General features: G+C 38.7%; 59 protein-coding genes (2 of these 59 only partly in view). 38 read left to right on the forward strand and 21 right to left on the reverse strand.

Annotated features, from left to right (window positions below):
• The 4 genes in view from nrfD (SAR02S_RS01450) to SAR02S_RS01465 are tightly spaced (at most 10 nt apart) and all read left to right on the forward strand, a layout consistent with a single transcriptional unit that may run on beyond the window.
• Positions 1-772: the 3' portion of an NrfD/PsrC family molybdoenzyme membrane anchor subunit gene (gene nrfD / locus SAR02S_RS01450; RefSeq protein ID WP_041956232.1), read on the forward strand. Its footprint begins 197 nt before the window's first position; only the last 772 of its 969 coding nucleotides appear in the window; its start codon lies beyond the left edge, outside the window; it ends in the stop codon at positions 770-772.
• Positions 773-782: 10 nt separating this feature from the next.
• The gene (locus SAR02S_RS01455) at positions 783-1,451 is read left to right on the forward strand and encodes a response regulator transcription factor (RefSeq protein ID WP_041956234.1); all 669 of its coding nucleotides are present in this window, start codon (positions 783-785) and stop codon (positions 1,449-1,451) included.
• Positions 1,438-2,619: a sensor histidine kinase gene (locus tag SAR02S_RS01460; RefSeq protein ID WP_041956237.1), complete on the forward strand. Its 1,182-nt coding sequence runs from the start codon at positions 1,438-1,440 to the stop codon at positions 2,617-2,619. The genes SAR02S_RS01455 and SAR02S_RS01460 overlap by 14 nt, the downstream gene beginning before the upstream one ends.
• Positions 2,616-3,464, forward strand: coding sequence for a cache domain-containing protein (locus SAR02S_RS01465; RefSeq protein WP_041956239.1), 849 nt, complete (start codon positions 2,616-2,618; stop codon positions 3,462-3,464). Before SAR02S_RS01460 ends, SAR02S_RS01465 begins: the two co-directional genes overlap by 4 nt.
• Here the strand turns inward: SAR02S_RS01465 and SAR02S_RS01470 are convergent.
• Positions 3,454-4,722, reverse strand: a complete 1,269-nt coding sequence (locus SAR02S_RS01470) for a coproporphyrinogen III oxidase family protein (RefSeq protein ID WP_041956241.1) — start codon at positions 4,720-4,722, stop codon at positions 3,454-3,456. The two genes, SAR02S_RS01465 and SAR02S_RS01470, sit on opposite strands and share 11 nt — an antisense overlap.
• Positions 4,723-5,083: 361 nt before the next feature.
• On the opposite strand from SAR02S_RS01470, the gene SAR02S_RS01475 reads away from it, so the two are divergent.
• From SAR02S_RS01475 to xseA, 7 genes are all read left to right on the forward strand, one after another.
• Complete coding sequence (locus tag SAR02S_RS01475) at positions 5,084-5,638, forward strand: hypothetical protein (protein ID WP_052433494.1); 555 nt, start codon at positions 5,084-5,086, stop codon at positions 5,636-5,638.
• 25 nt (positions 5,639-5,663) lie between these two features.
• On the forward strand, positions 5,664-6,128 hold the full coding sequence (locus SAR02S_RS01480) for a hypothetical protein (protein ID WP_052433495.1): 465 nt from the start codon (positions 5,664-5,666) through the stop codon (positions 6,126-6,128).
• A 109-nt stretch (positions 6,129-6,237) separates the two neighbouring features.
• Positions 6,238-7,155: a manganese-dependent inorganic pyrophosphatase gene (locus tag SAR02S_RS01485; RefSeq protein ID WP_041956243.1), complete on the forward strand. Its 918-nt coding sequence runs from the start codon at positions 6,238-6,240 to the stop codon at positions 7,153-7,155.
• Between the two features lie 10 nt (positions 7,156-7,165).
• Entirely contained in the window at positions 7,166-7,945 is a 780-nt protein-coding gene (locus SAR02S_RS01490; RefSeq protein WP_041956245.1) for a hypothetical protein, read from the forward strand.
• A 129-nt stretch (positions 7,946-8,074) separates the two neighbouring features.
• The gene (gene traT / locus SAR02S_RS01495; protein ID WP_041956248.1) at positions 8,075-8,845 is read left to right on the forward strand and encodes a complement resistance protein TraT; all 771 of its coding nucleotides are present in this window, start codon (positions 8,075-8,077) and stop codon (positions 8,843-8,845) included.
• A gap of 148 nt (positions 8,846-8,993) precedes the next feature.
• Entirely contained in the window at positions 8,994-9,713 is a 720-nt protein-coding gene (ubiE, locus tag SAR02S_RS01500) for a bifunctional demethylmenaquinone methyltransferase/2-methoxy-6-polyprenyl-1,4-benzoquinol methylase UbiE (RefSeq protein WP_269746278.1), read from the forward strand.
• Positions 9,713-10,975 carry an exodeoxyribonuclease VII large subunit gene (gene xseA / locus SAR02S_RS01505; protein WP_041956249.1) on the forward strand — a complete coding sequence of 421 codons (1,263 nt, stop codon included), beginning with the start codon at positions 9,713-9,715 and terminating at the stop codon, positions 10,973-10,975. The genes ubiE and xseA overlap by 1 nt, the downstream gene beginning before the upstream one ends.
• A gap of 290 nt (positions 10,976-11,265) precedes the next feature.
• Here the strand turns inward: xseA and SAR02S_RS13330 are convergent, their stop codons facing one another.
• A complete protein-coding gene (locus SAR02S_RS13330) occupies positions 11,266-11,925 on the reverse strand; it encodes a cytochrome c biogenesis CcdA family protein (protein WP_232293987.1) in 660 nt (219 codons plus the stop codon).
• On the opposite strand from SAR02S_RS13330, the gene SAR02S_RS13530 reads away from it, so the two are divergent.
• Positions 11,840-12,025, forward strand: coding sequence for a hypothetical protein (locus SAR02S_RS13530; RefSeq protein ID WP_232293991.1), 186 nt, complete (start codon positions 11,840-11,842; stop codon positions 12,023-12,025). The two genes, SAR02S_RS13330 and SAR02S_RS13530, sit on opposite strands and share 86 nt — an antisense overlap.
• Here the strand turns inward: SAR02S_RS13530 and SAR02S_RS01515 are convergent.
• The 5 genes from SAR02S_RS01515 to SAR02S_RS01535 all read right to left on the reverse strand — a co-directional run bounded on the left by SAR02S_RS01515 (position 12,003) and on the right by SAR02S_RS01535 (position 16,247).
• A complete protein-coding gene (locus tag SAR02S_RS01515) occupies positions 12,003-12,401 on the reverse strand; it encodes an arsenate reductase ArsC (protein WP_041956251.1) in 399 nt (132 codons plus the stop codon). The genes SAR02S_RS13530 and SAR02S_RS01515 overlap by 23 nt on opposite strands.
• Positions 12,398-14,257: an arsenical pump-driving ATPase gene (arsA, locus tag SAR02S_RS01520; protein ID WP_439645565.1), complete on the reverse strand. Its 1,860-nt coding sequence runs from the start codon at positions 14,255-14,257 to the stop codon at positions 12,398-12,400. Before arsA ends, SAR02S_RS01515 begins: the two co-directional genes overlap by 4 nt.
• Positions 14,163-14,528: an arsenite efflux transporter metallochaperone ArsD gene (arsD, locus tag SAR02S_RS01525; protein ID WP_041956255.1), complete on the reverse strand. Its 366-nt coding sequence runs from the start codon at positions 14,526-14,528 to the stop codon at positions 14,163-14,165. Before arsD ends, arsA begins: the two co-directional genes overlap by 95 nt.
• 157 nt (positions 14,529-14,685) lie before the next feature.
• Positions 14,686-15,936: an arsenic transporter gene (locus tag SAR02S_RS01530; protein ID WP_041956258.1), complete on the reverse strand. Its 1,251-nt coding sequence runs from the start codon at positions 15,934-15,936 to the stop codon at positions 14,686-14,688.
• On the reverse strand, positions 15,933-16,247 hold the full coding sequence (locus tag SAR02S_RS01535) for an ArsR/SmtB family transcription factor (RefSeq protein WP_041956260.1): 315 nt from the start codon (positions 16,245-16,247) through the stop codon (positions 15,933-15,935). Before SAR02S_RS01535 ends, SAR02S_RS01530 begins: the two co-directional genes overlap by 4 nt.
• Positions 16,248-16,409: 162 nt before the next feature.
• Here SAR02S_RS01535 and SAR02S_RS01540 point away from each other — a divergent pair, with 162 nt between their 5' ends.
• Together SAR02S_RS01540 and SAR02S_RS01545 are read left to right on the forward strand one after the other, a co-directional pair.
• Positions 16,410-17,057: a Crp/Fnr family transcriptional regulator gene (locus tag SAR02S_RS01540; protein ID WP_041956262.1), complete on the forward strand. Its 648-nt coding sequence runs from the start codon at positions 16,410-16,412 to the stop codon at positions 17,055-17,057.
• 79 nt (positions 17,058-17,136) lie between these two features.
• Positions 17,137-17,475 (forward strand): c-type cytochrome, encoded by a 339-nt coding sequence (locus tag SAR02S_RS01545; protein WP_041956265.1) that lies wholly within the window; start codon positions 17,137-17,139, stop codon positions 17,473-17,475.
• Between the two features lie 40 nt (positions 17,476-17,515).
• Here the strand turns inward: SAR02S_RS01545 and SAR02S_RS01550 are convergent, their stop codons facing one another.
• Positions 17,516-17,941: an arsenate reductase ArsC gene (locus SAR02S_RS01550; protein ID WP_041956267.1), complete on the reverse strand. Its 426-nt coding sequence runs from the start codon at positions 17,939-17,941 to the stop codon at positions 17,516-17,518.
• Between the two features lie 320 nt (positions 17,942-18,261).
• On the opposite strand from SAR02S_RS01550, the gene SAR02S_RS01555 reads away from it, so the two are divergent.
• Both SAR02S_RS01555 and SAR02S_RS01560 read left to right on the forward strand, forming a co-directional pair.
• On the forward strand, positions 18,262-18,747 hold the full coding sequence (locus tag SAR02S_RS01555; RefSeq protein WP_041956269.1) for an arsenate reductase (azurin) small subunit: 486 nt from the start codon (positions 18,262-18,264) through the stop codon (positions 18,745-18,747).
• A 10-nt stretch (positions 18,748-18,757) separates the two neighbouring features.
• Entirely contained in the window at positions 18,758-21,229 is a 2,472-nt protein-coding gene (locus tag SAR02S_RS01560; protein ID WP_041956271.1) for an arsenate reductase (azurin) large subunit, read from the forward strand.
• A 27-nt stretch (positions 21,230-21,256) separates the two neighbouring features.
• Here SAR02S_RS01560 and SAR02S_RS01565 read toward each other — a convergent pair whose 3' ends face one another.
• From SAR02S_RS01565 to phnD, 3 genes are read right to left on the reverse strand one after another with little or no spacing between them, the layout of a single operon-like run.
• Positions 21,257-22,639: a sigma-54-dependent transcriptional regulator gene (locus tag SAR02S_RS01565; RefSeq protein ID WP_041956274.1), complete on the reverse strand. Its 1,383-nt coding sequence runs from the start codon at positions 22,637-22,639 to the stop codon at positions 21,257-21,259.
• Positions 22,636-24,003 carry a sensor histidine kinase gene (locus SAR02S_RS01570; protein WP_041956277.1) on the reverse strand — a complete coding sequence of 456 codons (1,368 nt, stop codon included), beginning with the start codon at positions 24,001-24,003 and terminating at the stop codon, positions 22,636-22,638. The genes SAR02S_RS01565 and SAR02S_RS01570 overlap by 4 nt, the downstream gene beginning before the upstream one ends.
• A complete protein-coding gene (phnD, locus tag SAR02S_RS01575) occupies positions 24,000-24,872 on the reverse strand; it encodes a phosphate/phosphite/phosphonate ABC transporter substrate-binding protein (RefSeq protein ID WP_041956280.1) in 873 nt (290 codons plus the stop codon). Before phnD ends, SAR02S_RS01570 begins: the two co-directional genes overlap by 4 nt.
• A gap of 122 nt (positions 24,873-24,994) precedes the next feature.
• On the opposite strand from phnD, the gene nrfD (SAR02S_RS13140) reads away from it, so the two are divergent.
• The 5 genes from nrfD (SAR02S_RS13140) to SAR02S_RS01600 all read left to right on the forward strand — a co-directional run bounded on the left by nrfD (SAR02S_RS13140) (position 24,995) and on the right by SAR02S_RS01600 (position 31,681).
• Positions 24,995-25,831 carry an NrfD/PsrC family molybdoenzyme membrane anchor subunit gene (gene nrfD / locus SAR02S_RS13140; RefSeq protein WP_052433497.1) on the forward strand — a complete coding sequence of 279 codons (837 nt, stop codon included), beginning with the start codon at positions 24,995-24,997 and terminating at the stop codon, positions 25,829-25,831.
• A 10-nt stretch (positions 25,832-25,841) separates the two neighbouring features.
• Positions 25,842-28,397, forward strand: coding sequence for a molybdopterin-dependent oxidoreductase (locus SAR02S_RS01585; RefSeq protein WP_041956283.1), 2,556 nt, complete (start codon positions 25,842-25,844; stop codon positions 28,395-28,397).
• A 14-nt stretch (positions 28,398-28,411) separates the two neighbouring features.
• Positions 28,412-29,110: a 4Fe-4S dicluster domain-containing protein gene (locus SAR02S_RS01590; protein WP_041956285.1), complete on the forward strand. Its 699-nt coding sequence runs from the start codon at positions 28,412-28,414 to the stop codon at positions 29,108-29,110.
• A 70-nt stretch (positions 29,111-29,180) separates the two neighbouring features.
• Entirely contained in the window at positions 29,181-29,978 is a 798-nt protein-coding gene (locus SAR02S_RS01595; protein WP_041956288.1) for a phosphate ABC transporter substrate-binding protein, read from the forward strand.
• Positions 29,979-29,986: 8 nt separating this feature from the next.
• Positions 29,987-31,681, forward strand: coding sequence for a methyl-accepting chemotaxis protein (locus SAR02S_RS01600; protein ID WP_041956291.1), 1,695 nt, complete (start codon positions 29,987-29,989; stop codon positions 31,679-31,681).
• 53 nt (positions 31,682-31,734) lie between these two features.
• Here the strand turns inward: SAR02S_RS01600 and SAR02S_RS01605 are convergent, their stop codons facing one another.
• From SAR02S_RS01605 to mqnF, 8 genes are all read right to left on the reverse strand, one after another.
• Entirely contained in the window at positions 31,735-33,135 is a 1,401-nt protein-coding gene (locus SAR02S_RS01605; protein WP_041956293.1) for a tyrosine-type recombinase/integrase, read from the reverse strand.
• On the reverse strand, positions 33,135-33,587 hold the full coding sequence (locus tag SAR02S_RS01610) for a hypothetical protein (protein ID WP_041956296.1): 453 nt from the start codon (positions 33,585-33,587) through the stop codon (positions 33,135-33,137). Before SAR02S_RS01610 ends, SAR02S_RS01605 begins: the two co-directional genes overlap by 1 nt.
• Before the next feature lies 1 nt (position 33,588).
• On the reverse strand, positions 33,589-35,472 hold the full coding sequence (locus SAR02S_RS01615; RefSeq protein ID WP_041956297.1) for a site-specific integrase: 1,884 nt from the start codon (positions 35,470-35,472) through the stop codon (positions 33,589-33,591).
• Positions 35,473-35,482: 10 nt separating this feature from the next.
• Complete coding sequence (locus SAR02S_RS01620; protein ID WP_041956300.1) at positions 35,483-37,630, reverse strand: hypothetical protein; 2,148 nt, start codon at positions 37,628-37,630, stop codon at positions 35,483-35,485.
• A 64-nt stretch (positions 37,631-37,694) separates the two neighbouring features.
• Positions 37,695-37,898, reverse strand: coding sequence for a thioredoxin domain-containing protein (locus SAR02S_RS01625; protein ID WP_084218425.1), 204 nt, complete (start codon positions 37,896-37,898; stop codon positions 37,695-37,697).
• Positions 37,899-37,958: 60 nt separating this feature from the next.
• On the reverse strand, positions 37,959-38,810 hold the full coding sequence (locus SAR02S_RS01630; RefSeq protein ID WP_041956301.1) for a YitT family protein: 852 nt from the start codon (positions 38,808-38,810) through the stop codon (positions 37,959-37,961).
• Positions 38,810-39,670 carry a signal peptide peptidase SppA gene (sppA, locus tag SAR02S_RS01635; RefSeq protein WP_041956303.1) on the reverse strand — a complete coding sequence of 287 codons (861 nt, stop codon included), beginning with the start codon at positions 39,668-39,670 and terminating at the stop codon, positions 38,810-38,812. The genes SAR02S_RS01630 and sppA overlap by 1 nt, the downstream gene beginning before the upstream one ends.
• Complete coding sequence (gene mqnF / locus SAR02S_RS01640) at positions 39,664-40,890, reverse strand: aminofutalosine deaminase family hydrolase (protein ID WP_041956305.1); 1,227 nt, start codon at positions 40,888-40,890, stop codon at positions 39,664-39,666. Before mqnF ends, sppA begins: the two co-directional genes overlap by 7 nt.
• 149 nt (positions 40,891-41,039) lie before the next feature.
• Here mqnF and aroQ point away from each other — a divergent pair, with 149 nt between their 5' ends.
• Genes aroQ through SAR02S_RS01715 form a run of 15 tightly spaced genes read left to right on the forward strand, consistent with a single transcriptional unit; the run spans position 41,040 to position 53,725 of the window.
• On the forward strand, positions 41,040-41,528 hold the full coding sequence (gene aroQ, locus SAR02S_RS01645) for a type II 3-dehydroquinate dehydratase (protein WP_041956306.1): 489 nt from the start codon (positions 41,040-41,042) through the stop codon (positions 41,526-41,528).
• Positions 41,529-41,532: 4 nt separating this feature from the next.
• On the forward strand, positions 41,533-42,561 hold the full coding sequence (locus tag SAR02S_RS01650; RefSeq protein ID WP_041956308.1) for a M24 family metallopeptidase: 1,029 nt from the start codon (positions 41,533-41,535) through the stop codon (positions 42,559-42,561).
• Entirely contained in the window at positions 42,558-43,025 is a 468-nt protein-coding gene (gene folK, locus SAR02S_RS01655) for a 2-amino-4-hydroxy-6-hydroxymethyldihydropteridine diphosphokinase (protein WP_041956310.1), read from the forward strand. Before SAR02S_RS01650 ends, folK begins: the two co-directional genes overlap by 4 nt.
• 2 nt (positions 43,026-43,027) lie before the next feature.
• Complete coding sequence (flhF, locus tag SAR02S_RS01660; RefSeq protein ID WP_041956313.1) at positions 43,028-44,311, forward strand: flagellar biosynthesis GTPase FlhF; 1,284 nt, start codon at positions 43,028-43,030, stop codon at positions 44,309-44,311.
• Positions 44,292-45,164 (forward strand): MinD/ParA family protein, encoded by an 873-nt coding sequence (locus SAR02S_RS01665; RefSeq protein WP_041956315.1) that lies wholly within the window; start codon positions 44,292-44,294, stop codon positions 45,162-45,164. Before flhF ends, SAR02S_RS01665 begins: the two co-directional genes overlap by 20 nt.
• Positions 45,165-45,186: 22 nt before the next feature.
• The gene (locus SAR02S_RS01670; protein ID WP_041956318.1) at positions 45,187-45,558 is read left to right on the forward strand and encodes a hypothetical protein; all 372 of its coding nucleotides are present in this window, start codon (positions 45,187-45,189) and stop codon (positions 45,556-45,558) included.
• Positions 45,527-46,243, forward strand: a complete 717-nt coding sequence (locus tag SAR02S_RS01675) for an RNA polymerase sigma factor FliA (RefSeq protein ID WP_041956320.1) — start codon at positions 45,527-45,529, stop codon at positions 46,241-46,243. Before SAR02S_RS01670 ends, SAR02S_RS01675 begins: the two co-directional genes overlap by 32 nt.
• Positions 46,236-47,297, forward strand: coding sequence for a flagellar motor switch protein FliM (gene fliM / locus SAR02S_RS01680; protein ID WP_041956322.1), 1,062 nt, complete (start codon positions 46,236-46,238; stop codon positions 47,295-47,297). Before SAR02S_RS01675 ends, fliM begins: the two co-directional genes overlap by 8 nt.
• 3 nt (positions 47,298-47,300) lie before the next feature.
• Positions 47,301-48,164: a flagellar motor switch protein FliY gene (gene fliY / locus SAR02S_RS01685; RefSeq protein WP_041956325.1), complete on the forward strand. Its 864-nt coding sequence runs from the start codon at positions 47,301-47,303 to the stop codon at positions 48,162-48,164.
• A 10-nt stretch (positions 48,165-48,174) separates the two neighbouring features.
• A complete protein-coding gene (locus tag SAR02S_RS01690; protein WP_041956327.1) occupies positions 48,175-48,909 on the forward strand; it encodes an LOG family protein in 735 nt (244 codons plus the stop codon).
• A gap of 2 nt (positions 48,910-48,911) precedes the next feature.
• Complete coding sequence (locus SAR02S_RS01695; protein WP_041956329.1) at positions 48,912-50,597, forward strand: hypothetical protein; 1,686 nt, start codon at positions 48,912-48,914, stop codon at positions 50,595-50,597.
• A gap of 20 nt (positions 50,598-50,617) precedes the next feature.
• Positions 50,618-51,547, forward strand: a complete 930-nt coding sequence (locus tag SAR02S_RS01700) for a glycosyltransferase family 2 protein (protein ID WP_041956332.1) — start codon at positions 50,618-50,620, stop codon at positions 51,545-51,547.
• Positions 51,544-52,233: a WbqC family protein gene (locus tag SAR02S_RS01705; protein WP_041956335.1), complete on the forward strand. Its 690-nt coding sequence runs from the start codon at positions 51,544-51,546 to the stop codon at positions 52,231-52,233. Before SAR02S_RS01700 ends, SAR02S_RS01705 begins: the two co-directional genes overlap by 4 nt.
• Positions 52,230-53,363, forward strand: a complete 1,134-nt coding sequence (gene rffA / locus SAR02S_RS01710) for a dTDP-4-amino-4,6-dideoxygalactose transaminase (protein WP_041956337.1) — start codon at positions 52,230-52,232, stop codon at positions 53,361-53,363. The genes SAR02S_RS01705 and rffA overlap by 4 nt, the downstream gene beginning before the upstream one ends.
• Entirely contained in the window at positions 53,363-53,725 is a 363-nt protein-coding gene (locus SAR02S_RS01715) for an EamA family transporter (protein ID WP_041956339.1), read from the forward strand. The genes rffA and SAR02S_RS01715 overlap by 1 nt, the downstream gene beginning before the upstream one ends.
• 37 nt (positions 53,726-53,762) lie before the next feature.
• Here SAR02S_RS01715 and SAR02S_RS01720 read toward each other — a convergent pair whose 3' ends face one another.
• Both SAR02S_RS01720 and SAR02S_RS01725 read right to left on the reverse strand, forming a co-directional pair.
• A complete protein-coding gene (locus tag SAR02S_RS01720) occupies positions 53,763-54,077 on the reverse strand; it encodes an EF-hand domain-containing protein (RefSeq protein ID WP_041956342.1) in 315 nt (104 codons plus the stop codon).
• Positions 54,074-54,901, reverse strand: coding sequence for a DUF4405 domain-containing protein (locus SAR02S_RS01725; RefSeq protein WP_041956344.1), 828 nt, complete (start codon positions 54,899-54,901; stop codon positions 54,074-54,076). Before SAR02S_RS01725 ends, SAR02S_RS01720 begins: the two co-directional genes overlap by 4 nt.
• A gap of 136 nt (positions 54,902-55,037) precedes the next feature.
• Here SAR02S_RS01725 and SAR02S_RS01730 point away from each other — a divergent pair, with 136 nt between their 5' ends.
• Positions 55,038-55,967, forward strand: a complete 930-nt coding sequence (locus SAR02S_RS01730) for a ribose-phosphate pyrophosphokinase (RefSeq protein WP_041956347.1) — start codon at positions 55,038-55,040, stop codon at positions 55,965-55,967.
• On the forward strand, positions 55,967-57,671 hold the 5' portion of the coding sequence (gene lepA / locus SAR02S_RS01735; protein WP_041956348.1) for a translation elongation factor 4. It continues 89 nt past the right edge of the window; only the first 1,705 of its 1,794 coding nucleotides appear in the window; it begins with the start codon at positions 55,967-55,969; its stop codon lies off the right edge, out of view. The genes SAR02S_RS01730 and lepA overlap by 1 nt, the downstream gene beginning before the upstream one ends.

A 57,671-nucleotide genomic window follows, 5' to 3' on the forward strand; every position in this document is an offset into this window, starting at 1 on the left:
CGCAATCTTTTTGGGACTGCTTTTGTTGGTGGTTGATTTGGGTCGTCCTCTTTCATTTTACTGGTTATTGATTCGTTATAACATCACTTCAGTCATGAGTTTGGGAGTACTTTTTTTGCTCATTTACACACCTATTGTAGTAGTTTTTATGTTGCTGGTGTTTGAGCGTAGTGTTATTAAACATCCCATTTTAGCTCCTTTGGAAGGGTTGATTAACCTTGTTAAGAGTTTTCATTCGTATGCGAAAATCATTGAGTATTTTCTTTTTATAGCAGCGCTGTGTGTGGGCTCTTATACGGGCTTTTTACTTTCGGTTTTGTATGCCATTCCTTTGTGGAACAGCCCACTTCTGCCTATTTTATTTTTAACCTCAAGTCTCTCTTCAGGCGTTGCGGTAAATATCCTTATCGGATTACTGTTTTTTAAAAGTACCATCAATACGGAGAGTATTAAATACCTTTTAGTGTTGGACACCAGAGTTATTTTAACGGAATTACCTCTTTTAGGCCTTTTTTTTATCGGGCTATTTTATGCCGGTGGCGATGCTCCTAGTGCTGCAAAGGCGGCGCTTACGGAGGGCTTTTGGGCGGGTATTTTTTGGTTAGGTGTCATCGGTGTGGGATTAGGGCTTCCTCTTGTGACGGTTATTGTAGCCTTGCGCAGTCATGTGTACCGCGTGGGTTACATTGTAATTAACTCGATGGTCGTCATTTTAGGCGTATTGATGCTACGTTACTACATCATTTACGCGGGACAAATTTATCTTGGTTAAGGAAAAAGGCATGAAGATTTTACTCTTAGAAGATGACTACAATTACAACGAGAGCATTAAGGAGTATTTAGAGCTCTTAGGGTATGAAGTCGATGCTTTTTTTGATGGAGAGAGTGCGTTGGATGCCATTATGCAGAAGTGTTATTATCTTTTTTTACTCGATGTCAAAGTGCCAAAATTAAGTGGACACGAGCTGATAAAATACATTAAAGAAGCCAATATTACCACACCAATTATCATCATGACGTCGTTGGTAGATATTGATAACATCGAAATTGGGTATCAACTTGGGTGCAATGACTACCTCAAAAAGCCTTTTGAGTTAAAAGAGCTGGAACTTCGGGTCAAAGAGTTGATTAAAAAACATTATCAAACGAGCACGGATGGAGAGTTTCGTCTTAGTTGTGGTTTTGTGTTTAACTTTGAAACAGGTGAGCTGAAAAATGAGGATAAGAGTGTTTCTCTAACCTCCAAAGAGCTTGATATGGTGCGCTTTTTGATTCGCAGAAAAAATACGTTTTGCGACATTGAGTTGATTCGTGAAAATGTGTGGGAAGGTAAGGAGATCAGTTACGCGGATATTCGTATGTACATCAGGAAAATTAGGCTCAAAGTGGATAATGAGGAGTTTATTAAATCTTCTCGTGGTTTAGGATACCGCATCGATGTTATCTCTTAATCCTTTTCGCTCGGTCTTAGCCTATACCCTCATCGTAATGGCACTCTTTTGTGTTCCCAGTTATTTTGCGATTCAAAGCACGATCATGGAAGAAAAATACAAAGCAACCCAAGAAATTTTAGAGTGGGTAGATGCTCATGAGAAGAGCATTTTTGAAAAAGAGCACTTTGCGATACCCCGCAGTGTACGTTTTCATATCAATATTTACGATGCAACGCATCAGCTTTGTTATCAAGGTATTCAAGAATCTTTGAGTGATCTTAATTTTAAAGTACGCGTGATTTATCCTTTTTTGTACTACCAAAAAAAAATTCAACACGAGAATGAGCTTTTATACCTTGTGGTTGAGTTACAACTCAACTACGCCAAAATTATTTTTATTACCACCGTGCTCTTTTTTAGTGTACTTTTTTTGGTGTATCTGATGAGCAATATTTTTATTCATTCAAGTATCTACCCTTATCAAAAGATGCAGCGTTATATGAATGACTTTTTTAATGACTCCATGCATGAACTTAAAACACCTCTGGGTGTCATCAACATTAACGTTGAATTACTTTCAAGTTATGTGACCTCCACAAAACATCTTCAGCGCATCAAGGCAGCTACCAAACAGATGCAGATGACGTATGAAGATGTGGAATACTACATCAAACATAAAAAAGTGACCTATAATAAAGAAAGAATGAATCTCTCAGATTATTTAAATCAACGCATCGCTTTTTTTGAAGATATAGCCGTTTCCAAATCAATGACATTAGAGCACAGTGTAGCGCCTGATATGATGATCTATATGAGTAAAGTGGAACTACAGCGCATCATCGACAATACGCTTTCAAACGCTATAAAATACTCCTTTTTTCAGGGCAAAGTGGAGATAAAACTTCTGCCAAAAGATGAGGAGCATTGTGTGCTGAGCTTTCAGGATTATGGGCAAGGCATTAAAGATCTCTACAAAGTGTTTCAACGCTTTGAACGCGAAGATTCGGTACAAGGTGGGTTTGGTTTGGGTCTTAATATCGTGCAGAATATTTGCAATAAAAATGACATTGACATCAACATTGAGTCGTATGAAAACAGAGGTTCGTGCTTTACGTATATCTTTAAACTTGATAAAAAGAAGCTCTTAGACAGCGTAGATAATGAAGTGATAAAGGGTGAAAAATGAAAGAAAAAAGGTTTTTTCTCAGTGCGGCAATAATGCTTTTTTTGGGGCTCATTATGCTCTTCTTGTACAATAAATCCATTTCGTATGAAGAGGAAGAGACGCTTAAAAAGCAGATGGATGCTCTGCTGTTAACCTTGCACAATAAAATTGAAGAGACGACCAAAGTCTCTTTGGCGAGTTCAGTGATTTTGGCGAAAAGCCCACATGTGGTTGCGTGTTTAAGTCAGCAAGAAAGAGAACACTGTTTGCCGTACCTGCTTGAAATTAGGAACAGTATGGCACAAGCCAATATCTTTGAAAACGCACGCTTACACCTGCATACCAAAGATTTTAAAAGTTTTATGCGCTTATGGGATTACAACAATCAAACCAATGATGATCTTAGCACTTTCCGCCATGCGCTAGAAAAGATTAAACAGAGTAGGCAGCCGACATATGGCATTGAGATTGGAAGACATGGTATGTTCATGCGCGCTATTGCACCAGTATTCGCAAAAAGTGATTATATTGGAACGATTGAAACCGTGGTGGACTTTAAAGATCTTAATGACTACTTTAAAAAAGATGGCATTGAGCTTTATGTCCTGATGAAAAATGAATACCTTCCTATCGCCAATGCTGCAAGTTATCATCAAAAATTAATGCTTGATAATTACACCATTGTAAATCAAGAAGTCAATGGTCTTGGTTTTATTAAAGAGATCAATTTTCAAGGTACGGGGTATCTTAAACGAGGGGATTATTACGTATTGTACACCCCCATTATAGATATCAATGGAGAGCATGTTGGCTTTTTTGTGCTCACATGGAGTGAGAGCCTCTCCTTAGCGTCGTTTAAAGGGTAAGGTTCTTTCTTGCATCATTGCGGATGCGATCCATGCCCATGTAAAACTCTTTCATCATCACTAAAAAGAGGTAGTCACCAAACTCCGTCGTGGTGATACTCTCTTTATGCTCTTTGATGGCTTTTGCAAATTTAAGTAACATGAGCTCTTTGCCCAGTGCGTCATTAATGTTCTCGCCAAACATGGTGGCAAATTTTTTCTTAGAAAGCTTACCGTTGAAAAGATCGACCATCAAACGATAATATATCTGTGAGTTGGCAGGGAATGTACGCTCTTTCGTGACCGCAGAGCGTTTTTCTTGTATGAGTGATGCGTATTGATCGAGTGCAAATTCATTGAGATAGAGTGTGTCTTTTAGAAAACTAAAGGAGCCTGAACCTACACCGACATACTCTTCATTGTCGATGATGTATTCATCAATGATCAGATCGCTCTCTTTTGAAAAAGACCAGCCATGACGTGAAGGATAATTCTCTTTGAGAGACTCTTTAATGATGCCGAAAAAGTTGAACTCATTTTCAAGACTGAATTCACCCAATGTTTTTTTGACACTGTTTTTAACCAAAGAGGAAGTCATCAGTGGATAGACACTGGTTTGTTCTGGTCGGAGTTTTTTAAGGGTATCAAGATCGCGTCTTAACCCTTCTTTAGTTTGAGTAGGGAAATTGAAGATGAGATCCACGCTGGTGATGGGCAAGATCCCCAGCATAGAACTAATCTTCTCGTACACCTCTTCACCTGAGCCAAACTTTTCATAACGACCCAATTTTTTCAAAAGAGCATCATCAAAAGTTTGTACACCTACAGAGAGGCGATCGACTAAGCCACGCAGACGTGTTACGGTCTCTTTTTGGATATGGTTAGGGTCACTTTCGCACGAAACATGCTCGATGGAAAAAAGTTTTTTGACAAACTCTATAGTCTCAATCAGCTCTTCTTCATCAATCAAAGGTGTTCCACCACCAATTACCAAATAGTTAAAATCATACCCCAACTCTTTTACATGTAAAATCTCATCACGTAAATGGAGGTAGTATTTTGTAGCAGCTTCTTTGGTGTAGGTAAATTTGTTAAAGGAGCAGTATGGGCAAAACATCGTACAAAAAGGAACATGAATATACAAGAGATACTTTTTCGCTTCAGGAGGAGGAGGTAACCCCAAAGAGGGTTTTTCTACATGTAAATATCGCTTTGTGTATTGGCTCATAAAATAGCTTGTTGCATTCGTGATAATTTTTGACTGACGGGATTGCATCATAATTCTTAATCCTTATTTATATTTTATAATTAAATAAAATAAAAAATTATAGTGATTCTATGTGACATTAGGTATGACATTTGTTATACCTAATGTATATTGGCATACAAAAAGATGATTTCATCTGTAGCTATCGTATGATGATGGATTCTCATTGTGCTACTCCTTAACAAACTTTCAAAGGCATTATAGGCTTATGAGCGTAATTTTTATGTAAACAAATGGTTACAACGATAACACTACTCAAAGCTAAGCAGGAATAGTACATGTAAAAAAGGAGAGAATAAGGGGAGAGTCATGTTCACTATAAGTTCACTTTTTTGACTATAATACGCTTTTACGATTAAGATGGAGAACTATAATGAAATTACAAAAACTTATTTTAACTTTGCTAAGTACTTTAATCCTCTGTTCATCAGTACTCATCGCATCTGAATTTGATTGGATAGTCAGTCTAAATGTACGATCCAATGAGGATCCTTATAGTTACAGGTACGGTTTGGCAGATCGTTTTGGGTACAGAGAGCCTGAAGTGATGGTGATTTTAACGAGTGTGTATGCACCAGCAGATGCGTATATGATTTTTCGTCTTGCCGAGTTATCGGGGCGAACACCAGAGTATATTTTAAGAGTTTACCGTGAACGAAGGCATCATGGTTGGGGTGACATAGCCTATAATTTAGGTGTTAGACTTGATTCAAATGAGTACATAGAACTTCGAGAAAGACATGATTTGCACTATGCTCCAAGATACAATGGACACTATGAAGATCGTCGTGAAATGCCTGTTCGCAAAGTGTATGTCGAGCCACGATATTATGAGATAAGAGAACCTGAACGTCATGATCGAAGAGATCATGATCGTCATGATGATAGAGATGACGATCGCAGAGACGATGGACATTATAGACGCTAGAAATGAATAGAAAAAAGGAGTAACAATGAAATTAAAGAGTCTTTTATTAACAACAGCAAGTTTTGTACTCTTGAGTGGATCAGCACTTATGGCAGCTGATTTTGATTGGATGGTCAATCTAAATCTAAGATCAGATTCTGATCCTCACGCTTATAGATCAGGACTTGCTTCACGTTTTGGAACCCCTGAGTCACAACTAAGCATTATTCTTAAAAGCGTAGGAGCACCTGCTGATGCATATATGGTGCTTCGACTTTCAGAATTATCGGGACGTTCACATGAAGATGTGCTCAGATACTATCAAGCCAACAAACATAAAGGCTGGGGAGTCATAGCAAAAGATCTTGGTGTAAAACCTGGCTCAAGTGAGTTTAAAGCACTTAAAGGAGGTCATGATATGCGCGATTTTGATGATAGCCGCGACGATAGGCGTGATGACCGAGACAGAGATCAAGATCACGGTAAAGAACATGGAAAAGGCAAACATTAAGCCTAATACACTTTTTAAGCTTGTCTTTAAATGAGAAGCTTTATTTTTTAACTCTTTTAAAATTTTATGCAAATCGGTTATAATTACCTAAAAACTAAAGGAATTTTCCATGAAAACGTATGCTTGTGGACATATTAATCCCGATTCGGATTCTGTCGTATCAGCGATCTCTCTTTCATATCTCAAAACACAATTAGGAGAGCCGTGTATTCCTGCACGTCAAGGTGAGTTAAGCCCTGAGACAGAATTTATTTTAAAGACATTTGGGTTTGAAAAACCACTTCTCAAAAATGATTTTTCAGGCGATAATCTTTACATTACCGACTATTCTGATCTTGCACAAGCGCCACACAACCTTAAAGAAACCACTATTTTAGGCATTGTCGATCATCATAAACTCGGTGACATTACAACGAGTACACCTCTTGAGTGCTGGATCAGACCTGTTGGATGTACCAATACGATTGTCAAAGAGATGTTTGATCATTACAAGATTGATATTCCTAAAGATATCGCAGGTGCGATGATGATGGCCATTTTAAGTGACACTGTACTTTTCAAATCACCAACTTGCACCAAAGTGGATACAAAAGCGGTTAAAGAATTAGCAAAAATTGCTGGTATTGAAGATTTTAAAGCCTTGGGTATGGAGATGTTTTTAGTCAAATCAGCAGTCGTTGGTGCAAGCCCACGTACGCTTTTGCTTCGTGATTACAAAGACTTTGAAATGGGTGGCAAAAAAATTGGTATTGGTCAGCTTGAAGTGGTTGATTTGAAAGTCTTTGATGGTATGAAAGAGGCTCTGTTTGCCGATATGAAAGCCTACAAAGAAGAGGGTGGTCGTCATACTGTGATGCTTCTTTTAACGGACATCATGATCGAAGGCTCACAATTTTTAGTGGTGAGTGATGATGAAAGCATTATTGAAAAAGCGTTCAACCAAAAACTTACCAACCACGAGATGTGGGTGGATGGCGTATTGAGCCGTAAAAAACAGGTCATTCCTGTTATGGAAAAGCAGTTTTAAAAGTGCATGTGTGAAAAAGTGCACGATTAAACGACGTTATCTTATTCAAAATCCTAAGGAAGTGGTGAAGTCTATTCTCACCACTTTCCCTTCTTATAAAAAAAACCTTCAACAACTTTTCGTCGAAAATCATCCTGATGCCTCGGATCGACTGGCTGTTTTAGGGACACGTTTTCACACTCTTAACGAACTTGATGCATTTGAAAATGACTTAGGTTCTTTTTTATGTGCCGATGTGAGTGGTGATAAACGCTATAAAAACCGTTACCTCTCTTTATTTGGACTGCCTCAAAACTACGATTTTTCACTCCTAGATGTTTATAAAAAGTGCGATAAAATTGGTGTGCGTGCATTTGATTTTGACTTTGCCTCTGGTATGAGTACCCAAAAAGTACTCAAAGTACTTTTGTACCGTGAGATGCAATTTTTAGAACATGCAGTAGAATTACTTTTAGACGATGATGCCAAAGCACCTAAAACTCTCTGCAAGATTGCCGAAAATATACGCTATATTTTGAGCATTGGACGTGGTGTTTTTGATGATAGGATGGCAGAGCGTTTGATACGTGAATTTGAATCGTTACTGAGCGAAGATAGAGAGATACTTCTTAAATTTGTACAGCATCAAGCCTATACAACGTTACTTTTAGATATGCGTTTTTTTCTACGGGAACAGAGCGGTTTTTATCTTTTAAAAAAAAGTGAAATGCCACTCCTGTTTTTTGTAAAGAAGCACCTCAAAAAAGAGGAGTTTCGGATCGCTAAAAGGCTTAAAAAGGCGCTTTATTAACACTTCGTTTTAATTTCTGGGATATAATTTGAAAGGTAAAGTTCTTGCAAAAATAAATTTTACAAGAACTCTAATAATTTAGGATAATGCGGTACAATATCGCACCTATTTTTTAAATAAGGATAAAGAATGAAAAAAACATTACATGTAGGTTTGGCTTTAAGCGCTGTTCTTGTTTTAATGACAGGCTGTGCGACAAGTGAACTTCAAACGAGTGCTCGTATGACACAGAGCGTTTTTATTAACCCTGTGGCTAAAGAAAAACGAACCATTTTTGTTTCAACTAAAAATACCAGTGGTGCGCCTATTAACTTGGAAAATCGTATGATTCAAGCGCTTTATGCTAAAGGCTATACCATTGTAGATGACCCTGAAAAAGCAACGTATGTGCTTATGACAAACATCTTGTTCTGTAACAAAAAAAGCGAAAACAATGTCGTTGGTGGTGCTGTGATGGGTGGTGCTGCGGGTGCTATTGCAAATTCAGGTAGTAACGGTAAAAGTATGGCACTTGCAGGACTTGGCGGAGCGGTTGTCGGTGGTCTTATTGGAAAAGCAACCGAAGATACGATTTTCCAAATGCAAGTGGACATTGTGATTCGTGAAAAAGCAAAAGGCAAAGTTATGGCATCTACGGGTAACGTAGGTGGACAAGCAGGCATTAGAGATGGCCAAAAAGCAGGTACGATGAATAGCTTTGGTGGACCAATCCGCGATGCTGATGCCAGCGGAAAAATGTATAGCAATACATACTCTTCAAGCTCACAATCGTATGAGAGTGATTTTATAGAGCATAGAACTATGATGTTTGCAGAAGCCACGAAAATGGATCTAACACTGTATGAAGCAACACCTATTTTAGAAGATAAAATCGCACAACAAGTCGCAGGATTGTTTTAATATTTGACACGCTTTTCAAGTGAAGCTTGGAAAGCTACGTTACACTAGATACTAAAGCTTGCCTCTTACGAGGCAGAATAGTTTGGTACTATGAAATACTCGAGTCTGCCAATCAATTTGGCAATATATTTTACATGTAGGAATTGTTTTGGAGAATAACGACAAGAAGCAGCAAAAAATTGTTCAGATGTTTAATGAAATCGCAGGCACATACGACACAGCAAATCGTGTTTTAAGCATGGGTATTGACATTCAGTGGCGCAAAACAGCGTGTGATGAAACCTTTGCACGCTATGCCAAACCGATAGATCTTATCGTAGATGTGGCATGTGGTACAGGCGATATGATGGGATATTGGGCAAAACAGGCCAAAAAAGCAGGTCGAAGTATCGGAAAAATTTTGGGTGTTGATCCTTCCGTTGGAATGACCGATGTCGGCAAACAAAAATTTCCCGAATTTGAGTTTCTCATCTCCGAAGCAACAGAAATTCCTCTTCCTAATGAACGTGTTGATATTTTAAGTATTAGTTATGGTATCCGCAATGTTGTTAGACGTCAAGAAGCTTTTAGTGAGTTTGCACGTGTTCTCAAAACGGGTGGATATGTTGTTATTTTAGAATTTACCAAAGATGAGAAAAAAGGCTTTTTCTTTGCCCTCAAAGATTTTTATCTCACTAAAGTTTTACCAATTTTGGGTGGTATTATCTCTAAAAATAAAGCAGCCTATGAGTATCTGCCAAACTCCATTGAAGGTTTCTTAACGCCTTCCATGCTTCAAAAAGAGCTTGATATTGCTGGTTTTGAAACGGAATTTGTCAAAAGCTTTTCGATGGATATTTCTACTTTGGTCATTGCTAAAAAACGCTAATGAGCCAAACTCTTAGTGTCTCAAGTTTAAACAACCAAATCAAGTCATTACTGGAAACCACCTTTTTACATGTAAGTGTGGAAGGTGAGGTTTCTAGACCTACGTATCACAGCTCTGGTCACCTCTATTTTACCCTCAAAGATGCCGACTCTTCTATCTCTTGTGTGATGTTTAAAGGCAATACTAAAACCTTAAAATTTCAAGTAGAAGAGGGAATGGCCGTTGTGGTTCACGGTTCTATCTCGGTTTTTTCACCACGTGGAACATACCAAATCAACTGCACCATGATGGAACCTTCCGGCAGTGGCGCATTAGCCAAAGCCTATGAACAGCTCAAAGCCAAACTAGGAGCTAAAGGTTACTTTGAAGCAGAACGTAAAAAGTCATTACCTCGTTTTGTGAACCATATTGCATTGGTGACTTCAGGCACGGGAGCGGCACTTCAAGATATGCTTCGCGTGGCAACAAAGCGTTGGCCGTTGGTGAAGATCACACTGCTTGATACACTCGTTCAAGGCGAGGGTGCAAAGTTCTCTATTGCAACGAATATTGCACGTGCGGATTCACTTGGAGCAGACGTAATTATCGTCGGACGAGGTGGCGGAAGTGTAGAAGATTTGTGGGCATTTAATGAAGAGATAGTAGCCGATTCGATCTTTACATGTAAAACACCGATTGTCTCCGCGGTAGGTCATGAAATAGATTATGTTATCAGTGATTTTGTAGCAGATCTTAGAGCGCCAACACCTTCGGCGGCTATGGAGATGATACTTCCTGATAGTGCTGAGATGTTGCAACGCATTGATGGCATGATGGAACGTTATACCCTTGTTTTTGGACGAATTTTACGCTCAAAAGGGGAGTCTCTTGAGCATTTAAAGCGTCTTTTTGCCAAACGCTCCATTGATGAGAAACTCTCTTTGTGGAAAAATGAGATTGGCATCTTGCAGAGTCAATACAACGATAAAATAGCACTTTTATACCGAGAAAAATCCCGTCAGACCAGCCTTCTCAAAGAACAGATTATCTTTCAAACCAGACAAAATTTGGCTAAAAAAGAGCAACTTCTCTCTTCATACACCATTGCACTAAATTCCAAAGAACCGACACGTGAACAAAAAGAGTGTTATGCTCAGATCGTGAAAGAAGGCAAAAAAATTGCTCTTGAAAAGATCGCTGAGGGTGATATTTTTGAGCTTCAAACACCACATACGATTTTGAAGGCTAAGGCATTAGAAAAAAAAGTCCCCACGAAGGAGTAAGAGATGCGTTTACTTGCTGTACTGATTTTAACTATTCTTTCATTGTTTGCTGACGTTTCACCTCGTGTGGTGGATGTTCCAACACGCAGTAGTGTGAGTGAGCGTCTTTTAGTCCTTGCTCCAGAAGCTCCAAAAGCGGTCGTTGTTTTATTTGCAGGTGGACACGGAGGACTTCAACTCTCACGTGAGGGAAAATTCGGTTGGGGAGAGGGTAATTTTTTGATACGCACCCGTGAGCTTTTTGCACAAGCGGGATTGATGGTGGTGATTGTCGATGCACCATCAGATCGTCAAAGTGAACCCTTTCTCAATGGCTTTAGACAAACCGAAGAACATGTGCAAGATATAGGTGCTGTTGTTGCATGGATCAAAACACAAACGGCTGCACCTATTTGGTTCGTTGGAACGAGTCGAGGTACACAATCGGTTGCGTACATTGCAACTGTAAATCCAAGCGACGTTCCTGCCACCAAAAGCAACATGCCATGTCCTAGGGCAAATGCCAACACAAGTGCGTACGAATAAACCCAGCCACTCTGAGAGGCAATGGTGATGATAGCAACCAACGGCGCAGAGGCACACGGCGTACTCACCAGTCCAAATATAAGCCCGATGATCACCGCACCCAAAAGTTTAAATCTCAAAAATTTTCGTGCCACTTTGTCTTTATCGAAACCTTGAATCCATCCAAGAGCATAGGCAACCACTGTAAATGTTGCAAGAGCAGCGAGTAGATACGCCCAAAAAGGCGCCAAAGAGAGCATCATGCCCATCTTGGAGACAAGTAACATCAACAGTGAAAAGCTAATGACCAAACCTAATACAAAAAGCAGTGAGTATTGATAAATAAAAACTTTTTTTTGCTTGGCATTGAGATCCTTTGAAAGCCCCAAAGCACTACCTGCAAGCAGAGGCAAGGTGATGATGGAACAAGGAGCAAGCGAAGTCAAAAGACCAATGCCAAACGAAGCAACAATCGCCCATGCCCCAAACTGCGAAGTCATTTCAATGAGCATCTGCTCCAAATTCATGAGAGTTTTTCTGCAATAATCGGCAAGAGTTCCGCTTCAATCGCTTTACATGTAAGAATAAACGCGCCATAATCTTTACCGTCAGGATCAGAAAATCCTACATGGATTTTAGGAATAGGCTTAGGAAACATCGGGCAGGTTTCATTGGCATGATCACACACGGTCACCACCAAATCAAAGTCAAGATTGATGACTTCATCCAATGCTTTAGAGTGATACGAATCTTTCCAAATACCCTCTTCTTCTAAAACTCTTTTCGCATAAGCGTTCACTTTACCACTCGCACGTACACCCGCACTGTAAGCCTCAATGCCTTCTAATTTGGCATTAACCAAAGCCTCTGCGATGATGCTTCGGCAACTGTTTCCTGTGCATAAAATCAATACTTTTTTCATTTTTCACCTTTACATGTAAGATTAATATTTTCGATGGATGCATTTTCAAGCCATGGTAATGCTACAACGTTACCTTGACTAATCTTCTTTACTTTTTCAAGCCATTGATACTCCGCAGTAGCTCTTGCTATCAACAGGGGATTTTGAGTATTGGTCATGGATAAACACTGATTAACCACCCACCATTTATTGTGAATGCCTGCTCTGCTTAAGTCTTCACGCAATCTTTCTGCTTCAAAAACAGGTGTTGCTTCAGGCAATGTCACAATAATCACTTCGGTTTGCCCCACATCACGAAGTCGTGGCAAGAGTCTTTGCACACTCAGTGGTGTTTCCCCTTTAGTTCGTTGAACCTCTTTATGGTAACTTTGCGTCGAATCAAGCAGTAAAAGTGTATGTCCCGTGGGTGCAGTATCGATGATGACCACTTCATTTTGCGCTTTATCGACTATCTCAGCAAAGGCTCTAAACACAGCAATTTCTTGGGTACAAGGAGAGCGTAAATCTTCTTCAACATACGCCACATCTTCTTCATTCATGCGCTCTCTTGCTTTACTGAGGACTTCATTTTGATAATTTAACAACTCTTGTTTTTCATCTATCTTGCTCAATGTTATTAACGGCGCACCTTCGATGCTGTACTTAAGATGATCGGCTGGGTCGGTGGAGGTCAGATGTACTTTAAGACCTTTTTGAGAAAGCGCTAAAGCAATACTTGCGGCAATGGTCGTTTTACCCACGCCCCCTTTTCCCATCGTAAAGATGACTTTTTTACCTGTTTGATAAATATCCTCAATCAAAACATCTAAGCCTTGCAATCCAAGAGGTTTAGCATAAGAAGCTGTTTGGACATAATCATCACCTTTAAAAAAAGCTCGGATATTCTCAAGCCCTAAGATATTGTAAGAACGCAGTGGAATCAAGAAAATTCCTAGTTTTCCCAACCCATCAGGCATTGTTGTAAGAGCATTTTGTTGTTTATCTAATAATTTTTGAGACACTTCATCACTGGCTGCACTCAGCACTCCATTGATAATTAAAATCTGGTTATTAATGCCTAAATCACTGAGTTCAATGCTTGATCTCTCTGCTTCCAGTAAGGGTGTTGTCTCGGGTCTTGAAACCAAAACAAGTGTTGTTTTAGTTTTATCTGCAAGATTTAAAACCGCTTCTTTATAGATATTTTTTTTATCTTCAAGCCCCGATAATTGTCCTAAACATGACGCGCCATGGGTACTTTCACTGATGAAATCACTCCATGCTGAAGGTAACTGTAACATACGAAGCGTATGCCCAGTTGGAGCTGTATCAAAAATAATATGGTCATATAACAGTTGGGTTTTTGCATCGGTTATAAAGTTGGAAAATTGATCAAAGGCTGCAATTTCAACCGTACAAGAACCTGATAACTGCTCTTCCATATTTTCAATCACACTTTGTGGCAACTTCCCACGGTAAGGTGCGACAACCGATTCTCGGTACTGCCTTGCGGCTGCTTCTGGATTGAGATTTGCCACCATCAACCCTGTTACACCTGCAATCGCTACACCTTTGCCGTCAAGTTCTGTATTAAAAACATCTTGTAAATTAGACGCAGGATCGGTGCTAATTAAGAGAACTTTTTTACCACTATCTGCTAAAGAAACCGCTACGGCACATGCAGTGGAGGTTTTGCCAACACCACCTTTTCCTGTGAAAAAAAGGTATTTGGTAAGAAGTAGCTTTTCTAGTCCAAATGTTTCATACGTAACAGCTTTCATATTAACAACACCCTTTCGGCCCACAACATGAACTGTTTGCTTTCCATGGTGATTCGCTTGCCATTTTGACTTCCAACCATTGTGATAACTCTTCATTGGTAGGATACGCTTTTGTTTTCACCACTTCACCATCTAAAAGTGTGGCAGGTAAAATATCCACTCCATCTTTTTGGAGAAGCGCATTGATTGTTTTATTGCTCACAAAATCTTGTGGCTCGGTAGAGAGTCCATGTCGTTTAATCACAATGCCTTTTTCTTTAAGGGCATTAATAGTTGTTGCTATTCTCATCAATTCGGGATCAATGGAAGGTCCACATACGCCTGTCGAACAACACATCGCTGGATCAAATATCTCTAATTTTTTCATCATAATCTCCTCATTAAATTTAATACTATCAATCTTTACATGTAACGATAGAAGTGTAGCATAAATTTATCTTTATATCAAGATATATTGATATGTATTTCTACTATAACCCATGAAAAATTTAATTCTCATGGGTTATAGTTTGTCCGCGTTATCTTTATAAACTGAGCAATACCAAAAGTAATATTGGAGGTGTGACTAAAAGTCCAAATTTTGAGTATTCTACAAAAGTGATTTTTACCCCTTTTTGTGCCAAAACATGCAACCATAAAAGCGTTGCCAACGAGCCAAATGGCGTCATTTTTGGTCCGAGGTTACACCCGATGATATTTGCATACGCTAAAGCTTGATTGGGAATATCTTGCAATGCAATGTCCATAATCATAACCGTAGGCATATTGTTCATGACCGCGCTGAGGGCTGCTGCAATAAAACCTGTGCCCACAATAGCGATAGTATCACCTCTTGTGTTTAAGTCTTGAAGAATAAGCGTAAGATAATCGGTTAATCCTGCATTTTTAAGCCCATACACTACGATATAAAGTCCTATACTAAACCATACCACTTGCCATGGAGCCGTAGTAATAATTTTTTTAGGGTGCACAACTTTAAATGCGTTGGCAATGACCAAGAATAAAAGCCCACCTCCTAGTGCAAATACCGAAATGGGGAGATGGTATAAATCACCCACAAAATAACTTGCTAAAAGAAGTGCTAAAAATAACCATGCAATGTAAAAAAGTGGCTTACTCTTGAGAGCATCATCAGGATTTTTCAGTAAAGAGATATCCACTTGCGCCACAATATCTTTGCGAAGAAAAAACCATAAAACAATAATCGAAATAAGTGTACTTGCAATATATGGTACAAACATTACACTAAGGTACTTTGTAAATCCGATATGAAAATAGTTTGCCGTGACGATGTTTGTGAGATTTGAAAAGACAAACGGCAGTGACGCCGAATCGCTGATAAATCCACCTGCAAGTAAAAAAGCAATTATCGCTTTAGCACCCAGTTTTAAAATGCGCATTTGTGCCAATAAAATAGGTGTTAATATAAGTGCTGCCCCATCGTTGGCAAACAGTGCCGAGATGAAAGAGCCTAAAAGAATAGAATAGACAAACATCAAATGTCCATTACCACCAGAGAGTTTTGCCATTTGTATCGCACACCACTCAAAAAAGCCGATCTCATCAAGCACCATGGAGAGAATAATAATCCCGATAAATGCCAAGGTTGCATCCCAAACGATGCTGGTTACCACCAGCACATCCGCGAAACTCACAACACCCACTACCAAGGCAATGACAGCGCCTAAAACAGCAGTCGTGCCGATTTGTAAACCTTTGGGTTGCCAGATGACAAACACCAACGTGACTAAAAAAATAAGAGCTGCTAAAATCATGATACACCTTTACATGTAGAACTATTTTGTGGTAGGTTTAGTTCAAGATAACTGATCTCCTCCAAGCACGCCAAACGAAAACGATCCATCGGTGAGCGAATGGCATAATACGCCCATTTCCCACGCCGATCTACTTTTAAAAATCCCGCATCTTTGAGAATTTTGAGGTGTCTTGAGATACGTGATTGAATCATATTGAGCGAACTTTCAATATCGCATACACATACCTCGCCATTGTGTGAGATAAACGCTAAAATTTGAACCCGTGTTTCATCATTGAGCGCCCCAACGGTTTTTAAAAAAACATCCATAATGTCGCCTTTATTATTACGGTATATTATAAATTATTGTAAAGAGTGTAACATAATATTTCTTTTATATCAAGATATATTGATATATTATTTCATTGATAAACGGGTATTTATTGTGTTATGTTACAATACACTTCAATCCATTTTATTCAAGGTAATTCCATGAAACGATTCTCTTTTTTTGAAAAATTATCCCGCGCAAACCAAGAACTTTTACAGAGTCACTCCACGCGCGTACGCATTCCTAAAGGAACGATTTTGTTTGAGCAAGGTGACCAGTGTAAAGAGATACTTTTTTTAATAGAAGGTTCCATTCGTGTCTATCGTAGGCATGAATCGGGACAAGAGATTACCTTATACTATTTAAAACCGCTTGAGCAATGTAATGTCAACACCAACAGTGCTTTTAGCGGACTTCCTGCTGTTGGAACGGCTGTGAGTGAAAGTGAATTGGCAGGACTCATGATTCCTGCCCATATTTGCCATCAGATCTACATTCAAGAACAAGCGTATCAAAATTATGTTTTTAGTCTTTTTACAGAGCGTTTGGAAGGCTTAGTAGCATTGGTAGAAGATGTTCGCTTTAAGCGCTTAGATGAAAGACTGCTCGAGTGGTTTCAAAAATCCAAAGAAAAAACCATTACTGTTACCCATGAGCAACTCGCTTCTCACCTAGGAACCTCAAGAGAAGTAATTAGTCGTCTTTTAAAAACATTTGAAAAAGAGGGTATTGTTGCTTTAAGTCGAGGTAAAATCACCTATTTACATGAAAAAGAAAAATCTGGTTTGTTAAAATGGTTTTCTTTTTAATGTGATGAATATCACAGACAAAACTTTCCTCTTTTGACACAATACTCCTTATAAATCTTATCGTTTAAAGGAGTACGCAATGAAACAAAATCTACTTTTACAAGTAACAACACTCTGTCTTTTTGGTGCAAGCCTAGCATTTGGAGGCGATGTCATACAAGGTGAAAAATTATTTAAAAATCCTACATTGGGTGGCAGCACCAATGAACAATCGTGTTTTTCGTGCCATGCGAATGGAGCTTTATTTAAAGAAGGGCTTTTTAGCCGAAAAGAACACATTCTGATGGGAGCAAAATTTAATAGTGTTGCTGAAATTGTCAATATGTGCATTGAAAAGCCTCTAGCAGGCAAAGCAATAGCAACGAATGGCAAAGAGATGGAAGATATTCTCTCTTATATGAAAACCATTGCGAAATAAACCATCGTGTGAGAGGAACTCTTCTCACACAATTTCATATTCATTTTTTTAGGGTCTCAATAAACGCTAAAACCGCTTCTTTAATCTCTTCTTTGACGGCTCTGGTTTGCGCTACATTCTCTTCATGTGTACCCGTAAAACCACTAGGGTCTTTAAAACTCCAATGAATACGACTCGTTTGACCAGGGAAAATAGGACATCGTTGGCTATTGCCCTCATCACACACCGTAATCACATAATGAAATAAGTTTCCTTTTTTAAACAAGTCAAACACCGATTGCGTTGTCTTCCCTGTTATATCAATACCCTCTTCTTTGAGAACTTCAACGGCTAAAGGATTTAAAACACCAGGCTCTAAACCTGCACTTTGAACACTAAATGCCTCTCCACCGTATTTTCTAAGAAGCTCTTCTGCTATTTGACTTCGTGCACTGTTGTGAATACAAACAAATAAAACTTTTACCATGAATACTCCTTTTTAATAAGTTAGTCTAACCACATGTGTAACAGAGAACTAACTTTATACAAGATGATTTACAAAATGGTTACAAACCTTTTTAATGTGTAAAAATGTAACTTAAATGTTACACGATGCGATGACGAAAAATTTTACTCTTACACTATACAAAACGCTATACACGCATCATGACATCTAGCAACTCTATTTAGAAGCTTCAAAATAGTTTCACTATAACAAATATTTATAATTTAAGTTTTGCTTTTTAGATTTTATTTATAAAAATCGCTATAACCTAAAAAGGACAACACCCCCATAAGGAGAAACATATGGTGAACGTAGAAGAGAAACATACTCGAAGAGAATTTCTAAAATTCTCTGCTTTAGGTCTTAGCGCTGTAGCTGCTGTACCCTCGCTCGTTGCAGGCGAAACACACTCTACCATGTCTGTGTATGAAGGTTACAAAAAGAGTAGAGTTGGTTCTCTTGCTCAACTCAAAAAAGCAGGTGAAATCGACTTTTCTTATCCTGATGGAAACGCTTTGTGTAAAGCGGTGTATGTAAATAATGAAGTCAAAGCGTACAGCATTATCTGCACCCATAAAGGCTGTCCAACCGTTTACAACAAAGAGAAAGCACTGTTTGAGTGTCCCTGTCACTTTACAAAATATGACGCAAAAAAAGATGGACAAATGGTCATCGGTCATGCGACAGGCAGACTGCCACGTGTCCTTTTAGAGATCAGTGGCGATGACATCTTTGCCATTGGCGTCGATGGGCTCATCTTTGGTCGCATCAACAATAACGTAGGTTAAGGAGAAAAACATGGCACTAACTTTAAACGATAGACTACCCATTCCTCATAAAAATGCTGAAGTTAAAAATGTTACCTGTGAGTTTTGTATTGTCGGTTGTGGCTACAAATCTTACAAATGGCCTCTTGGAACAGAGGGAACCTATAAAAACAATGCGCTAGGCCTTGATCTTTCACAGCAACAGCCTACCTATGGTGACTGGTGTAGTGAACGGATGTTTAACACGATTACGGATCGAGATGGCAAAAAATACAACCTGATGGTTATTCCCGATAAAGAGTGTGTGGTCAACATTGGACAAAACTCTGTTCGTGGTGGGATGATGGGTGTTTCAACCTTCAATGCCTCAAGCCCGACCAAAGACAGACTCAAAGAGCCTCAAATTTTTCGTGGTGGAATGCTGATGGAAACCTCATGGGAAGAAGCAACAACCATCATCGCAAAAGTGTACAAAAAGATCATCGATAACGATGGCGCAGATGAAATTTCGCATAAAACCTTTGACCATGGTGGCGGTGGCGGTGGCTTTGAAAACACATGGGGAACAGGCAAGCTCTTTCACACGGCTATTGGTACCGCATCGGCTTCGATTCACAATCGCCCTGCGTATAACTCGGAAGTTCACTCAAGTCGTGAAATGGGCGTTGGTGAGCTTAACAGCAGTTATTATGACACGAGTATCTCCGATACCATGGTGGTCATCGGTTGTAATCCATACGAGTGTCAAACCAACCTGTTCAACATTCACATGCAAGCCAATCTCGATGGCAGTAGCTTAGCGAACAAGAAAAAAGAGTATGACAAAGGCGAGAGCGCATCTAATGGCAAAATTATCTTCATTGATCCTAGACGCCAAGCTTCTATTACCAACGCTATTGCGATTGCAGGTAAAGAGAATGTACTTCATCTTCAGATCAAACCAGGTCAAGATATTACACTCATGAACGCACTTGTCACGTACATCATGGAGCAAGGCTGGGAAGCTAAAGAATTCATCAAAAACCATACTGAGAATTTTGATGCAATGTATAAAGTCAATAAAGTCTCCCTAGAGTATGCCTCTTCTATCACAAATATCAGTGTCGCTGACATCAAAAAAGCAGCCGAATGGATCGCTAAACCCAAACCAAGCGGACACCGTCCTCGCAATGCAATTTACTATGAAAAAGGCATTATTTGGGGTATTAAAAACTACGAAAACGTCGCTTCCATTGTCAATCTAGCGCTTGTAACGCACAGTGTGGGTCGTGTGGGAACAGGTGTGTGTCGAGCAGGCGGTCACCAAGAAGGCTACACAAGACCTGAATACAATGGACCAAGTAGGCAAAATCTTGCGGTCATCGACACCGACATCATTGAGGGTAAATACCTTGTCTATTCTATCTGGGGAACCAACCCGTTTGGTCAGTCTATCGCGACACAACGCCTTAGAAATGCAGTGACAAAGAGAAGTCAAATTGTCAAAGATGCGATTAACGGTTATCATGGAAACAACCTTGATGAACTCGCTGATATTATCTACAACGCGTGTAAATCAGGTGGACTTTTTGTCGTCGATATAGACATCTACCCAACGCAATCGAGTGAGCGAGCACACATTGTATTGCCAGCGGCGACAACGATGGAGATGAACCTCACGTCTATGAGTGGAGAACGTAGAATGCGTCTGTCTGAAAAAGTTATGGACGCGCCTGGTAGTGCCAAACCAGACTGTCTCATTGCGGCAGATATTGCCAATGCGCTTAAAGCTGAGTACCTCAAAGCAGGCAATAAAACCATGGCAAAACGCTTTGAAGGCTTTGACTGGAAAAATGAAGAAGATTCATTTAAAGATGGTTTTGCAGGTCAGGGTTCAAAGATGGCAAGTCAAGGAGGCTCAACTGGGACGCTTGCTACCTATAAACTTTTACGAGAAGCGGGTAATAACGGCGTTCAACTTCCTATCGTTAAAGTCGAAAATGGCAAGCTTATCGGCACACGTCTTCATTACGCTGATGGCAAATTTGGCACGAAATCAGGTCGTGCGACGTTCTTACCAACACCACAACCTGCCATGCCAAAACAGGTCGCGAAACAGGTCAAACGCTACAAATACTGGGTCAATTCAGGACGTATCAATGAAGTATGGCAGTCAAACTACCACACAGGTCGCCTCGAATTTACCGCAAAACGATGGCCGATGGCTCCGCTTGAGATTCACCCCAATGATGCTAAAGAGCTTGGCGTTACGAGTGGTGACATTGTTCAGCTCAGTAACGATTATGGCTCCACACGAGCCATCGCGATTGTGACGGATGTGGTGCGTAAAGGCGAAGTTTTTGGTGCTTTTGGTTTCCAAAATTCCATTATCAATGACCTCTGCACAGACTATGTTGATCCTGATACCAAAATTCCTTTCTACAAAGGAACTGCGGCAAACATCGTTAAAGTAGGACGCAGCGAGGGGCTTATCAAAGATATGACCTTCTTGGAACGCGCTTAAATTCAAGGGGTAGCTTAGGCTACCCTCTTACTTCTCTTCTTCCCCTTCATAAATACCAAATTCTCTAAGCTGTTTTTTAAGTGTATTGCGAGAAATATCGAGTATGGTGGAAAGCTGTGTGATGTTTGGGCAGAGAGAAAAGCTTACATGTAAAAAGGTTTTTTGCAAGGTTTGCTCCAAATCATGGGCTTTTTCAACCCCTTCCTTTTGCAAATACGCTAGGCAAAATTTATGAAGCTGTTGCTGTATATCTTCTGTCTCTTCAAACTCTTTGATGTCATCCGCTTTGATCATGTCATCACTGGCATTTAAGCAGGCACTGTAGATGGTATTGCGTAGCTCCCTAATGTTTCCTCGCCAATGATGGCGTGCAAGTTTAGCCAACGCCTCTTCGGAAATGGATGTAATGGTCGTTTTAAGATCACGGTTAGCTTTGGCAATAAAATGCTCACACAAAATAGGAATATCTTGAATGCGTTCTTTTAAAGATGGCATCGTAATCGTGAGCATCGAGAGACGAAAGTAAAGATCTTCCCTAAATATTGATTTTTGAATATGTGCTTTAAGATTGGCATTGGTCGCACTGATGATACGGCCTTCAAAATTAATCTCTTTAGCTCCTCCCACACGTCTAAACTTCTTCGTCTCCAAAAAGCGCAGCAGTTTGCTTTGAAGCTCAATGTCGAGTTCTCCAATCTCATCTAAAAAAAGTGTTCCCTCCCCTGTAAGTTCAGCAAAACCGATGTGCTGTTTATCCGCACTGGTGAAAGAGCCTTTCTCATGCCCAAAAAGCTGGCTTTCAAAAAGATCTTTAGGAATGGACGCGCAATTCACGGCAACAAAGGGATGTTCACTATGAGTCGAGTTGGTATGAATCAGATTAGCGATAAGCTCTTTGCCTGTACCCGTTTCTCCGTAAATAAGCACAGAAAGGTCATTATTGGCGGCGATACCAATCTTTTTATAGATCTCTTTCATCGTTTCATACGAGCCTACAAACGCCTCTTCTCCTTGTTTTATAGGCTTTTTAGCACTCTTCTCTTTGCTTGAAGTGTGCATGTATTTTCCAACCAACTCTAAAAGTTGCGCCTCATCAAAAGGCTTTTGTAAAATATCTTTAATGCCAATTTTAGACGCTTCGATCATATTGGTAGGTGTCGTATACGCTGTCATCAAAATAATGGGAAGGTTGAGTCCTACTTTTTTAAACTGCTTAATCAAATCAATGCCCGTAAGATTTTCGCCAAGCATCACATCGACGATTAAAAGCTCAACGCCTTGCTCTTCGATGATTAAAGCGAGTTCAAACTCTTCGCCATTAAACTGCAACGGTGTGTGTTGATTGCGCTGTAAAATTTTAGCAACCGAGTAGCGAATCTCTTGTTGGTCATCAATAATGGCAATTTTCATACTTGTTCCTGACTGGGGATATAGAGACAAAACTTTGTCTGCTCTTCTTCGCTTTCAAACTCGATGTAGCCGTTGGAGAGATAGACAATTTTATAGATGCTAAAAAGCCCCAAACCCGAACCCTCTTTTTTTGTGGTAAAAAAGGGTTTAAACAGATTGGTTTTGGTTTTTTCATCCATCGTTTCACCACTGTTTTTCACACATAACACCGAAAATCCTGCTTGCTCTGCCCTTTTCCATGTGATCTCAATCGTACTCAGTTGAAACGCTGCATCGATGGCGTTATTGAGTAAATTGATCAAAATAATTTCAATGGCATTCGCCCCCATTTTAACGCTCAAATCCTCTTCAATGATGCTTTGAATTCCTAAATGTTTCGTACTTAAAGAAGAGCGCAATAACGCGATAGACTCTTCAACAAATGGCTTTACATGTAAAGGTTTTTCGTACTTAAAATCAGCGGGTTTTGCAAGGGCCAAAAAGTCCACCACCTGATGATCAATGCGCGCTAATGCTCCATGGATGATGGGCATATCTTCTTTATCGGGCAGTTGGGCAGGAGAAAGCAACAACTTTAAAGGTTGCAGTAGATTTTTAACTTCATGCGCAAACGAAGAGCCAATTTCTCCCAAGATAATGAGGGAGTGCGAAATGCGAGCATTCTTCTCCTCTTTTTCGATAGAGTCTCGTAGTTCATGCATTAATTGCGTTGTTTTTTCAATAATACGCGTGATTTCATCATTCTCTTTGCCTTGATAAATCGTAATGTCATCCCAACGCTTCTCGATGATTGCCTGTGCATTGTTTGAGAGTAAATGAAGCCTTCCAAGCAGTCTTCCCATAAAAATATTAGCAATAATGAGTGAGAGCAACGCCACCATAACAAGAAGCACAAATTGCGCCAAAAAAGTGTCTTGTAGCATACTAAAGAGTGTCTGATTTTTAACCTTAAGCACAAAAGAGCCAAAAGTCACCCCATCTTGTTCAAAAGGGACAACATTGTAGGTGTCAAACTCTTTAAACGTATCACCAAGACGATAATGTTCCGTATCGGTATGTGCCACAATGACGTTATGCGTGTCAATAAATCCTGAGCTTTCAATCATACTACTGGAACTCAGTGTTTTGAGAAATTTGTAAAGCTCCCATTGGTTATGGGTAAGGATAAACTCGCTGACAAAGGCTTTGTTGGAGTTAATATTGGTTTTAATAAGCTCATCAATAATCTGATTGGTATGGTTTTTATGAATATCTATGTTGATGATAATCGAAACCGAAGAGATCGCAAAAACAACCCAAAAAATAAGTGTGGCAAGTTTGACTTGAACAGAGAGCGCTAAAAGATAGTCAAAAAGCTTTTTCATTGTCTCTGTTCAATGACCTCAAGCATTTTTGCCACATTGGAAAAATCTTGACCCGAGGGGAGATCAAAGCGATCCAAAGAAAGCTTTTCCAAAATGCTTTTACCATATGTATCTTGATGCATCGCAATAAAAGCATTTTGCAGCGCTTCAAACCTCTTTTTAGGCAATGCGCTTCGCGCCACAATAGGTGAGTTGGTATAAGGTCCTAAAACTTGCACCACTTTTAACTGCTCAATTTTTTCGGGATGTTTTTGCGCAAAACGGGTATAAACGATGCTATCCACACTTGCACCATCTACAAATCCATCAATGACCGCTTTGATGGACTCGCCATGTTCATAGGTATAAATGTAGGACTTAAAAAAGGTTTTAGGATCCATTCCATGGCTTAACATATGGTAACTGGGAGCCGTAGCTCCTGAATTGCTCTCAGGATCAGTAAAGGCAAAAATTTTTCCTTTGAAATCTGCAAGTGAGTCAACAGGGGTGCTTTTTTTTGCAATGATGTACGAATAGTATTGATCGCTTCCATCAAAAATAGGAATGGCTAAGATTTTGCCTGTTCCTTCTTTATCGAGTTTGGTATAACTGGAGTTACAGACATAGGCAACATCGACTTTATGCTCTTTAATGAGCTGATTCATCTCCGCATAGGTTTTTGAAAAGCGTATTTGCACATCAAGATCAGTGATTTTATGCTCCAAATATTTCTCCCAATCCATAAAATTTTTGAGATCATCTTTAAGGACTGTTCCTGTAAGACCAAGGACAATTTTTTCTTTCGCATTGAGCGAAAAAGGTAATAGTAACAGTAAAAAAAGCATGGTAAATTTTTGAAGACAACTGGTCAAAATTTGATCGTTTTTCATTTTTTGAAGGCTCCTTTTTTCTCTTAAAGTCCCTATTATAGGGCTTTTTAAAGTTGGTATGCTAATTGCTCTAAGCACATTGTACTTGAAGAAATGTTCAAGAAACTTTAAAGGAGTCCATGATGAATTTATTGTGGGATGTGCGGGTCTCATTAGATCTGTTCTTGGGTGGTTTAGGTGTAGGTGCCTTCCTTGTAGGTGTGGTTCTTTACTATGTGGATGCTAAAGCATATGAAGGTTTTGTTAAAAAATCCTTTATGGTAGCACCGCTTTTGGTGATAGCAGGATTGCTTTTGCTTCTGACAGAACTTGGACGTCCATTGAACGTTATTAAAACGATCTATGCGATCAATCCAACATCGTTTATGTCTATCGGTATCTTTTTACAAAGTGCGTTTGTGGCAGTTGCGCTTCTTATCGCCTTTAAAGTATTGACAAGCGGTGTTTCAGCCCTTAGTTCAAAAATCGTTTACGCAGGTGCCGTTCTTGCAGGTCTCGTTGGTTTGTATCATGGATTCTTGCTCTCAGGCATCGCAAAAGAGCCTTGGAACAACGCTATCCCTGTGATTTTCTTTGTCTCTTCCATTCTTTCAGGGGCATCGTTAATGGTACTTTTCAATTTGGAAAGTTTAGAAAACCTTGTAGCACGCTTTAAACTTCCTCTGATCATCAATATGGTTTTAACCCTTGAGTTAGCCGCAGTTTTTGCATGGGTTTACAATTTGGCGCTAACAACAGCATCTTCGAAACATGCCTATGATGTTCTCATCAGTAGCTTTAGCATGGAGTTTTGGGTACTGAGTATCTTAATGGGGTTAATTGCACCTTTAGCCATTTTTACCTTGGTCATTTTAAACAAATTATCCCTCAGAACAGTTGCTATTCCAACCTTTTCAATTATCGTTATGGGAAGTTTTTTCCTTAAAAACTTAGTTGTTTATCTTGGTCAAGCAGTATAAGGAGTCAATGATGAGTATTAACAGAAGAGATTTTCTCAAAACAACAGCGGGAAGTGCTGCGGTAGCTTCAACCATCTCTATTTTCCCAGAAGATGTCGAAGCAAAAATTGGTGAATTAAAGTACGAAGGTGAGACGGGTAAATGGATGAGTTCTACCTGTCAAGGCTGCACCAGCTGGTGTCCGATTCAAGGACTTGTGGTCGATGGTAAAGTTGTAAAAATTAGAGGCAATCCAAACTCTCCAAGTGCTGGACGCATCTGTCCACGTCCACACTTAGCGTTGCAACAAGTGTACGATCCTGATCGTGTCAAAACACCACTTAAACGCACCAACCCTAAAAAGGGCAAAGGCATTGATCCTAAATTCGTGCCTATTTCTTGGGATGAAGCGATCAATACCATTGCAGACAAAATTATGGGGCTTATTCAAACACAAGAAACCCACAAATTTCTTCTTATGCGTGGTCGTTACACTTTTATGAATGAAATTATGTATGGTACATTCCCTAAGCTTATCGGTAGTCCAAATAATATTTCGCATAGTTCTATTTGTGCAGAAGCAGAAAAATTTGGTCGTTACTATACTGAAGGTATGTGGGATTACGCAGACTTTGACCTAGATAATACGCGCTATATATTAGGCTGGGGCACAGATATGGTCTCTTCCAATCGTCAAACACCTTGGTTTATGAATCAGCAAGGCTATGTTAAAGATAGAGCTAAAATTACCTGTATTGACCCACGCCTTTCTGCAACTGCAGCAAAAGCTGATCGTTGGCTTCCTATTATTCCTGGAACCGATAGTGCATTAGCCGTTGCAATTGCACATGTTATTTTATCAACAGGAAAATGGAATAAATCTTTTGTGGGTGATTTTACGGATAAAGTCAATTATTTCATTCCAGAAAAAGAAGTTCCAACAGAAATTGAGGTTGAAGGCAAAGTCATTCCTGTTGTGTTTGAAGAAAAACATACCTATGGTGTTATTGCATGGTGGAACCTAGAATTAAAAGATAGAACCCCAGAATGGGCAGAAAAACTCACAGGTATCAGTGCTAAAGATATTAAAGAAGTGGCAAAAGAGTTTGCAGAAGCAGGCAGTCGTGCCATCTCTTGGGTAACACCAGGAGCATCTATGCAAATCAGAGGTGCCTATGCTTCACTTGCAGCGCACGCTCTCAATGGCCTTGTTGGATCTGTCGATGCTGTTGGTGGTATCTTACAAGGAAGTTCAGTTCCTTATGAAAAAGCACCCGATCTTAAACCTTATCTGCCAGCAGAATTTGAAGCGGCGTTAAAGCAGAAAAAAATTGACCAGCGCGGAACAAAAAAACTTGCAGCTATCAATAAAAAAACAGGTGGTGGTGTGGTAACCCAACAAGTTGCGGATTCTATCCTCACAGATAAACCTTATGATATTAAAGTAGCAATTGGTTATTGGAACAATTTCACATTCTCCATTAACGGTGCTGATGTATGGGAAAAAGCGATGGAAAAATTACCATTCTATGCGCACATTACAACAAATCTAGCTGAGATGAGTATGTATGCTGATATTGTACTCCCAGCTAAAATGCATCTTTTTGAACGTTATGGGTTTGTAACCAATAAACAAAATCTCCACAGTTATATGTCAATTCATCAACCACTGATTAAACCTTATGGTGAAGCCAAAACCGATGAAACAGAAGTACCGTTCTTGATTGCTCAAGCATTGGCTAAAAAAGGATTTGATGGTCCTCTTCGTTATTACCAAGATAATTTCAAAGATCCTGAAACGGGGAAAGTTCCTGAAACAGCTGAAGAATTCGATCTCTTTGCTGTCAAGTTCCTTACAAAACCTGTGTGGAGTGGCGCGAGTAATGAAAAAGGTGACACCATCAACAGTTGGAATGAATTATTAGAAAAAGGTGTTTGGAAAACAAAGAAATACAAACCAGGCAAAAAAATAGACAACTTCAAGACTGAAACTAAAAAGTTTGAGTTTTACAGTGAAACTTTAAAAAAAGTTATGATTGAACATGCCGAGAAAAATAAAATTACTGTAGATGAAGCTTTTGAAGCCGTAAATTATACATGCAGAGGTGAGCTTGGGTTTGTACCACACTATGAAGAACCTGTCCGTCATGGCGATGAAAAGACCTATCCATTTATCTTTGCCGAGCACCGATCACGCCTCAATCGTGAAGGAAGAAGCCAGAACTGCCCATGGTATTATGAAATCAAAGATGTGGATCCTGGTGATGTAGCTGGTAAAGATGTTACCAAAATTAACCCACTTGATGGCAAAAAGTTAGGACTTAAAGATGGTGATAAAATTAAAATTACCTCTCCACAAGGAAATATTGAAAGCGAAGTCAAACTTTGGGAAGGTGTACGTCCTGGTGTTGTGATGAAATGTTATGGTCAAGGACATTGGGCATATGGTCGTGTAGGAAGTGAAGTCTTTGGCTCTAAACCAAGAGGGGACAATAACAATAAACTTCATGCATTTGATTTTGAACGTCTCAGTGGAGCAACGCCAAGACACGGTGGTAACTCACGCGTCAAAATTGAAAAGATATAGGGAAAGGATAGATTATGGCAAAAAAATATGGAATGGTCATTGACCTTCACCGCTGTGTAGGATGTGGTGCGTGTGATTTGGCATGTAAAAGTGAGAATAATACACCTGATGGTATCCACTGGGCTTTTCATAAAACTGAAACGTATGGAATATTCCCACATGTAAGCTATAAGCACACACCAACGCTATGTAATCACTGTGAAGATGCTCCTTGTGTCAGGGTTTGCCCGACTCATGCAATGCACAAAACAGATGAAGGATTTGTAGTACACGATCCAAATCTTTGTATTGGTTGCAAAAGCTGTATGTTGGCGGATCCTTATGGCGTTATCTTTTACAATAAAGAGCACGCTTTCTTGGATTATGCAACGGATGATAGCAGTATTGTCAAAGGTGGAACTTTTTCGAAAAAAGAACTTAGCGATAAATCAAAAGCCCCCTTTCCTAACTTCAATGCTGCACGTGGTGCGGATGGATACGAAGCGGTACGTCGTAAAGGTGCGGTTGAGAAATGTACCTTCTGCAACCACAGGGTTGCACAAGGATTGGCACCTGCCTGTGTTGTGGCATGTCCAGCAGATGCACGTATATTTGGTGATCTCAATGATGAGAAAAGCAAAATCGCTACAACGCTTAGAGCACATAAACCAACGGTATTGCTCCCTGAAAAAGGCACAAACCCTAAAGTGTTCTATATCCGAAACTACAACTAGCAGAAGACCCTCAAATGAGGGTCTTCCCCCTATCTATTTCGCCTCTTCATTTAACACAGGAGTTGCACTTATGCGTCTAATTTTCTTATGTCTTAGCTTTTTATTCACCCTTCATAGCGCAGAACTCTCTTACGTAGGTTCATCAACCATTGGGAAAACTGTTTTGCCAGAATTTGCAAAAGAGTTTTCAAAAAATTATGGGCATACATTCTCACGTATTGAAAACCCAGGTTCTGGGCAAGGGGTTGATGCACTTTTAAAAGACAAAACAGAACTCGCAGGTATTTCACGCGCCATTGAAGCAAAAGAGAGAGCGTTAGGGCTTCGCTTTTTTATTATAGGATACGATGCGATTGGCGTTGTAGTCCATAAAAACAATCCTGTAAAAAATCTCAGCATGGAACAGCTTAAAGGTATCTTCTCAGGCAAAATCAAAAACTGGAGTGAAGTAGGTGGCAACAATGCACCCATTATTGTGGTCATCGAAACCCTTGCCGATAAACGCGCCACGCAAATTGTTTTTACAGAAATTGTTTTTGATACAAAAGTTCTAGTGGGAACCTACAGTAAAGAAGCGATTGAAGTGGATGCTCCTATTGATGAAGTCAATTATGTTAAAAGCCACCCTCATGCCATTACCGCAACAAGCATGGTTTTTGTGAAAAATACACCCGAAGTTCAGGCTTTGAGCATCAACGATGTTGAGGCTATTGATAAAAATATAGCCGATGGCTCTTATCCTATTTCAAGACCGTTAGTGCTTGTAACGAAAGAGAACCTCTCAACGGCTTTAATGCAATTTCTGAACTATGTTTACAGCAAAGAAGCACAAGCCATTGTTGCTAAAACCTTTGTTGCCGTTCGATAGGAGTTTATATGAATCAGTTTAAATTAACCATACACGCTAAAATTTTTACGTTAATGTTCCTCTTCTTTCTTGTGTTTGTAGGTTATGCTTCATACCTCTCTTTTTCCTTTTTTAGTATGGAAAGCCAAATGGAAAGCAGACTGGACTCTGTCTCATCCAAAACAGCGCATCAAAGCAATGAGCTTTCAAACCTTGATACCTTGCAAAAAGAGATCACTTTACTCTTAGAAGCAAAAGCACTTTTTGAGTCTATGGAAAAAGCTCAAAAAAACTATGCTTCATTGCATGATGGAGCTTATTGGCTGGACTTTAATGCACTCTATACCAACCTTGCAAAAACGCTTAATCATACTGTATTTTCAACACTTTCATCCTCTTTGAAATCCGATTTTGATGGATTAAAAGAAGATTTTGAGAGTATGGATAAACTCATTGTCTCTTTTAATGACGAGCGCGCCAAACAAATTTCGCTGATCTCACTTTCCCCAAAAATTGATCGGTTTAAAGCGCTGATTGATAAGGCAATGAATCAAAGAGAAGCGATACGCCAAAAAGTCATTGCTTCATCCATTGAAACACAAACGCTCACACTTGCAGGAGTGAAAGAGCTTAAAGTTGCTAACGATACGATGCACAGTAAAATGGTGATTGTTAATATCTTTGGAGGCATTATCGCATTGGTGATGTTGTGCTTAGCAACTTATTTACCGATGATCCTTTCTAAGCAACTCAAACACTTCAGAGAAGCGTTTCAAGTGCTCTCCGATGGAGATTTTAGACATAAACTCACCTTTAGTGGCACTGATGAAGTCGCAGAGTTAGGACCTTTATACAATAGCATCGTAGAAAATCTGAGTCAAAAAATTCATTTTATTGTGGCAAAAGCGAAGGAGCTTGATCACATTGCTACGGTTGTGAGCCAAATTGTGACAACACTTGAAAAAACAGCGGAACACGTCGCAACACACACCCAGAAAATCAATGAAACAAATCAAAATTTCAGTGCTATTTCCCAACAAATCAGGCTTATTACCAGTGCAACCATGGAAGATGCACAAAAACTTTTAAGTAATAATGCAGATGTAAGTGGTACCGTGCAAGTCTCTATTGATGATCTGAAAATGGCTGCTCACGCCACAAGCGAAATTCAGAAGACAACAGAATCGCTAGCGACCGCAACTGAACAAATCAGTCAAATTCTTTTGGCGATTGAAGACATTTCAGATCAAACCAACCTTTTAGCCCTCAATGCAGCTATTGAAGCGGCAAGGGCTGGAGAGCATGGACGTGGTTTTGCCGTTGTTGCTGATGAAGTACGTCATCTTGCAGAGATGTCACATCAAGCAACAGGCAATATTGAGCATATTGTTGCCAATGTTCATGGCAAAGCATTAGAAGTTAAAAGTCAAATTGAGCGCAGTGCTCAAAGCTTACAAGAGGTTATTTCGCAAACACAAATTGCACTGAGTTCCTTTGATGGCGTTAGCCATGCTATTGTGACACTCAATCAAGAATTGAATGCAGTGGAGCATGAAACCACGACACAACAAAAAGAGAGTCAACAGATCAATACCATTACCACAGAACTCACGGCACAGACACACTCAATGGGTGAAATTTCTAATGAGCTTTTATCGTTTTCTAAACAGCTCAAAATAACAGCAGATACACTGCAAGCAAATATGCAAGAATTTAAGCTTTAAACAATTTGGAAGAGAATAACTTCTTCCCCAAAACATGGGTATGCTTAAAATTTTTAATAGGCGTCATCTACAAGCATACCTCTTGATATTGCATATTTTATTGCATCGAATTGTTTTTCATCAAACATATCTCCAAATTCTTTTACCGCTTCTTTTTTGACAATTCCTTGTGCTCCAGGATCCTCTTTATAAAGTTGATAGGTCATTAATGGTCCATCATAGGTTTTAGTATCCCCAATTTGGTTTTCAAAGCGTTCTAACTCTGTTATGGTAAGTGCTGTTTGAACATATTTCATTGTAGTAGATTCATTCGCATGACCAAGTAGTTCAGATAAATGAATAATGAATCGAGTATCAGGAATAATACCTTTCAGTAATATGTTTTCGCGTTTTGAATAATCAATCAATGCCCATGTTGCAAAACTATGACGTAACCAGTGTGGTGTTATAGGCTTAATAGTTCTACCAAGAGCTTTTGAGGCATCTCTAAAGACCTTAATAATGTCACTATAATTGACTTCTCTCCCATTGTTGAGCAACCACATTGCTTCAGAATTGTATTCAGATAAACCTCTCTCACTTCTATCACTATATTTTTTCATTCTTTCTACATGGATACGAGAGAGGTACTCTTTTTGAAGATCAGCAATCATTTTGATAGGTATTTGGCATTCAAGAGAAAGATCACCTTTGCTTATATATCGAAATTTGATTTTACTTTCAAGATTTTTGCCTGTATTAAGATATTTAAAATAGTTTTTAAATTGATGTGGAGTCACATTAAGCGCAGCATCAATACGTAATCCTGTTGTTGCCATTAGCTTTGCTATCATCACATACGTAATATCAATTTTTTGAAGTTCTTTACAGAAATAATCAAATTCTTTTCTGGTAATTACTTTATGAGTTTTTCGTTTTGGAGAGCCTGGAATCTTCAAATCCCATACTTCAATAAACTTATGTTCATTGTTTCTTTGGTTGATATGATCAAGAAGTTGACTACGATATTCAAAGACTCGCTCTAACCTAGTATTAAGCACCATATTATAGGATTCACCAATTTCGTGCATATATCTGTAGAATTTAAACCAGAGACCTAATTTTGTGTTCATAGAATCATTAGCAATTTTCTGATAGCTATATTTTGTTTTTAAATCTAAATTATTATTTGAATCCCAATGGAGCATAGCATTTCTAATGGCTCTGATATCAGATTCTATTGCATCTCTCCAATTAATTCTCATAGCATCGAGATGGTAAAAAAGTTCTCTGAGTTGCTTAGCCCTTTGTAAATGACTTGTTCTCCCTCCGATACTACCATGTCTTCCTCCATTTCTTGCTTCTTTAACTAGAAAGCGTGCCGCAGGAAGGTGTAAATCATTGTTTTGGAGTATCAGTGTAATATCACGTCTTGGAATGAACGGATGTGAAACTGTAATAAGTTTTAACTCCATCAGTTATCCTTTGTAAATCTCAATAACTCTATTTCTTCCTTTAAACGTGTGATAGTTTTATCTTTCTCCATTAGCCTTGTTTTTAGTTCAATTTCATTATGCAATAGCTCTGTAATAGTTATTGTAAGATTTTCAATAGTAAGCTTTTGTTTTTTAATATCATCTTCGATTTTTTTTGTTGTTGTGGATTTGACGTTCAGTATCTCTTTTTTAAATGCAAGTATTGCATCTCTAATATCTTTAGCAAAGTTATTGTCAGTTTTATTTTTTAAAGATTGCTCACTGATCATTGAGCCCCATAACTTATTTGTAGGTAAACTATTGGCATACTCACAAATATTTGCCAGAGTTACTTTATTGTATTTAAGAGTAGACTCTTCTTTAAGAATATGAAATGCTTCCCAAAGTGCTTCAAGTTTAGAGTTTCGTTCTTCTTTTGAAATTCTTGCCATATTATGCACCTTTATCAATCATGTAGGATGCGATGATTCGTTCGAGAGGGTTTTTCATTTCTTCAATCCCCCCATCATTTAAAACATAAAGATTTTGCATTAATCTTTCTTTGAGATGAATAGGAAATTGTTTAATGAGTTGTTCTTGTTGTATGCGTTGGATATTTCCTTCCGTAAAGCAAGCATTGGTGCATTCAGCCGATTGGCATCGACCTGTTAATGGTCTCTCCGCAATAAAATCATCTATTTGTAAACCTTTTTGACATTCCATAGCTTTTGGGTTAGTAAGATCATGTATGCAAAAGCAGATAGGAGTTTGTAAGATTGCGATTTTATTTTGTTTAACCATTTCCATAAGACTTAATTCAAGAAGATCAGCAAATTTGGAGGCATAACTACCCATAAAAATTCCCTGTTGAGTAATATATTCACCTTTCTTGCCATAGAGTTTGTTACCTTTTCTGATTTCATCAGATAAAATTTTTGCAAATATTTGAGCATCCTCCGCTTCGAGCTCTTTTATGGCTTCACGATAAATATGATTGTATTGACCAAGATATCTAAGTGTCATAGCAATAGAACTATGACCAAGGAATAATCGAGCTAATTCTAAACCGCTTCCTTCACTGAGATATGCTATGATGAAAGCCATGGTATGTCGAAGTTGATGTGGAGTTGGAGCTGTTTTTACATTGATACTATTGCAAAAATATTTTAGAGAATGGTTTACTCGTTTAGCTGGTATTTTCAAAGTTTGTATAGGTCTATCAAAAGCATTTCTGACAAGGTGTCCATTTTGTTTGCCATCATTTATCATAGACAAATGAGATAATATTTCTATTGCTTTTTTTGCAACAGAGGGTATTGGCATTTCATGTTTTTCTCCCTCTTCATCTAAGGCAGTTTTTGTAATTATTCTAGTTATATGAGCATGATCATCATGTCTGAATTTTGGAAATCGCTGCAGTGTAGAAAATTCTGATACTCTCATCCCTGTCATTAAAAGACCAATTAAAATGCAAGCACTTTCAAGTTCTTTTATGTTTTTTAGTACTATAGCTATAGTGTTATTTATTTGTGATGCATCAGAAAAAGTTTTGCATTTTTTTTGTAGGTCAATTAAATCTGATTTTTGGAATATGGTTGGCATTTCTCGTAGGGAATTAACTATATGGATACGTGCTTGTCGAATTACCATATTTCTAGATTCAACATAAAGTGGTGCAATTTTTAATATTTCTTCTGCATAGTTATCGATATAGTTAATAGCCTCAGAAACAATATTCTTCATCATATCAAGAGGATAAAGTCTTCTATTACTACCTACACCACTCTTATATGATTTGTTTTGGTTAATGCTTTTTAGATATATGTTGTGAATTAAAGGTGTTTTAGTAAGGATACTTTCATCCAGTCGTAAAAAATAAGGCAATAATGTGTTTGCTTCAACAATCCATTCGCCTAATCTATACAACTCGTGTGTAAGCGTTGCTGGAGATACTTCATTGTCGCGTTGTTTAACATAGATTTCAAGATGCTCTTTATTGAGTGTGTCCATCCGCATCATAGTACCAGGGATTTTGGAAAGAGTTGATAAGCATTTTAGTAGTGTTCTAGCGTAGGACATTTTACCTGAGTTAAGAGGCGTATCATTGATATGTCCATGGAATTTTAACAACAAAACAATTCTATATGCAAGTGCGGGAATACCAGATAATGTAACTTCTGTACCACTATATTCACCAGATGTTGTAGGAAGATTTATTATAGGATCAATAAATCTACTATTATTTGAACCTGGAAATATTTCATCTTTTAATAATTCGATCACAGCAATTTCATTTTGGCAATTTGGCAATTTCTCCAATATGTTCTGCTTTAGCATTCTGATCCTTTTAATATATTTTACGTTTTCTCTTAAAATGAAGATTCACAATACCTTCGTATTCTAGCATATGCTCTTCCGAATATTTTTTTTCTTCATTGCTAAACCCTTCAATTACACTATTTGCAGCATTTAATTGTATGAGGTATTCTTTTTCCCAGTCAGATTCACGGAAAAATTTTTCTTTTTCATTCCAAATATATTCTCTCCAAGCAAAAATCACTGGACCATGTATATAAGGAATAACAACACTTTTTGTACACATACATAGACACATAAACCAATCTGTGCATACTTCATCGTCGTGTAATTTTGGATTCCCATAAAAATCAGGATTTTTTGGATCAGTACAATCTGCAAAAATACCTTCAAAGATTTTTACTTTTGGATTATCATCTCGAGTTATTTTACCTCGAAAAATATCTTCTGTGAGATTGAGTGTTTTACCAATAATATGCTTTTGAATGGATTTTCGTTCTGCGATATTATCATAATGAAGTTGTGTGTCAATATTTGAATGACTTCTTTTACGTTGGCGTTCAAATTCGTCAAGTCCTTTTAGGTAATCATCAAACTGTTTATTGACTCGAGGTTGCCTATGATCTATATTCATTAATCTCTCCCCCTTTGGAAGAATAATAGTATGTCTTTGAAAAAACCATCGTCTCCCTTGTTGCGCAGATCGAAGTTGGGTTCTATTTTTAAAGTAGCCTATTTCAAATTCTTTACCACTATCTTGGTAATATTGAAAAAAACTATCAGATTTATTTTTTTCATACAAAGGCGTTAGCCATGATAAGAAGAAATTGATGTATCTTTCCGTTATGGAATCGCGTTTTATTGGTGTCCAAATAATGTCTTTACTTCTATTTTTATAACCTTCAATAATAGTTGCTACACCTGCATTGTTTCCAATTTCGTATTCATTATTTTCTTTTTTATGAACTTTCCAACTGCGTAAGACTTCCATATTTAAACCTTCACGAATAAGGATGAATAAAATAAGAGGATAAATTTCGTGAAATGTAGGTAGAACTCTATTTCTTAACAAAACAAAGTCAATGTTGAATCTTCGATTTGCAACCAACTGAAAACTTTTAATATCTAGTAAATTTTTGTAAATTTTTTTAACTTTATTGTCTGGCCATCCTTCAAATGCTTCCATTATCCAAAATGCAAGCATTCTTTCATCATTTATTGTAATATCTATCCCTGATTTAGAGAGTACGAGAAGCATTTCATGTTGTTTTTTTTGGTGTTCATTTTTATATTCATATCGACGAGGATTGGCTCTTATACGCGTGAAACTTCTAAGTTCTACTTGATACAATAATCTTGCAAGATTTCTAACTTTTTCTCTTTCTTTATTAACGCCATTATCTATACTATTATAATAAGTTTTTGCAAGATTTTCTAAACTAAAAAGATTTTGTATTGATTTAAATTCTTGTTGCCAAGCGTTATACTCAAGAGATCTGTATATGATATTGTCAAGATCTTCTCTACAATAGTAGTCTATCTGATACAAAACAGTGGTAGGAAGACCCAATATATTTTTTTTAATATTTCTAGATTGTCGTTTTTTACTATTAAACCCTTCAATGAGTTTTGCAATATGATTAAAAAAAGTTGATAGATGAGCTTTATTACTTTTAGTATGTTTGATATTTTCAAGGCTATCCCATGTAATACGTTGGTGGTTCGTTGTTATATCTGAAAGTTTAGAGAGTTTACACTTATTGATACGCATTGCTTCAAGGAATATTGCACACGCCCATACATCTGATTCTATTGTTGATTTAACACAATTTTCTGGAACGATTTTAATCATAGCATCTAGGATAAAATAATTATATTCTGGATAGTTATCAAGGATATTTATTAAGCCATCTCTTGTGTTTTTAGAACCACTTACTTGTTTACCAGTAATTTTTAAGGCTTGAATCAGAGCTTCTCTAAATTGAATACCTTTTTTGTATGAAAGATAGAGTCTGCTATGTTGACCTGTATCCCCCTGTGCTTTAGAATAAATTAAATACGATCCATAGTGCTCTTCAGCAAATTCAATATGAACTGTATCATAATGAGGTTTTATGATTTTTAGCTCATGTTCTATTCTTTGATTAGATGTTATATTTAAATTTTTTATTTTTGGCATATCATATTCTATTATACTTTTTTAAAATATACTAGAAATGTGAAAAAATTATGATTTATTATACCTAATAAAATATTTTAGAAAAGAATCCCAACACAACAAGTCCTTTGTCTTTATACTTTTGATATAAGTTCTCAAGGCCTTCGTATTGATTCGTAAAACCACATTTGCTAGCAACATTGACGATGAGGAGGACCTTGTTTTTAAAAGCATCCATTGTGATGGTTTCACCACTGATCGTTTTCACTTCAAATTCATAAATGCTCATAAATACTCCTTAATGGGTGTAAAAATGAAAAGCAGAAAATTATAGCAAAGTTAATATCATTTAGTCTCTTCCCAAAAACTCAGAAGCTTCAGAGATAATGAGAAACGCTTCAGGATCATATTCACGGATGATGTCTTTGAGCAGTTGAATTTTTGAGGTCTCAACGGAAAGTAAAATAACCGTCTTGATCTGCTTTTGATGATGCAGACCTACGCCTGTAAAGATGGTTCCATGCTCTTCAATACGCTCTCTGATCTGTTCTGTTAAACTCTCAACATTGTTGGAGACGATTTTAACCACTTTTTTAGAGGGACGACCCGTGAGAATGACGTCAATCACTTTTGCGGTAATGTAAACTCCAATCATACTGTAAAGCGCTTTTTTGATGTCACCATGCGCAATGATAAAGGCAAGCATGATGCTTACATCGATAGCTAAAAGCACTTCTGAGGCTTTAAACTTACTCTTCATCGCAACGATTTCACCCACCACCGACGTGCTTCCTGTGGAGGAGCGTCCTTTGATGACCAAGCCAACACCAAGACCAATAAAAATACCACCAAAAACAGCAGCTAAAAGAATATCATCGGTGAGTGGTTTAAGATGTAGAAATTCTCGAAAAAAATCGGTGAAAAACGAGGTTGCAAGCATAGCGAGCAAGGTTTTAAAGGTGTATTGCTTTCCAAAATAAATAAACCCTAAAATGACGAAAGGAATACTCACCATAATGATGAGCGTTCCAAGGGTCAATGAAGTAAAAATATAGTGCAGAATGAGTGCAATACCAATGCCTCCACCTGTGACCATATTGTTAGGCGATAAAAAGCAGACGACGGCAAATGCCATCGACATCGTGCCTAAAAGCACATAGACGTATTGCAGCAGTGCTAGAGAGCGTGAAGGCTGTTTCATTATTTAAGATACCCCATTAAGTTAAAAATAGGCAGTTTTGAGCTGCTTTCTAATTTTTTTAACCATTTGTCCATTTTGTCTGGTTTCTCCCAAACGGCAGTTTTGATTTGAGCAAGTTCTTCGACTCTGTTTTTAGCATCTTTGATCGAGCCAATTTCATCAATAAGGTGAATATTTAATGCTTTATGAGCGATAAAAACTTGTGCATTCGCAAACTCGTTTGGTTTAGCAAGGTTGAGTCCACGTGCTGTTGCTACATCGGTGATGAAAAGCGTGTAAGCATCATCAATAAGCTCTTTAAGCGCACCTCTCTCTTTAGGTGTCCACTCTCTGGTAAACGTTCCCATCTGTTTGTAGTCACCCGCAGTAATGATCTGCTCTGAGATGCCAAGCTTCTTAGCAAGTTCCGCAACATTTGGCGCTTGGAAAAGCACACCAATGGAGCCTACAAACGCACCAGGATTGGCGACGATATGATTTGCCCAGATGGAAGCATAGTAACTACCACTGGTCATACTTCCTGCGGCATACGCAACCACAGGTTTGTGTTCAGCTAAACGTTTGACAGCCATAGAAAGCTCGATGGAAGGAGCTAGAGCACCACCGGGAGAGTCTACATGTAAAAGCACACCTTTGATCTTTTCGTCTTTGTCCGCTTTGTCGATGTTGTCTAAAATTTCCTCAACATTGAGGATTTCACCCTCTATCTTGATGATTGCAAGATTAGGGTTTTTCAGCTCTTCTTGGGAGCCAAAAATAAGCACCAAAAGTAGTATAAAAAGCATTGCTTTAAAGTGGTTTTGGATGTAACCTAAAACGGCACCTATCCAAATAAAAGGTTTTTTAAGTAGGTCTAGCATTGTTTTTCTCCGTCAATAAAAGTTAAATGGGTTTGGTGCGTATGCAAGATGAGTTGTAAAGCCACATCTTCTTTTTCACACGCTTGTGGTAAAGTTGCCACGATAAGGTCACTATAGCGCTCTTTTTCAAGAACACCGCATGGAAGTTGTAATGCTTTAGAGGCATTACATGTAACGCTTTGCAGAAGCGTTTTCGCTAAGCTTGAAAGCTCATATTTAGGGTGCATCATAAGGGCGCTGCGCATTTCATCCCAAAGGCTGAGTGAAATGTTGGAACTCAGTCCATCGGTTCCTAACGTCAGGTTGATATTTTGTTTTTGCACGGCTTCAATATCCAATTTTCCCACACCCAAAAGTCGGTTGGAAACAGGACAATGCGTCAACGTTGCATTTTGTTTGGCAATAGTTTGAAGCTCTTGGTTGGTTGCTTGAACCCCATGTGTAAAAAGGGTAGGGTTTTGATCAAACAAATCGAGATATTCCGTCGCACTACACATAGGTTTTGCATGGGGATTAAACGCACTAAAAAACGTTTCAAAATCGCCACTTCCCTCATCAACCCAAGCACGCTCCGCAGGGCTTTCCATAAAATGTGTAGAGACCACACATCCCTCTTCTTTGGCAATTCCAAGTGCTTTTTTAGCCAAAATGGGGTGCGTTGAGTAAGGTGAATGCACGGAAACGGCAGGGATGAAACGTTTACATGTAAACTCCTTAGAGCTTTCAAGCCGCCCTCTAAAATCCCCATACATCGCATCAACGGCACTAGGAACGGAGCCTAAAACTTCGTTGAAATAGACGACACGTTGAGGGGTTTGAGCGCACGCTTCAAGGTCTGCTCCAAAACTGCTAATCGCACCCAAGGTAGTTGTACCGCTTTTAAGCATCTCTTGGAGTTTACCTGCAATAAGCTCCGTCGTTGCAAGCGCACTCAGCTCTTCTCGGTGTTTGATGACAGAACGAAGCCACGGAATAAAATCGCCATAGCGAAGCATACTTTGATTGGCACTAAATTCGAGATGCACATGGCTATTGATGAGACCAGGTAAAATTACACTGTTTTGAGGTGTTTCGATCACCGTTGCTGTAGGATGCTTGGCTTTGAGGTCTTCACTTTTTCCCACTTCGAGAATGTTTTGATCAAACAGGACCGCACCCTCTTCGATAATCTCAAAATCTTCGTTACATGTAAGTACAAAATCAGCAGTTATTAACGTCACTTTTTTCCTTAAATAATAAAATTACGATACTATCCTAAAGCTGATAGATCAACCTTCACTAACATTTGAACAAGGGTAAATGTTGGCGTAATTGTATCCTAAACTAAGCATTGATATAATAAGACTAAATTTTAAACAAAAGGTAACCAATGAAAGTTGTCGTGATCCAAGGTCCAAATTTAAATATGCTCGGTCACCGTGAGCAAAGCATTTATGGCGGTATGAAACTTGAAGAGATTCACTCTCAAATGGAAGCAGTTGCTAAGCAAAATGGTTTTGAAATTGAATTTTTTCAATCAAATCTAGAGGGTGAGATCGTTGATCGTATTCAAGAGTGTCTTGGCGACGCTGATGGTATCATCATCAATCCAGCAGCCTATACGCACACATCTATCGCTATTCGCGATGCGATTAGTGCGGTTTCTTTACCAGCAATCGAAGTACATATTAGCAATATCTACAGACGTGAAGAGTTCCGTCAAAAAAGCATGACAGCTGCGGTTTGCACGGGTCAGATCAGTGGTTTTGGACCGTTTGGCTACCATCTTGCGATGATCTCAATGATGCAAATGTTAGGTGAGCTTGACGCTCTTCGTAAAGCACAAGCTGCACAGCAACAAGCAGTAGCACAAGCCTAATAACGTGAATTATATTCTCCAAGATGAAAATGCACAGTACCATGAGTGCGGCTTTTCATGCGATCATGCGGTTTTCTTGAGACTTGGAAGTGAAGCATTTTTTATTACCGATGCACGTTATACGACTGAGGCAAGCGAGATTATCAAAAATGCGACTGTTTTAGAGGGCGATAGACGCGACCTCCTTAAAACAGCGCGTCTTTTGATCCGTAAAAGTGGCATCAAGTCACTGATGTACAATCCCGCAGAATGGAATGTTGAAGCGTATGCAAGCCTGAGTGACAAGCTCAGTCTCAACTTTCAAAAAAAGCCTAATTTCTCACAGCAAAAACGCATCATCAAAACTGAAGCAGAGCTTGAAATACTCAAAAAGGCTGCCATTTTTGGACGTGATGCGTTTCATCGTTTTGGAGAATTTTTAAAACACGATGGTTTGGGTATGGATGAGATGATGGCACATTTTGAAGCCGAGTCTATTTTTAAATACCGTGGTGCGTTGGAGCTGAGTTTCTCACCCATTGTAGCCTTAGGTGAAAATGCTGCAAAGCCGCATGCCCTTCCAACAAAAAAGAGTCTTCAAAAAAGTGAACTGGTTCTTTTGGATGCGGGTGTAAAGTACCAAAGGTATTGTTCGGATCGAACACGAACAAGCTTTTTTGATGAGCAGTTTAATTTTGAAAAAGAACAGCACTTTAAAGAGGCTCTTAAACAGAAAGTTTATGATACAGTGTTGTTCGCTCAAGAGGCCGCTTTAAAAGCAGTCAAAATAGGTGTAAAAGCCAAAGAAATCGACAAAGCCGCGCGAGATGTCATCGACAAAGCAGGTTTTGGAAGTTATTTTATCCATTCTACAGGTCATGGTGTTGGATTAGACATCCACGAATTACCCGTAATCAGCTCACGTTCAGAAACCATCATTGAAGAAAATATGGTCTTTACCATCGAGCCTGGCATTTATTTACCAGAGCAGTTTGGCATACGCATTGAAGACACAATCATCGTGCGAAAAAGCGGTGCTGAGGTTATGGGTTGAAGTTAGAACGTATTCGTTTTTTCCCTACATGTAAAAAAGCTAAAAAGCATTTTGCGCATAGAGTTGTTGTAGGACTTGGTGGCAATGAAGGGGATGTGAAAAAACGTTTTGTGAAGCTTTACCGTACATTTTTAGACGACCCACGTTTTTTTATTCAAGAGAGTTCGGCAGTTTTGAAAAACCCACCGTTTGGTTATCTGGATCAGCCTGATTTTTACAATGCGGTTATCGTGTTACAGACATCTTTACATGCAAAAGCATTGCTAAAAGTACTTTTACATGTAGAGCATCTTTTTGGACGCGTGAGACTCTTTAAAAATGGACCAAGAACGCTAGATTTGGATATAATATTTTTTGATAATCAAAAGATTCAACAACCTAACTTAATCGTTCCACATCCCAGATGGCAGGAGCGAGCATCGGTTATCGTTCCACTCTTTACGCTAAAAAGTTTTAAAGGATAGAGGTGAAATTTCATACGTTTAGTGGTGAAACACCAGCAGAAGCACTCAAGCAAGCACAACATGAGTGTGGTGAAAATGCTTTAGTCATAAGCACCAAACAAATTCGTAAAAAAACCATTAGTACTTCAGCGCTTTATGAAGTCGTGGTGGCAATCGAAGAAGATCAGCCTATGCCGCCAACTCCTCAAAAACCAGAACCAAGGTCTGAGCACAAATACAAAAGTGGTGAAGATGTTCTCTTTAGCCTTTCTGAAGCAGCAAAACAGATATCACAAATTGCACAAGCAACAGGCGATATTGGAAGTTCAAACGCTTCTAGGCAAGCGGAGCGGGCACAAAATAATGAAGGTATAGGCGAGATTAAATGCGAGATAACAAAACTTGCCGATAAAATTAAACTCATCCAAGAGATGTTTTGGGAAGAGCGAGCCCCACACCGCAATAATTTAGCGATTCCTTCAGAATTTTCAGAAATTTACAAATTGGCAAAAACCAGCGGTATGGGTGAAGATCATTTAGAAAATATCATGAACCTCACTCTGGAACATATGCCTGTGCGCATGAAAAATAGCAGCGAGACGATCAAACGCTATTTTCAAGTCTTACTTCGAAAACTCATTCCCGTGCGTATGGAAGCGGAATTGCCAAAAAGCAATAAACGCATTATGATGTTTGTAGGACCAACGGGTGTGGGTAAAACAACGACGATTGCCAAACTGGCAGCACGTTACTCTTACATTCAAGCAAAGCGAGCCAAAGTAGGCATTATTACACTGGATACCTACAGAATTGGTGCTGTGGAGCAACTCTTTCAGTATGCGAAAATGATGCGTTTACCGATAGAGGATGTTGTAGACCCTAATGACTTCAACAGCGCGCTTTCATCACTGAGCCATTGCGATGTTATTCTCATCGATACCGTAGGAAGTTCACAGTACGATAAAGATAAACTGATCAAACTCAATAAATTTATTCAAAGTTCACAACTGCAAATTGATGTCAATTTGGTTCTCTCCGCGGGCAGTAAACTGGAAGACCTTAAAGAGATCTATAAAAACTTCTCATTTCTTGATATTGACACGTTGATTTTTACAAAATTTGATGAAACCAAAGTTTTTGGAACGATATTTTCTTTGATTTACGATACAGATAAACCAGTAAGTTACTTTTCGATCGGTCAAGAGGTGCCTGATGACATTGTCCCAGCGTCCAGTGACTTTTTGGTTGAATGTATTTTAGATGGCTTTGAGAAAAAAAGAGGTGAGCATGGAAACGCAGGCGAATAAACTTCAAGAACTAGTCGGCGCAGCTTCTGCTAAAGAGCATAGCAATACCAAATATATCGCTATTACCAGTGGTAAGGGCGGTGTAGGTAAAAGTACTGTCAGTGCCAATATGGCGAATGTACTCTCCAACAATGGCTACAAAGTTGGTCTCTTTGATGCCGATATCGGATTAGCAAATCTTGATGTCATTCTCAATGTTCGTATTGATAAAAATATTTTACATGTACTCAAAGGTGAGTGTACGTTAGCCGATGTTATTGTTCCTATCAAAAAAAATCTTTTGCTGATTCCTGGGGAAAGTGGCGATGAGATTTTAAAATACTCAGAACAATTTTTGTTTGAACGCTTTTTGGAAGAGACAAAAGTGCTTAATGATCTTGACTTTATGATCATTGATACAGGAGCTGGAATAGGCGGTCATATACAGCTTTTTTTAGAAGCAGCTGATGAGGTTATTGTGGTCACTGTGCCTGATCCTGCAGCAATTACCGATGCGTATGCTACGATTAAGATCACCAGCAAAACGCAGTCTAACATTCATCTTATTTTAAATATGACCAAAAGCGAAAAAGAGGCACAACTCATTTTCGATAAAATCAATAAAGTAGCCATGGCAAATATTGGCAATGGTTTAAAACTGAACTTAATTGGTAAATTGCCTGAGGATAAACTCATCTCTAAGAGTATTAAACAACGCACGCTCTTTACCAATGATGCTCCCAATTCACTTGCATCACTGGATATGAAACGTATCGTCAACAATTTAGTTTATAAATTGGAACGAAAAGTGCTTAAAACGGATACGAATAAGAGCTTTGGAAGCTTTTTTAAGCGTATTATTGAGCAATTTTAGATACATTTTGTAAAGGCATTATATGGTCAAATCAGAAAATTTCATCTATTTTTTCACGATATGTGGATTTTTTATAGGGTTGATGTTTTCGATACTGAATTTTTCAGAGCCAGAAGAGATACTTTTTTACACGTTAGAGATAACGCTGGTTTTCTATCTCATTATCCATGTGGCTGTGATGAACTTCTTTGATTTTGACCGTATGGCGACATTTATTTTCGATAAAAAAGATCACGAAAATATTGGTGATTATTTTATTCAAGAGCTTGAAAGCAGAGAAAAAGTGATGGATAGTCTTTTAGCAAGCATTGATAATATGAACCAGCACTATGACAAGATCATGAAAGGCTCAACGGAGAGTAATGAATCCTACACTAAAAAAGCAGCAGCCTAATCCTTACAGCCAAAATCTCAAAAAAGAGCAAGACGAACTTGTTCTGCAATATCTTCCCGCAGTACGCGCTATGGCGTATCGTCTGCGTGAAAGGCTTCCCGCTTCAGTCGATGTCAATGATTTGATTTCCATTGGTACTGAAGAGATGATTAAATTATCCAGACGTTATGATAAAGACCAAAACGACTCTTTCTGGGGTTATGGTAAAAAGCGCGTTTATGGCTCTATGCTTGATTTTTTACGCTCCTTAGATACGATGAGTAGAGCAAATCGTCGTTTGATTAAAATGGTTGACCATGAAATTACCGCCTATTTAGGTGAGCATGGCAATGAACCTGATGATGCGTACTTGGCAAAAATTTTAAATGAAGATATTGAAAAAATAGCAGAAGCTAGAAATAGTTCTATGATCGTCTCAGTGATGTCTTTGAATGAGCAAGTTACCATTCTTTCAGGAGAAGATACGGCACAAAAAGTGGAAAAAGATGAGTTACTGGAAATCGTTCAGAGCATTCTTTCAACCTTTGGTGAACGTGAGCAGATGATTATTCAACTTTATTATTTTGAAGAGCTTAATCTTAAAGAGATCAGTGAGATTTTAGAGATCAGTGAGTCGAGAATTTCTCAAATTCATAAAAAGCTTTTAGCGAAGATCAAAGAACAGTTGGGAATCAACAATGGCTGATATATTAAGTCAAGAAGAGATTGATGCGCTCTTAGAGGTTGTAGAAGAAGAGGGCGATACGCTCTCCTCAGAAGTGGAAGCGACAGATACCAGACAAGTCATTCTGTATGACTTTAAACGACCCAATCGTGTCTCTAAAGAGCAGTTACGTGCGGTAAAAGGTATTCACGATAAAATGGCGAGAAATCTTGCTTCTCAGATTTCTTCGATCATGCGTAGTATTGTTGAAATTCAGCTCCACTCTGTCGATCAGATGACCTATGGTGAGTTTTTGATGTCATTGCCTAGTCCAACCAGCTTTAACGTGTTCTCGATAAAGCCGTTAGATGGTAACTGTATTATCGAAATCAATCCTTCCATCGCTTTTCCGATGATAGATCGACTGCTTGGAGGACTAGGTGAGTCGTACGAAGCGACACGCGAGCTAACCGATATTGAGTTAAATTTACTTGATGCTATTTTACGTATTATCATGCAACGTCTTAAAGAGGGATGGTCTCCAATTACGGATATGTACCCAACGGTGGAGACCAAAGAGTCCAGTCCTAACGTTGTACAAATTGTTTCACAAAATGAGATTGTCATTATGGTGGTTATGGAGATTATCATTGGAAATTCCAGTGGTATGATTAACCTTTGTTACCCTGTTATCTACCTTGAGCCTATTCTTTCACGACTTGCAAACCGTGATATTATGCTTGGCGAAACCAGTGCGAAAAAGAGCCGTAATAAAGAGCTTAACACATTGATTTCTCGTGCTGAAGTGTTTAATGAGGCGATTATTGGGCAAGCGGAACTTAGTGTTGGGGAGCTTTTGGAGCTTAAAAAAGGAGACATCATTAGACTGGATCGTCCAGCGGATGATAAAGCCATTGTGATGATTGATAAAAAAGAGCTTTTTTTAGCAGAAATTGGCTTGCATCGATTCCGCAAATCGATTAAAATAGAGAGTTTAGTCCGAACCGATAAAGATGAAGTTAAAAGTGCGCTCGAAGAGCTAGAACAGATCCGAAAATCTAAAATTTCATCGTTTGATACAACGCAACAGGGGTAAGGTGTGAATACATTTGTACAATTACTACAACAAGAAGTAGTCTCGACGATAGAAGGATTGACTGGTATTGCACCTACGGTTGAACTGAATTCTGAAGAGAATGGCGAGAGCAAGCTTAAACTCAGTCCTCCTTTAGCAAAACTAGATGTCATCGTTGGTGGTGAGCTACATGGCAAAATGCGTGTGACGATGGCAACATCGATTGCAACTGCCATTGGCGATATGATGCTTGGTGGTGAAGGCAATGAAAAAGAGGAGATGGACGCAGAAGATCTTGACGCGACCAAAGAGATTATTTCTAATATCCTTAGCTCTTTCTCTCGCTCACTTGGTAGTCAGAAGAATATGCCAAAGCTGGAATTTGATATTGACAATGTTGAATATATCGATGCAAACAGTACAATCGATTTTAAAGGGTTTGAGAAGCTTTTTATCTATAACTTAGCGGTTCATAACTCGCACGATACCATTGCATTTGCTATTACGCATGAACTTATTCCTCTTATTGGTGGAGATGGACCTTCTCCCGTTGAAGCGGTAACATCAACCGAAGAGTTTATTTTTGAAGAGCCAAAGAAAGTTATGCCAAGTTTGAGTCCTGAAGAGCTTAGCAATATAGAACTCATTAAAGATGTCAGACTTCCGATTCGTGTACGAATTGGCTCAAAAAAGATGCTTTTAAAAGATGTTTTAAGTATGGATATCGGCTCGGTTATTGAGCTTGATCAGTTGGCAAATGATCCTTTAGAAATTTTAGTCGGTGATAAAGTAATTGCAATGGGTGAAGTCGTCATCGTTGATGGTAACTTTGGTGTTCAAATAGGAGAGATCGGTACCAAACGTGAACGACTCGAAAAATTGAGATAGTAGAGACTGAATGGAACAGAGAAAACATATCAAAGATACTGAACGCACCAATGAATGGAGCGTTCTTCGCATTATGTCCGATTTTGTTAAAGGATTTGACGAGCTTCAAGATTTAGGACCTTCGGTTACTTTTTTCGGAAGTGCGAGGTTTAATGCTAATAACCGCTATTATAAAGATGCACATACTTTGGCATACCAGTTAGGGAAAAAAGGCTATTCCATTGTTACAGGCGGTTCCAAAGGGATTATGGAAGCTGCTAATAAAGGTGGCTTTGATTCTAAAAACTGCCAATCAATAGGGCTAAATATCAATTTACCGCATGAACAATCTGGCAATCTATATACGACGAAACATCTTAATTTTGATTACTTTTTTGTTCGTAAAGTGATGCTTATTAAGTACTCTTTAGCGTATGTTATTTTTCCTGGTGGCTTTGGTACGCTGGATGAACTTTTTGAAGCTTTGACGCTAACGCAAACAGGTAAAATTACCAAAATCAGTATTTTTTTATATGGCAAAGAGTATTGGGAAAAACTGTATGATTTTATTGCAACAACACTGGTTGAACATCATACAATTCGCCCAGAAGATGTTGAATTGATTATTTTAACAGATGATTTGGAAGAAATTGCCACAAAAATTGACGAGCGTTTGGTACTTTACACGAATGAACTTAAAAACGAGGGTTTAGAGAATAGTCGTTATTACCAAAAAGCTGTAGAATTTTTATCCAATCAAGAGTAAGAATGATCAAAAAAATCTATTTAAAATACCAATTTAAAAAACATCTCCCCCTCTTAGGCGCACTTCTTCTTTTAAGTACTGTGCTTTACGAGGTTAGTTTTTATATTTTTAAAACGTATCGCGCTTTTTTTAATTCAGATGCTGCTATTGCCAATATATTAGCTGAAGAAATGGTACTCTCCGGTAGCTTTTTCCCAAGTCATTGGTGGTATGTCAATAATGATTTATGGATTTTTTACAAGCAACTTCTAGTGATTCCTTGGGTTTTTGCTGGTAAAAATGGCTATTTTGCACATGCTTTTACAGTCTTTGAAGTCAGTATTTTTATGATTGTATTTATTTATCTTTTTTTACGTTCCTTAATGCTCTCTCGCGCTTCAGCCATTATGGGAGGTGTCGTTGTGTGTATTGGCTATTCGCCAATGTATTTACGAGAATTATTTGGAGAAGCCGCCTATACGTGGTATTTTCTTTTCATGATTGCATTTATGTTTATTTTTCGAAAACTCAGTCCTCATGTCATTAGCAAAAGTACACAAATTAAAGCATTTATCTTTTTTATGATGTTACTCTATTTGCTTGTCCTTGCAAATCCTGTACGTTTTTTTGTCTATTATGTGGCTCCCTTTTTTGGAGCATTAGCCATTTCTATCTATTTTGCAAGAGACAGTCTCAAAACATTTCAACATGCAGTGTATCGCCTTTTATCGATCAAAAAAATGGTTATTTTTGCTTTTGCATTTTTGGTTATGGGACTTGCTGCTATGGCACACTTCAACCTCTTGGAGAGTTTGCATTTAGCAGGAGGTGCAAATAATGCGAATCTTGTTTCGCTTGAAATACTCCCAACCCATGCGGCACATGCGCTTTTAGGACTCCTTAATTTTATAGGTGCAGAATGGAATGAGGGGGTAAGGGCATCTTCTATTGAAGGGGCAGTTTCACTTTTAAAATTCGCACTTTATCCACTTGTTTTGATTATTCCAGCGTTACATGTAAAAAAATCTTTTTATCAAATGAGCTCTAGTGAGCGGTTTTTTGTCCTTTTTTCTTACGTAGGTTTTGCAATTATTTATATACTCTATTCCACTACAGGCTTGCATGAACATGCATGGGCTGCACGTATGAATATTCGTTATATCTCACCTTTTATTATGATGATCTTGGTGTGTAATGTCATTATGTGGCGTTTTTTTACACCACTAGCAAAAGTTATTTTAGCACTTTGTTTAACGATGGCAATGGGATTATCATGGAATTACGTCTCTCCTAAAGAGTGGCGTGGTATCGTGGATGAGCGCATTGCTTTGGTGGAAGAACTTAAAAGCAGAGGGCTTCATTTTGGCTTTGCGGAGTATTGGGATTCTCACATTTACACCGTTTTTAGTGATGGAGAAGTCGATATTCGTCCTATTGAGATTGATGAAAAAGGGGTTAGTCTTATTAAATGGCTATCCAGTGATAGATGGTATCAGAAAGATTCAACGGATGGAAGAGTTTTTTTTCTAGTAGAGCATGAAGATATTCCTGACCTTGAAGTAGGCATTAAAAACCTTAATATGCCTGATCCAATCGAACAATTTGAATTTGGTAAATACACCATTGTCGTTTTCGAAAAAAATCCACTTTACGTAAAAAAAAGTAAAGCTGAAGCTAGGAAGAAAAAGCGTATAATGACGGCTCCATAATTTACATGTAAAGGCGTAGCTTGGAGTCTGTCAAGATTAGTGTTGTTTCCCCCATATATGGCTGTAAAGAGTGTCTGTTTGAACTGTACGATCGTTTAGTCGCAACACTCAGTCAAATTACTGAAAACTTTGAAATTATTTTAGTGAATGATGCCTGTCCCCAAGCTTCGTGGGAACGCATTGTGATGTTGTGTGCTAGAGATTCACGGGTTAAAGGTATTAACCTCTCCCGCAATTTTGGGCAACATTATGCCATTACCGCAGGACTCGATCATGCCAAAGGTGACTGGGTTGTTGTCATGGATTGCGATCTGCAAGATAAACCCGAAGAAATCATTAAACTTTACAATAAAGCGCTTGATGGTTACGACATCGTGTTTGGTAAACGTGTTGATAGACAAGATAGCTTCTTGAAACGCTTAGGTTCACGTGCCTTTAACAGAGTCTTAGAGTACTTTACTGACACAAAGCATGACACGAGCATTGCCAATTTTGGCATCTATGCTCAAAAAGTCGTGGAAACGATTAATCGTTACCGTGAGCATACCCGTGATTTTTTACTGTTCGCCCAAATGGTAGGGTTTAAAAAGGCTGAGATTGAGATTGCGCATGCTGCACGTGCGTATGGACAATCTTCCTACAATCTTTCCAAACTTATCCGTCTCGCCATTGATTCGATTGTTTCACATTCGAATAAACCTTTAAGACTCTCTATTCAATTAGGTTTTTTCATCGCCCTAGCCAGTCTTATCTATGCCTGTTGGCTCGTGATTCGTTACTTTTTCTATCATACCCCAGCTGAAGGTTGGACGAGTTTGATGGTATCCATGTTCTTTATGTTTGGGCTTTTATTTGCGATTATCGGCATTACAGGGCTTTACATTGGCAAGATTTTTGATGAAGTCAAACGACGCCCACTTTATATCATTCAAGAGACAATTAACCTATGAAAAAAATAGCAATTTTACAGTCAAACTATATCCCGTGGAAGGGGTATTTTGACATTATTGGCAGTGTGGACGAATTTGTTCTTTATGATGATATGCAGTACACCAAAAATGATTGGCGTAACCGCAATAAAATCAAAACCCAAAATGGACTTCAGTGGCTGAGTATTCCCGTGCGCCAGGAGAGTTTGCACCAAAAGATCAATGAAACAAAAATTATTGATCCAAAATGGAATGTCAATCATTGGCGAAGTATTGCGCAAAGTTATGCAAAAGCACCTCATTTTAAAGCGTATAAAGAGCAATTTGAAGCGCTGTATATGGGTGCAACGATGGAAACAATCAGCGAGATCAATCGTCATTTTATTGATGTCATCTGCGCGATGTTAGAGATTAAAACGGTGATTAGAGACTCACGTGAATTTGTTTTAGCCGATGGTAAAAGTGAGAGACTTTTGGCATTGTGCCAAGATTTGGGAGCTACGACTTACTTAAGCGGTCCAGCGGCTCGTGACTATCTTGACGAGTCTATTTTCAAAGAAGCAGGAATAGCGGTTGAGTGGATGGATTACAGTGGGTATCAAGAATATCACCAACTTTTCCCTCCGTTTGAACATGGTGTCAGTGTGATCGATCTGATCTTAAATGAAGGCGAAAATGCCAAAAACTTTTTAAAGAGTAGTAAATGATACATTTTAATAAACCTCCCAAAACTGGAAACGAAGAAAAATACGTTTTAGAGACGATGAATAGTCTGAAAATGTCAGGCGACGGTGCTTTTGGAAAGCGTTGTCAAAAATGGTTTGAAGAACGCTATCACTGTCCTAAAACGCTTCTGACGCCGTCATGTACGCATGCGCTTGAGATGGCGGCATTGCTTTTGGACATCAAAGAGGGCGATGAAGTCATTATGCCTAGCTACACGTTTGTCAGCACAGCGGATGCATTTGCATTGCGTGGAGCGAAGATTATTTTTGTGGACATCAGACCTGAGACAATGAATATTGATGAGCGGTTGATTGAAGCAGTTATTACGCCAAAAACCAAAGTGATTGTTCCTGTGCATTATGCTGGTGTTGGATGCAATATGGATGTCATCATGGACATCGCAAACCGTCATAATCTGTTTGTGGTTGAAGATGCTGCTCAAGGTTTTGAGTCAACTTACAAAGGTAAGCCTCTTGGAACGATTGGGCATTTGGGAGCATTTAGTTTCCATGAAACTAAAAATGTGACCAGTGGTGGAGAAGGTGGACTGTTACTCATTAATGATGAACGATTTTCACAAAGAGCAGAGATTATTCGTGAAAAAGGAACCAATCGTAGCCAGTTTTTTAGAGGTATGGTTGATAAATACAGTTGGGTGGACATCGGTAGTAGTTATCTTCCTTGTGAATTCCAATCCGCATACCTTTGGGGCCAACTTGAGATGGTTGATACCATCCAAACAGATCGTTTAAACAGCTGGAAAGCATACTATAAAAGACTTGAGCCACTCGCGAAAAAAGGGTTAATTGAGCTTCCTTTTATTCCTGAGGGATGCGTTCACAATGCACATATGTTTTATTTAAAAGTGAAAGATTTAGAAGAGCGAACAGCACTTTTGGAAAAATTCAAAGAGCTGAATATTGGTGCAGTTTTCCATTATATTCCATTGCACAGCGCACCAGCAGGATTGAAATTTGGACACTTCTTTGGCGAAGATATTTATACGACCAAAGAGAGTGAACGATTGGTTCGCTTACCTCTTTATTATGGTTTAACGACGGAAGAGATTGATGTCGTATGTGAAGTTCTCATGAAATGGAGTGTTCGTTAATGGCACATTTATATATCTTTGGAACAATTTTTTTTACAGTGTATGGACAACTTGTTATTAAGTGGCGTATTCCTTTTCATGGGCATTTACCAGAACAAGGTGCTGAGAAACTCCTCTTTTTATTCAAACTTTTTTTAGACCCTTTTATCCTCAGTGGTTTTGTCTCTGCTTTTGTCGCCTCTTTATGTTGGATGGCAGCGATGACGAAATTTGAACTGAGCTATGCCTATCCGTTTATGGGACTTACGTTTGTTGTTGTGTTTGTCTCATCGGTCTTTTTATTCAGTGAAAGTGTCACACTTTATAAGGTTTTAGGACTCGCATTGATTGTTTTAGGTATCTTCATCTCTAGTCGTGTGTAGAAAGAGGCAATAAATCGCCTCTTTCTATCAGCAACAATTATTTATTAGGGCCTCGATTTTGCCTATTCTCTTGCATACGATCCAACTGACCTTTTTGGAACTCTTCTTTTGTGATTTTACCGTCTTTATTGGTATCAAAATAGGTAAAATCAGGTGAATTAGACGCATTTCTCATAGGCATTCCTGCTTCTGCTTTTGCGTTCATACGCTCAGCCTTCACAGCATCAAACTCCTCTTGCGTGATAACGCCATCTTTGTTTTTATCGTATGCCTCAAATCCCATAGGTCCACGTGAAGTGTCCGCCGCATTTAAAAGTCCCAACAGTGCTAATAGCACAACCAGTGTTTTCATTTCAACTCCTTTATGGTAGATGTTTTGAGTAATTCCAAGAGCTCAATGGGCTTTACATGTAAAGCATCAGCAACTTCTTTGAGTGTTGAATTTTCCGTCGCAGAAAAGCCTTTTTCATGGATCACATGTAAAGCTTTTTCAAGCTCAAACGCTTGTTGAACACTTGCCTCTTTGAGTGTTAATTTACCGTATCCGCCACCTTCTTTTAAGGTATTGTTTTGTGATTTTGCGTTAATGATGTCAAAAATTTGAGCGGGAGATTTACCATTTTCTTTAGCAATTTCTGCAATGGTTTTTGAAAGGGTTATACCTTGAAGTTTATGTGCATTGAGTCCTAAAATAATCGTAGAGACATTACTATTGGTACGTTCTGCAAACTCCTCCAGTGTTGAAAGCTCGGCATGTCCATAGGGAGCTTTATCGACTTTTTTATCCCATGATACTTTTAGCTCATATTGAAAGTCTAAAAACTGCTCAAAAGGTGTCCAATAATAAAGTGTTCCAAGGAGAAAAAGAAGGTTAATTCCCAATGCCAAGATAAATTCTTTTGTAAAAAATGAAAATTTTCTAGCTTTGTTTGTAAGGTAATTTAAAAGCGCGCGCCAGTTAAGATAAATATGAAAAATCATGCCCATAATAAAGAGGACCATAAAGGTTACATGTAAATTGGTATAGTGTGTTTTATTAAGTCCCAGAAGTTCCCAATTAGTCCAGTTAGCAACTCTTCCTTTTGGGGCTAGAAAAAGAATAATACCAGTATAACTCATGACAAGAAATGATAAAAAAATCATTAAAGAGATAAAACGTCTGAATGAATATAACATATTAATTCCTTAATATAATTATAATGCAAATAAATTTTACTGATATTATGGCACTTTAATGTTAAAAGAGTGTTAACGCTATCTTAAGTCCCCTTAGGATAAAATAGAAAACTTTTTGATGTAAAGGATATTCAATATGAGAGGCTATAAAGTCTTTGCAGGAACGGCAAATCCAGAGTTTGCAAAACGAGTGGCGAAACATCTTTCTCTCCCTCTTTCGGCAGCTGAGATTAAGACCTTTAGCGATGGTGAGATCAGTGTTCAAATCAGTGAGAGTGTGCGTGGAAAAGATGTCTTTATCATCCAGTCAACCTGTGCACCTGCTAATGTTAACTTGATGGAGTTGTTAATTTTAACAGATGCTCTAAGACGCAGTTCAGCGAATAGCATCACAGCTATTATGCCTTATTTTGGTTATGCACGACAAGATAGAAAAGCGGCACCTAGGGTTCCGATTACGGCAAAACTTGTTGCCAATATGATCCAAACCGCAGGTATCGACCGCGTTGTAACGATCGACCTTCATGCAGGACAAATCCAAGGTTTCTTTGACATCCCTGTTGATAACCTTTATGGTTCTATCATCTTCAACGACTACGTGAAAGCTAAAAATCTTAAAAACCCAATTATCGCAAGTCCCGACATTGGTGGCGTTGCTCGTGCAAGGAGTTTTGCAAAACTTTTGGGTGTTGATATGGTTATCGTCGATAAACGTCGCGAGAAAGCAAACGTCTCTGAAGTAATGAACATCATCGGTGATGTTAATGGTAAAGATGTTATCTTAGTGGATGATATGATCGATACAGCAGGAACCATTGTTAAAGCAGCCGAAGTACTCAAGAAAAAAGGTGCGACGAGTGTTATGGCGTGTTGTACACATGCTGTTCTTAGTGGCCCAGCGTATGAGCGTATCACTAAAGGTGAGCTAGATGAGCTTGTCGTTACGGATACGATTCCTCTTAAAGAGACCAATGAAAAAATCAAAGTTCTTAGTGTTGCTCCTGTTTTTGCGGAAGTCATTCGTCGTGTTTACCACAATGAAAGTGTCAATGGACTCTTTGTTTAATGCAGAAACATATTCGTAACTTCTCAATTATCGCCCATATCGACCACGGTAAAAGTACACTTGCCGATCGCCTTATTCAAGAGTGCGGTGCGGTCAGTGCGCGTGAAATGACAGCGCAGATGATGGATACCATGGACATCGAAAAAGAGCGTGGTATCACCATTAAAGCGCAAAGTGTACGTCTTACATATGTGAAAGATGGACAACCCTACATTCTCAACCTTATTGACACTCCCGGTCACGTTGACTTCTCGTATGAAGTAAGCCGCTCCTTGGCTTCGAGTGATGGTGCACTTTTAGTTGTCGATGCCTCTCAGGGTGTTGAAGCACAAACCATTGCTAATGTATACATTGCATTGGAAAATAACTTAGAGATTATTCCCGTTCTCAACAAAATCGACCTTCCTGCCGCTGATCCTGAGCGTGTGAAAGATGAGATCGAACATACCATCGGGCTTGATTGTTCCGAGGCGCTTAGTGTCAGTGCTAAAAGTGGTATTGGTATTAGAGAACTTCTCGACACACTGGTCGATAAAATTCCAGCCCCTACAGGCGATGAAGACGCTCCAACAAAAGCACTCATTTACGATAGCTGGTTTGACAACTATCTAGGTGCTCTTGCTTTGGTTCGCGTTTACGATGGCTCGATCAAAAAAGGGCAAGAAGTCTATGTTATGGGTACAGGTAAAAAACATGAAGTTTTAAATCTTATGTATCCGCATCCGCTTGTTCTTGAAAAAACACCGATGATTAAAACGGGCGAAGTGGGCATCGTCGTACTTGGTCTTAAAAATGTAGGCGATGTTAAAGTAGGTGATACTATTACGGATTTTCGTAACAAAACGAAAGAGCCGATCGCTGGGTTTAAAGAGGTCAAACAGTTCGTTTTTGCAGGACTCTACCCAATTGAAACTGATAAATTTGAAGAACTCCGTGACGCACTCGATAAACTGAAACTTAATGACTCAAGCATCTCGTATGAGCCAGAAACCTCTGCCGCGCTTGGGTTTGGCTTTAGGGTCGGGTTCTTAGGTTTACTACACATGGAAGTCATTAAAGAGCGTTTGGAGAGAGAGTTTGACCTTGATCTTATCGCTACAGCACCAACGGTAACTTATAAAGTAAAAACGACCAAAGGAACTGTGCTTGATATTCAAAACCCAAGCCAACTTCCTCCTGTCAATGAATTTGAAGAGATTCAAGAACCGTATGTTAAAGCCACTGTTTTAACACCGACTGAATTCTTGGGCAATATTATCATTCTCATGAATAACAAACGTGGTATGCAAAAAAAGATGGACTATCTCAGTCCCGAGCGTGTACTTTTAGAGTATGAGATTCCACTTAATGAAATCGTGATGGACTTTTACGACAAACTCAAATCGGTCAGCAAAGGGTATGCAAGCTTTGATTATGAGCCTATCGGGTATCAAGTCGGTGATTTGGTCAAGCTTGATCTTTTGGTCGCAGGTGAGCCTGTGGATGCACTTTCCATTATTGTTCCACGTGTAAGTGCGCAAAGTAGAGGACGTGATTTTGTTAAAGCGATGAAAGAGATCGTTCCTCGTCAGCTTTTTGAAGTGGCGATCCAAGCGAGCATCGGTACTAAAGTCATTGCACGTGAAACGGTTAAATCGATGGGTAAAAACGTGACTGCGAAATGTTACGGTGGTGATATCACACGAAAACGAAAACTCCTCGATA

It is taken from the genome of Sulfurospirillum arsenophilum NBRC 109478 (genome assembly GCF_000813345.1).
In the GTDB taxonomy this organism is placed as follows: Bacteria; Campylobacterota; Campylobacteria; order Campylobacterales; family Sulfurospirillaceae; genus Sulfurospirillum; species Sulfurospirillum arsenophilum.

What these genes read in the sequence shown, in the direction of transcription:
- SAR02S_RS01550 (WP_041956267.1), bottom strand. Translation starts at nt 17,941, where the DNA reads ATGGTAAAAGTTTTATTTGTTTGTATTCACAACAGTGCACGAAGTCAA.
- SAR02S_RS01665 (WP_041956315.1), top strand. Translation starts at nt 44,292, where the DNA reads ATGGAAACGCAGGCGAATAAACTTCAAGAACTAGTCGGCGCAGCTTCT.
- rffA (WP_041956337.1), top strand. Translation starts at nt 52,230, where the DNA reads ATGATACATTTTAATAAACCTCCCAAAACTGGAAACGAAGAAAAATAC.
- SAR02S_RS01715 (WP_041956339.1), top strand. Translation starts at nt 53,363, where the DNA reads ATGGCACATTTATATATCTTTGGAACAATTTTTTTTACAGTGTATGGA.
- sppA (WP_041956303.1), bottom strand. Translation starts at nt 39,670, where the DNA reads ATGCTAGACCTACTTAAAAAACCTTTTATTTGGATAGGTGCCGTTTTA.
- aroQ (WP_041956306.1), top strand. Translation starts at nt 41,040, where the DNA reads ATGAAAGTTGTCGTGATCCAAGGTCCAAATTTAAATATGCTCGGTCAC.
- SAR02S_RS01675 (WP_041956320.1), top strand. Translation starts at nt 45,527, where the DNA reads ATGAATCCTACACTAAAAAAGCAGCAGCCTAATCCTTACAGCCAAAAT.
- SAR02S_RS01725 (WP_041956344.1), bottom strand. Translation starts at nt 54,901, where the DNA reads ATGTTATATTCATTCAGACGTTTTATCTCTTTAATGATTTTTTTATCA.
- SAR02S_RS01535 (WP_041956260.1), bottom strand. Translation starts at nt 16,247, where the DNA reads ATGGATGTTTTTTTAAAAACCGTTGGGGCGCTCAATGATGAAACACGG.
- xseA (WP_041956249.1), top strand. Translation starts at nt 9,713, where the DNA reads ATGAGCCAAACTCTTAGTGTCTCAAGTTTAAACAACCAAATCAAGTCA.
- arsA (WP_439645565.1), bottom strand. Translation starts at nt 14,257, where the DNA reads ATGAAGAGTTATCACAATGGTTGGAAGTCAAAATGGCAAGCGAATCAC.
- SAR02S_RS01530 (WP_041956258.1), bottom strand. Translation starts at nt 15,936, where the DNA reads ATGATTTTAGCAGCTCTTATTTTTTTAGTCACGTTGGTGTTTGTCATC.
- SAR02S_RS01730 (WP_041956347.1), top strand. Translation starts at nt 55,038, where the DNA reads ATGAGAGGCTATAAAGTCTTTGCAGGAACGGCAAATCCAGAGTTTGCA.
- SAR02S_RS01475 (WP_052433494.1), top strand. Translation starts at nt 5,084, where the DNA reads ATGAAATTACAAAAACTTATTTTAACTTTGCTAAGTACTTTAATCCTC.
- nrfD (WP_052433497.1), top strand. Translation starts at nt 24,995, where the DNA reads ATGAATTTATTGTGGGATGTGCGGGTCTCATTAGATCTGTTCTTGGGT.
- SAR02S_RS01565 (WP_041956274.1), bottom strand. Translation starts at nt 22,639, where the DNA reads ATGAAAATTGCCATTATTGATGACCAACAAGAGATTCGCTACTCGGTT.
- SAR02S_RS01480 (WP_052433495.1), top strand. Translation starts at nt 5,664, where the DNA reads ATGAAATTAAAGAGTCTTTTATTAACAACAGCAAGTTTTGTACTCTTG.
- SAR02S_RS01690 (WP_041956327.1), top strand. Translation starts at nt 48,175, where the DNA reads ATGGAACAGAGAAAACATATCAAAGATACTGAACGCACCAATGAATGG.
- fliM (WP_041956322.1), top strand. Translation starts at nt 46,236, where the DNA reads ATGGCTGATATATTAAGTCAAGAAGAGATTGATGCGCTCTTAGAGGTT.
- SAR02S_RS01560 (WP_041956271.1), top strand. Translation starts at nt 18,758, where the DNA reads ATGGCACTAACTTTAAACGATAGACTACCCATTCCTCATAAAAATGCT.
- SAR02S_RS01600 (WP_041956291.1), top strand. Translation starts at nt 29,987, where the DNA reads ATGAATCAGTTTAAATTAACCATACACGCTAAAATTTTTACGTTAATG.
- SAR02S_RS01720 (WP_041956342.1), bottom strand. Translation starts at nt 54,077, where the DNA reads ATGAAAACACTGGTTGTGCTATTAGCACTGTTGGGACTTTTAAATGCG.
- SAR02S_RS01625 (WP_084218425.1), bottom strand. Translation starts at nt 37,898, where the DNA reads ATGAGCATTTATGAATTTGAAGTGAAAACGATCAGTGGTGAAACCATC.
- SAR02S_RS01470 (WP_041956241.1), bottom strand. Translation starts at nt 4,722, where the DNA reads ATGATGCAATCCCGTCAGTCAAAAATTATCACGAATGCAACAAGCTAT.
- phnD (WP_041956280.1), bottom strand. Translation starts at nt 24,872, where the DNA reads ATGAAAAACGATCAAATTTTGACCAGTTGTCTTCAAAAATTTACCATG.
- SAR02S_RS01705 (WP_041956335.1), top strand. Translation starts at nt 51,544, where the DNA reads ATGAAAAAAATAGCAATTTTACAGTCAAACTATATCCCGTGGAAGGGG.
- SAR02S_RS01630 (WP_041956301.1), bottom strand. Translation starts at nt 38,810, where the DNA reads ATGAAACAGCCTTCACGCTCTCTAGCACTGCTGCAATACGTCTATGTG.
- SAR02S_RS01595 (WP_041956288.1), top strand. Translation starts at nt 29,181, where the DNA reads ATGCGTCTAATTTTCTTATGTCTTAGCTTTTTATTCACCCTTCATAGC.
- SAR02S_RS01570 (WP_041956277.1), bottom strand. Translation starts at nt 24,003, where the DNA reads ATGAAAAAGCTTTTTGACTATCTTTTAGCGCTCTCTGTTCAAGTCAAA.
- SAR02S_RS01605 (WP_041956293.1), bottom strand. Translation starts at nt 33,135, where the DNA reads ATGGAGTTAAAACTTATTACAGTTTCACATCCGTTCATTCCAAGACGT.
- SAR02S_RS01545 (WP_041956265.1), top strand. Translation starts at nt 17,137, where the DNA reads ATGAAACAAAATCTACTTTTACAAGTAACAACACTCTGTCTTTTTGGT.
- SAR02S_RS01620 (WP_041956300.1), bottom strand. Translation starts at nt 37,630, where the DNA reads ATGCCAAAAATAAAAAATTTAAATATAACATCTAATCAAAGAATAGAA.
- SAR02S_RS01555 (WP_041956269.1), top strand. Translation starts at nt 18,262, where the DNA reads ATGGTGAACGTAGAAGAGAAACATACTCGAAGAGAATTTCTAAAATTC.
- SAR02S_RS01460 (WP_041956237.1), top strand. Translation starts at nt 1,438, where the DNA reads ATGTTATCTCTTAATCCTTTTCGCTCGGTCTTAGCCTATACCCTCATC.
- arsD (WP_041956255.1), bottom strand. Translation starts at nt 14,528, where the DNA reads ATGAAAAAATTAGAGATATTTGATCCAGCGATGTGTTGTTCGACAGGC.
- SAR02S_RS01465 (WP_041956239.1), top strand. Translation starts at nt 2,616, where the DNA reads ATGAAAGAAAAAAGGTTTTTTCTCAGTGCGGCAATAATGCTTTTTTTG.
- SAR02S_RS01590 (WP_041956285.1), top strand. Translation starts at nt 28,412, where the DNA reads ATGGCAAAAAAATATGGAATGGTCATTGACCTTCACCGCTGTGTAGGA.
- SAR02S_RS01540 (WP_041956262.1), top strand. Translation starts at nt 16,410, where the DNA reads ATGAAACGATTCTCTTTTTTTGAAAAATTATCCCGCGCAAACCAAGAA.
- traT (WP_041956248.1), top strand. Translation starts at nt 8,075, where the DNA reads ATGAAAAAAACATTACATGTAGGTTTGGCTTTAAGCGCTGTTCTTGTT.
- SAR02S_RS01615 (WP_041956297.1), bottom strand. Translation starts at nt 35,472, where the DNA reads ATGCTAAAGCAGAACATATTGGAGAAATTGCCAAATTGCCAAAATGAA.
- SAR02S_RS01610 (WP_041956296.1), bottom strand. Translation starts at nt 33,587, where the DNA reads ATGGCAAGAATTTCAAAAGAAGAACGAAACTCTAAACTTGAAGCACTT.
- SAR02S_RS01485 (WP_041956243.1), top strand. Translation starts at nt 6,238, where the DNA reads ATGAAAACGTATGCTTGTGGACATATTAATCCCGATTCGGATTCTGTC.
- SAR02S_RS01670 (WP_041956318.1), top strand. Translation starts at nt 45,187, where the DNA reads ATGGTCAAATCAGAAAATTTCATCTATTTTTTCACGATATGTGGATTT.
- SAR02S_RS01455 (WP_041956234.1), top strand. Translation starts at nt 783, where the DNA reads ATGAAGATTTTACTCTTAGAAGATGACTACAATTACAACGAGAGCATT.
- SAR02S_RS01585 (WP_041956283.1), top strand. Translation starts at nt 25,842, where the DNA reads ATGAGTATTAACAGAAGAGATTTTCTCAAAACAACAGCGGGAAGTGCT.
- SAR02S_RS01695 (WP_041956329.1), top strand. Translation starts at nt 48,912, where the DNA reads ATGATCAAAAAAATCTATTTAAAATACCAATTTAAAAAACATCTCCCC.
- SAR02S_RS01515 (WP_041956251.1), bottom strand. Translation starts at nt 12,401, where the DNA reads ATGAAAAAAGTATTGATTTTATGCACAGGAAACAGTTGCCGAAGCATC.